A 45872-nucleotide genomic window follows, 5' to 3' on the forward strand; every position below is an offset into this window, starting at 1 on the left:
GCCCCCGCGGCCGCCGCGGCCGCCGCGGCCGGCGCCGCCCCGGCCCCCGGCGAGGTCGTCCTCGACGAGCACTTCTCCGGCCCCGCCCTGCCGGCCGGCTTCACCGCCGTCGAGGGCGACTGGAAGGTCGAGGGCGGCCGCCTGGTCGGCACCTCCGCCAACTCCGGGCAGCAGAGCCGGATCACCTTCGGCCGCCACCTGGACGACTTCCGCATCGAGGCCACCGCCCGCTTCGAGAGCGTCCAGGACAACGCCCGCTGGACCGCCCTCGGCCTGGACGTCCCCGCGTCCGGCGTCACCCCCTGGTCGATCGCCACCATGCGCACCGGCACCACCGCCGCCAACGGCCTGGAATTCGCCCAGCGCACCCCCGCCAACGTCTGGAACGTCACCAACACCGCCGCGGCCCCCACCGCCGCCGGCACCGGCCGCGACGTGCGCATCGCCGTCGAGGTCCACGGCACCACCGCCCTCTGGATATTCGACGGCAAGGAGGCCCTGCGCACCACCCTGGTCGCCCGCAGCGCCGACGGCGGCCAGGCCCTGGTGGTCAACGGCTCCACGGTCTCCTTCGACGACCTCAAGGTCACCGCGCTCGCCCCCGGCGGCTGGCTGCGCCCGGCCGGCGCGCCGCTGACCGTCTTCGCCCACCGCGGCGCCTCCTCCGCCGCCCCCGAGAACACCCTGCTCTCCGACGAGATCGCCCGCCGCGGCGGCGCCGAGTGGATCGAGAACGACGTCCAGCCCAGCAAGGACGGCGTCCCCTACGTCCTGCACGACGACACCGTCGACCGCACCACCAACGGCAAGGGCCGCATCCGCGACCTGACCGCCGCCCAGATCGACTCCCTGGACGCCGGCTCCTGGTTCGGCCCCGCCTACGCCGGCGCCCGCGTCCCCACCCTGGCCGCCCAGCTGGAGGACCTGCGCACCCGCGGCGGCAGCCTGCTGCTGGAGATCAAGGGCCAGCACAGCCGCGACGAGGTCGCCCGGATCGTCAAGGAGGTCCGCGACCACGGCATGACCGGCCGGGTCTTCGTCCAGAGCTTCGAGGTCGACGCCCTGCGCTACACCCGCGAGCTGGCCCCCGAGCTGCCGCTCGGCCTGCTGCGCGGCGACTTCGACGCCGACCCGGTGGCGGTCGCCCGCGACCTCGGCCTGTCCGCCTACAACCCGTCCGACGCCGGCCTCGCCGCGCGCCCGAACGTGGTGAAGGACCTGCACGCGGCCGGCGTCGCGGTCAACGTCTGGACGGTCGACTCGGCCGCCCGCTGGAAGGCCCTGGACGCCGCCGGCGTCGACGGCGTCATCACCAACCGCCCGGCGGAGCTCGCCGGTTGGAACAGCGCCTGGCTCCAGGGCGGCGCCCCCGTCCGGCCCGCCGCGCCCACCGTGGCGATCACCTCCCCGGCCGCCGGCGCCACCCTGGACCGCGCCGCGCGGCCGGTGACCGCCGTCCAGTCCACCGGCGCCGACACCGTCCGCCTCACCCTGGACGGCAAGGAGCTGGCGCCCGGCACCGCCCTGGACGCCACCGCCCTCCCGCTCGGCGGGCACACCCTGCGCGCCGAGGCCACCGGCCCCGGCGGCCGCGCCGAGACCACCACCGCGTTCACCGTCGCCGCCACCCCCACCGGCCTGGCCGCCCTGGTGCTGACCTCCGGCGCCGACCGCAACGCCGTCGCCACCCTGACCACGATGCTCGGCCAGGGCCAGTACCGGCCGCTCGCCGCCTGGGCCGAGGACCAGGCCGGCCGCGGCGTCGTCGCCGACCGGGCCGGCCTGATCGCCGCCGACGCCCGCGCCCTGGACACCGCCCCGCGCGGCTGACCGGCGCCCCGGCCCCGTACCGCCCCGGCCCCGCACCGCCCCCGTCGGCGGTGCGGGGCCGCGGCGTGCCCGGTGGCGGACGACAGCACGGGGCCGCGCCCACGCGGGGGGCGTGGGCGCGGCCGTGGGGTCGTGCGGGTGCGGGCGCGGGTGCGGGGCTCAGCGGGTGCGGCGGCTCCTGCGCAGCAGGAGCAGGCCCGTCGCGACGGCGCCGAGCGCGGCGAGGCCGACGAAGGGCAGGACCGTGGCCGCGTTGCTCCCGGTCTCGGGCAGCTGGCCGCCGTGGCCGGGCGGCGGAGTGTGGGTCGGGCTCGGGCTCGGCTGCGGCGAGGTCGTCGGGCCGGGGCTCGGCGAGGACGTCGGGCTCGGGCTGGGCGACGGGCTCGGCGACGGGCTCGGGCTGGGCACGGTGACCGGGACCTCGGTGCGGCAGCGCGCGTCGGTCGAGCCCTGCGCGCAGTTGTTCGCGTAGGTGGTGGAGGTGACGGCGTTGCGCAGCACCGCGTCGGCGGTCAGCGTGGAGCGCACGGTGACGGAGTAGGTGATGGTCGCGGTGGCCCCGACCGGCAGGTCCCCGCTCCAGGTCAGCGTGGTGCCGGAGACCTGGACCTGGCCGCGGTCGGCGGCGGCGTCGTTGCCGTAGGCGGCGGAGTTCAGCACGCCGGCCAGGTCGTCGGTGAGGGTGACACCGGGGGCGTCGACCTGGCTGGTGTTGGTGACCTGGATCCGGTAGCGGACGGTGTCACCGGGCTTGGCGGTGGTGGGGGCGGCCGTCTTGAGGACGGTGTAGCCGGGCACCGCGGCCACGGTGTTGCGCACGGTGTTGCTGGTGCGCTCCTGGGCCCGCCGGGTCTGGCTGCCCTCGAAGCGCAGGGTGGCGGTGTCGTCGAGGTGGGTGCCGACGGCGGTCGAGGCGTCGACGGTCACCTGGAAGGCGACGTTGGCCTCGGCGCCCGGGGGCAGGTCGGGGACGGTGCAGGTGACGGTCTGCCCGCCGGCCTGGCAGGCCGGGTTGGAGGCGGGGACGAAGGTGGTGCCCGCCGGGATCGTGTCGGTCAGGGTGACGCCGGTCGCGGTGTCGAGGTCCGTGCTGCTGCCGTCCTGGCGGCGGTTGGCCACCGAGAAGGTGTAGGTGATGGTCTCGCCGGGGCCGACCAGGCCGGGCGGGTTGTCGTCGGGGCTGCCCGGCGGGGTGTTGGCCTTGGTGATCCGCAGGTCGGGTTCGAGGGCGTCGAGGGCGAGCCAGGCGGCCTGCGGCTCCAGGGCGTCGCCGGCGCCGCTGATCCGGACCAGGGCCTGCTCGCTGCCGGCCGGGATCTTGCCGGTGACGTCGATCATCCGGGCGTCGTAGCCGTAGTTGTTGACCGGGTCGGGGTCGCGGGTGGTGATGTTGGTGCCGGTGCCGTCCGCGGCGACGTGGTCGATCCGGCTGGTGAACGCGTTGTCGGTGCCGACCCCGTTGGGGCCGGGCATCGGCAGGAGGGTCAGGTTCTCCGGCGTGGAGCCGACCGCCAGGGTGTCCCCGGCGATCGGCGCGTCGCCGTCGCCCACGGTGATCCCCATGGTGGCCCGCGGGGCCGTGGTGGCGGGGGTGCGGATGCCGCCGAGCGTCAGCGTGGTCGAGTTGTCGGGGTCGCGCAGCAGCTGGTAGCCGTCCCAGACCTGGAGGTAGCGCAGCGGCTCGGCCTGGTCCTCGTACGCGACGACCAGCGACCAGCCGCCCCAGCAGCCGACGTTGTTGCCGCCGTAGTTCTGCGCGGAGGAGCGGCCGGCGCACGCCTGGATGTCGGCGACGGTGTAGCTGCCCGGGCCGGCGGCCCGGACCTCGGCCGTCACGTCCTTGACCGCCCCGCCGGCCAGCAGGGGCTCCGGCGGGTTCCCGCCGACCTTCTGGTCGAACCAGTCGTAGGTGTCCGCGGTCACCTGCTGGTAGCCGCTCGCGCCCGGGACCTTCCAGGACACCTGGTTGCCCTTGTTGATGTCCCCGGAGGTGCCGCCCGCGGTACTGGTGTTGGTCGGGTTGAACTGCCAGTACAGCCGGGCGGACAGCACGTTCGCCCCGGCCGGCAGCAGCAGCTGCGCGGAGGCGGCGTTGGGGCCCGGGGCGTTCGGGTCGACCTTGATGAACTTGGTCCGGCCGTTGTTCGAGCCCTCGGTGTCCGAGCAGACCGTGCCGTCGCTGTCGTCGCAGGTCAGCACCGAGTTGGAGGCCATCGTGAGGTTGCCGTGCGCCAGCAGGTCGACCACCGGGTCCGGGCCGATCGGCCGCTGCGTCCCGGCCCCGCGCGGCTTCGGCGCGGCGGCCTCGGCGGCCCTGGCCGCCGGTTTCGCGGCCGCCCGGGCGTGCCCGGTGTGCGGCGCCCCCGCGGCGAGCGGCGGCGCCAGGGCCGCGGCGCCCGCACCGAGCACCACCGCCAGCAGCGCGGACAGGACGTGCGGTGGACGCGGCCGCAGCCGTCGGACAGGTGACACGGGAACCTCGCTGTCGGGAGGCGACACGGACAGCAGAACCTCGTACCTGCGCCGGCGGGAATCGAAGCCTGACGGGTGGTTTCTTCACCCGCCCGGGTCAGCACCGGTGGCCGGACGGCCCGGGGTGTGCCGTCCGCCGGTCCGGGGGAGCGGTGGGTACCCAGGATTCGGTACGGGGGATTGGGTAGCGGTACGCATTGTTCCCGCCCCGGCCCAGCCGGTTTCCTGGAACCCGCCCAAGCCGACGACCCCTCACCCCCCGGAGGTCGCCCCCATGACCCGTCGCGAACGCCTGCGGCTCTACGCCGACGCGCACTTCACCGCCCCGGACCCCGGACTGGTCCTGCCCGCCCGCCGCAGCGGCAGCGGCCTGCGCCGCCCGGGCCTGGCCCGCCTCGCCCGGCTCTCCCGGCTCGTCGAGCGCGCCGGCCACCACCGGCACGGCTGACCGGCCACCCACCCACCACCGGCACGGCCGACCGTCCACCCACCGGCACGGCCGACACCACGGACAGGGTCCCGCCTCTTGAGGGAGCGGGCGGGACCCCCTTTTTCCTCAGGAGGCCCCGTCCTCCGCGGCCAGCGCCTCGCCCAGCCCCGCCCGGCCCACCCCCAGCTTGCGCAGCGCGCTCGCCACGTGGTGCTCGACCGTACGGGTCGACAGGAACAGCGCCCGGGCGATGTCCTGGTTCGCCGCGCCCTGCGCGGCCAGCGCCGCGACCTGCCGCTCGCGCGGCGACAGCCGCTCGCCGTAGCCGCGCCGCCCCGGCGAGGCCGCCCGCCCCAGGCCCAGCTCGCGCCGCAGCCGCTGGCAGCGGGCCGCGTCCCAGGCCGCGCCCAGCGCCAGGTAGGCCCGCTCGGCGGCGCCGATCAGCTCCCCGGCCGCCGCCCGGTCGACCCCCGCCGACACCGCGGCGGCCCGCTCCTCGGCCCGCGCCGCCTCGTACGGACGCCCGATCTCCCGCCACAGCCCGGCACAGCGCACGAACTCCGCGCCCGCGCCCGCCGGGTCGCCCCCGTCGGCCAGCAGCAGGCCCCGGGCGAAGGCCAGCGCCGCCAGGGGGGCCGGCGCGTCCCGGCCCTCCAGGCCCGCCCCCGCCTGCCCGGCCAGCTCCGCCGCGCCCGCCCGGTCGCCCCCGGCCAGCAGCACCTCCACCGCCACCGGCAGCAGCTCCGCCGCCCGCGGCCAGGCCCCCGCCGCGCGCAGGGTGTCCAACGCCGGCGCGACCACTGCCGCCGCCCGCGCGACGTCCCCCTCCGCCAGCAGCAGCGCCGCCGGCCCGGCCGCCACCCGCAGCGCCCCGGTCACCTGCGACTCCCGCTCCCCGTACGGCTCCGCCTCCGCGAACCGGGCGTACGCCACCGCGAGCTGCCCGCGCGCCGCCGCCAGCCGGCCCAGCAGCAGCGCCTGCTCGATGCCGGCCATCGCGAGGTCGGGGAACTCGGCGCCCAGCGCGGCCAGCCGCTCCTCCAGCCCCTCCCACCGCCCGGCCAGCCCGTCCAGCCGCGCCAGCGCGATCCGGCTGTAGCACTCCAGGTACGGGATCGCCGCCTGCCGGGCCAGCCGCCGGCTCTCCTCCAACAGCCGCGCGGCCCGCCGGTCGTGGCCCAGCTCGACGGCGATCTCGCCCACGTTGTACAGCGCCCGGGTGGTCTGCCGGACGATCTCCGGCCGCTCCGAGCTGCGCGGCAGCGCCTCCAGCCGCTCCCACACCGACGGGTCGCCCTCGCGGGCCAGGAAGGTTAGCCGGGTGGCCCGTACGGCCGCCGCGACCTCCTCGTCCGGGCTCGCGGCCAGGACCCGCTCGGCCCGCTCCAGCCACTGCCAGGCGCGCTCGCCGGCGCCGTCGCGCTCGTTCATGGCCAGCGCCACCATCGCCCGGGCCGCCCGGTCCGGGCGCTGCTCCAGCTCCTCCAAGGACTCCTCGATCCGGTCGAAACCGGCCCGGTCCCCGCCGTGCACGGCCATCAGGAAGCCCAGCGACAGCCGGATCTCGCCCCGGTCGGGCACCGGCAGCCGCGGATCGGCGATGATCGCGGTCAGCGTCGCGGCGCTCGCCAGCGAGTCCACCCCGTCGGCGGCGATCCGCGCCAGCGCCAGCGCCGCCCGCCCGCGCCGGCGCGGGTCCAGGTCCGGCTCGTCCAGCAGCCGGCGCAGCAGCGGCCCGGCACTGCCGCTGTCCCCGAGCGCCACCGCCTGGTCGGCGGCGGCCTCCGCCACCTCCTGCCAGGCCGCCCGGTCGCCCAGCGCCAGGGTGTGGTGGGCGATCTGCACCAGCGGCCTCGGCTCGCGCGCGCCCAGCGCCGCCACCGCGCGCCGGTGCAGGGCGCCGCGCCGCGGCCCGGGCAGCCGCCGGTAGGCCACCTGCTGCGCCAGGACGTGCCGGAAGCCGTACCGGGCCAGCGGCTTCTCGTTGAGCACCGCCGCCCGCAGCGCCTCGGTCAGGCCGTCCGCCGCGGCCTGCGCGTCGAGGCCGGCCACGGCGGCGAGCAGCTCCTCCCCGGCCGGCACGCCGAGCACCGCGGCCGCGCAGGCGATCGCGGCCGCGTCCGGGGACAGCACGGCCAGCCGCTCGGTGACGGCGTCGCGCAGGCCGCGCGGCACCTCGGACTGCTCCAGGTCGGCGGCCAGGTCCGCGGCGGTGGTCAGCGCGTCCGCGCCGCGCCGCTCGCCCAGCGTGATCAGGTCCTCCTCGGCGACCAGCGGCAGGCCCTCGCTGCGCTCGAACAGCACCCGGGTGAGGGCCGCGGTCGCGCGCGGGCCGAGCGCGGCCCGGGCCAGCTCGTGCACCTCGGCCTCGGCGAGCGGGGACAGCCGCAGCAGCGCGCCGCCCACCCCGGCCGGGCGCCGGTAGGCGGCGCCGAGGACGGGGGTGTCCGGCGGCAGGTCCTCGGCCCGGTAGGTGAGCACCAGGGCCAGGCCGGGCGGCACGTCCCGGGCCAGCAGCAGGAGCAGCTCGCGGGTCGCGTCGTCCACCCAGTGCAGGTCCTCGACGACCAGGACGGTCTCGCCGAGCGCGCCCAGCAGCGCCCGCACCGCCTGGACCAGCAGCCGCAGCCCCGGCGGGCCCTCGCCGGGGGCGCCCGGGGGAGGGGGCGGGAGCCGGTCGGCGAGGTCCGGCAGCAGCGGGCGCAGCGCCCCGGCACTGGCCGGGATGCGGTCCGCGGGCGGCAGGAATGGGCCGACGCCGCGCAGCGCGTCCACCACCGGGCCGAAGGGCAGCGGCTCGCGCAGCGGGTGGCAGAAGCCGGTCAGCACCCGGCGGCCCGCGGCGGCGGCCCGGGCCGCGGCCTCGGCCACCAGGCGGGACTTGCCCAGGCCGGCCTCGCCCTCGATCAGGACGACGGCGGGCGGGCGGAGCATGGAGTCGGTGAGACGGTCCAGTTCAGGTTGACGTCCCACGAACGCGAATCCGGCGCCGGGCGATCCCGGCTCGACCGGCCGGCTCACGGCCGTCCGGCGAGTTCACGTGCGCGGCGCTCGCCGAGGAGGGGTGCGAAGGCCATGGGCACATCATGCCGTGGCCGCGCCCGGGGCTCGCCGCCGGGGCGCCGTCGCCGCCGCCTGCCTCCCACCCCGGCCCCCACCCGCAACCCAGGCCCCCTCGCCCCCACCCGGTCCTGTCCGGCCCGCTCCGGCGGGGCCCCGGGCGCCACCCGTGCCCCGGCCGTCCCGGGGTGCTGCCCACGGCAGCCGGCGGCGGTCCGGTACGTTGACGAACCGTCAGTTCGTGGTCCCGGACGGCATGTTCGCGAAGGCGGAGGAACCGGAATGATCGACAGGCGCACCTTCACCAGGGCCGTCGGACTCGGCGCGGGCACCACCGCGCTGTCCCTGGCCGCCCTGCCACCGGCCGCCGGGGCCGCCGGGGTTGCCGGGGTTGCCGCCCCCGCTGGTCCGGCCGGGTCCCCCGTGCCCGGCCGGACCGGCTTCTCCCGCCTGGCCCGGGTCCGGGCAGGCGTGCTCGATGTCGGCTACGCCGAGGACGGGCCGGCCGACGGCCCCGCCGTGATCTGCCTGCACGGCTGGCCGTACGACATCCACAGTTAGGGCCTGTCTTCACACTCGCGTCTGCGGGGCGACGCTCCCCCAGCCTTCGGCCGGGAGGTACCCCCAGGGCACAAGCGCACCTCGCCGCGTTGTCGTCGGTCGCCAATGGCCCCCAGCCTTCGGCCGGGAGGTGCCCCCACCGCAGTGGCTCCCTCCTCCGCCTTGCGATGCACGCACCCCAACGCCGCCCCGCCCGCCCTCCGGGCGGACGACGGGAGTTTGAAGACAGGCCCTACATCGACGTCGCCCCGCTGCTCGCCGCCCGGGGCTACCGCGTGATCGTCCCCTACCTGCGCGGCCACGGCAGCACCCGCTTCCTGTCCGAGCGCACGGTGCGCAACGCCCAGCAGTCCGCCGTCGCCCTCGACGTGCTCGCCCTGATGGACGCGCTGGGCGTCCGGCGGGCCGTGCTGGCCGGCTTCGACTGGGGCTCGCGCACCGCCGACGTCATCGCCGCGCTGTGGCCCGAGCGGGTCAGGGCCCTGGTCTCGGTCGGCGGCTACCTGATCACCGACGTCGAGGCGCAGAAGGAGCCGCTGGCACCCGCCGCCGAGCACACCTGGTGGTACCAGTTCTACTTCGCCACCGAACGCGGGCGCCTCGCCATGGAGGACCGGGACAGGCGCCGCGAGCTGTGCCGCCTGGTGTGGCGGCAGGTCTCGCCGACCTGGGCCTTCGACGACGCCGTCTTCGAGCGCACCGCCGCCGCCTTCGACAACCCCGACTACGCGGCGATCGTCATCCACAACTACCGCTGGCGCCTGGGCCTGGCCGACGGTGAGCGCCGCTACGACGAGCTGGAGCACCGGCTCGCCGCCCGCCCCCGGATCGCCGTGCCCACCGTCACCCTCGACCCCGGCCGCGACCCCTTCACCGCCCCCGGCGACGGCGCCTCCTACCGCGACCTCTTCACCGGGCCGTACCTCCACCGCACCCTGCCCGAGGTCGGCCACAACGTGCCCCAGGAGGCACCCGAGGCCTTCGCCCGGGCCGTCTTGGACGCCGACCGCCTCTGACGGACGGGCAGCCGCCCGCCGGGGCTGTGTCGGGCCGGGCCGCGTCGGGCAGGGTCTCGCGGCTTCGTGGGGGAGAAGCCGCGAGACCCGGTCACCGGCGGCCGTCCGGTCGTCCGGCCGTCAACCGGACGTCGTCCACCGCTGCTCGGAGCCGCCGGTGCAGGGCCACTGGACGACCGGGGCGCCCGGCGTCGTGCTCGAACCGCCGACCGCGGCGCACAGGCCGCTCGCCCGGTTGCTGATCTGCGCGAAGCCCGTGTCCGGGTTCGAGCCGAAGTACCAGGTCTGCTCCGGCCCCTTGTCGCAGCCGTACTGGATCAGCTGGACGCCGGCGTTCGGCGAACTCGCCGGATCGGCCAGGCACTTGCCGCTGTTCTTGTTCACGATCTCGTAGCCGCCACCGGAGTTCGGCATCGGGTAGAGGCCCCAGTACTGCTCGGCGCCGCCGTAACAGGACCACTGGATGATCCCGGCCCCGCCCGCCGTGCTCCCGGCCCCGACCGACAGGCAGTGCTGGCTGTTGTAGTTCCAGAGCTCCACGATCTCCCCGTCCCTGACCGAGGGGGACGAGGCCGCGCCGCCCCGCTGCGCCGCGGTCGGCGCCGACGCCGAGGCCGGCGTCGCCCCGACGGCGAACGCGAGCGCGGCGAGGAGCCCGAGGGCCCCCGTGCCGAGCCTCGTCCGGGGGCGGGCCGCTGTGCTGTGGCCACTGGTTGCCATGGGTGGTCTCCTCCGGGTCGGCGTCACGCGGTGCGGATGTCCCACCACTGCTGGGACTGGAAGTTCTTGACCCACAGCTGGGTCTGGGCGCCGTTGCCGGCGACGTTGATGTCGCGGTCCAGCACGGTGTTGTTGCCGTTGTTGTAGCGGACGTTGTAGATGGCCAGGTCCCCGGACGGGTGGTACCACTTCTGCTGGGTGGTGCCGTTGCACTGCCACAGCTGCACCCGGGTGCCGTTGGCGCCGCCGCCGTTGGTGTCGGCGTCCAGGCACATGCCCGGGAACCGCACGTTCCCCAGGCTGCCGTCGGTGGACAGGAACCACTCCTGCTGGGCGGTGCCGTTGCACCCCCACACCTGCACCCGGGTGCCGTTGCCGCCGTTGGTGGCGTCGGCGTCCAGGCACTGGCCGGTGGTCCCCCGGTACAGGCTGTAGATCCGGACATAGAGGCCGGCGGTGAGCGCGCCGGCCTGGGTGCCGGGCGTCTGGCCCTGGCTCCAGGCCACGTGACCGGCACCACCGGTACCACCGGCGGACCCGGCGCCCTGGGCGGACGCCGCGCCGGTGGCGCCGACGACGAGGGCTGCCGTGGCGACGGCGACGGCGGCCAGCTTCTTGTGAACGATCACGGGTCCTGTTCCTCTCGGGGCTGGACTGTGCGGTGAATCCAGCAAACGCCAAGCCGATCGACCGATCGAATGATTCGATTTCTTTCGAAGGGGCTGGCGAAGGGGGAACGCTCGTGATCCGGATCCGCCTGGGGGCCCGGGGGTTGGGGGGCGTCAGGTTCGCGGTCTCACCGGTGGGCGCGGCGAAGGACCTGCTGCGCCTCGTCGGCTTCAGCCCGGGCACGCTCACCCCGCAGTGGCGGGCCAGGGCGACGGAGGCGCTGTCCCGCAACCGGCTGGGGCTGCTGGCCGTGGTCGGCGGGGGCGGTCCGCTCGGGTACGCGCCGGACTTCATCCGGCCGGAGCCCCCGGCGTTCCTGACCGACATCGACACGGCGCTGCACCAGATCGCGACGACCCCGCAGGAGCGGGTCCACTACGAGCTGGCGGGGGCCGTCAACGGGCACGCGTGGGACCGGGGTTCCGGCCACCCGCCGCCGCGGCAGCTGCTGCGGGCCCTGGAGCGGGGGGAGGAGTACGTCGCGCGCCGCCTCGCCGACGAGATGGCGCGGTTCTGGCACGGGGCACTGGCGACGTCGTGGCCGGGGATCCGGGCCAGGCTGGAGGCCGACGTCACCGCGCGGGCGTCGGAGATCGCCCGGTGCGGGCTCGCCGAGGCGCTCAACCACCTGGCGCCGAACCTGGAGTGGCGCGAGGGCGAGCTGATCGTGCACCTGCGGACGGGCAGCATCCACCGGCTGACGGTGGACGCGGACGGGGTGATCCTGACACCGAGCGTCTTCGTCGACTGGGCGCTGTTCTGCGCGGGCGAGCCGCCCGGCGTGCCGGCCCCGCGCACCCCGCTGATCGTCTACCCGGCCGGGCCGGCGGACTGCCTGGCGCCCGAGCGGGACCACCCGCTGATCGGCGCGATGCGGCGCAGGCTGCTGGCCGAGCTGAGCCAGCCGCGTTCCACGACGGAGCTCGCGCAGCGGCTGTACCTGAGCCCGGCCACGGCCTCGTACCACCTGCAGATCCTCCACCGGGCCGGCCTCGTGAGCCGCACCCGGCAGTCCCGGCACGTCCTCTACCAGCGGCTCGGCGGAGCCGTGTAGACGTACGCCCGATCGCGCCCCCGCCCGGTCGCGCCCCCGCCCGGGGGAGGGCGCGGGGCGCGGAGTGGGAAGTCGGCCGGGCCGACTTCCCACTCCGGTCAGTGCGGCGCCGGTACGGGGTTGTCCGGCCTGTCCAGCCACACCGTCTGCCCCTCGGGCGTGGCGGTGAGCCCGAACCGCTCGAAGCCGGGCTGCCCCCGGCGACGCCACCAGCGCCAGGCCGCCTCCACCTCGTCCCACAGGCCGCGGGGGCCGGACTGCACCACCTCGTAGGCGGTCCGGCCGGGCTCCCAGTCGGCGGTGGCCCAGGACGTGACGGCCGTGTCGTGGAGCCACAGCGTGTACGTGCCGTCGGCGTACCGCTCGGTCAGCGGGAACGCGCCGGGCACCTGCACGCCGATGGCGAACATGGCCGGCCACCCGCCGACGGCGTCGGGGGAGAGGGCCGTCGACGAGACCGCCCCGTCGGCCGGCCACGGCCCGGACAGGTACTCCAGGCTGCCGGGCCGAACGGTCCGCTGCCGGCGCAGCCGCATGAAGGCGGACGACCTGACGAACCGGCCGCTCGCCGTGCCGTCGTCGCCGACCGTGAGCCGGACGACGGCCTCCCCGCCGTACTCGGGCGCCCACGGGGCGACGATCACAGCGCCGGGCCGGGACTGCTCGATCCAGGCGTACGGAATCCGGTGGACCGAACAGGTGGCGATCACCCGGTCGAACGGCGGGCCGTCGGCGAAGCCCTCCGAGCCGTCGCCCACCACGAGCCGGGGCCGGTACCCGGCGCGGGCGAGCCGGTGCCGTGCGGCGGCCGCGCTGTCCTCGTCCACCTCCACCGAGACGACGTTCCCGGCCCCCGCGCGGTGGGAGAGCAGAGCGGCGTTCCACCCGGTGCCGGTGCCGATCTCCAGCACCCGGTCGCCGTCCGCCACGCCCAGGGCGGCGAGCATGGAGAACACCATCGTCGGCATGGAGTTGGACGAGGTGGGCACGGTGCCGCGGTCGAACCCGCTGTGCTCGCCGTCGTCCCACTGCGTGGTGAGCGGCGCGTCGGAGTAGACGGCGCCCAACCACCCGTCCGGATCGGCGAAGCGGTGCACGGACTCGCCCTGGCGCACCCCGTCCGCCCGGCCCGGCCAGATCAGGTCAGGGACGAACCAGTGGCGCGGAACGGCGTGGTACGACGCCAGCCAGTCGGGGGCGAGGGACCCGTTCGCGATGAGCGCGGAGGCCAGCCTGGCCCGGCCGGCCTCCGCTTCGTGCCGGTCGCTCACGCGTCAGTGCCCGGACGCCGGGCCGCTGCCGTCCGAGGTGTTCCCGCCCTCGTCGCTGCCGCCGCCACCGTGCTTGTTGCCGCTGCTGGAGTCGTCCTGCTGACCGCCGCCCTGGCCGTTGCCCTGGCCGCCACCGTGCTTGCCACCGTCGAACTCGGGCATGCGCTTCCCCTTTTTGCTGTCGGTCGACTCCCGTGCCGCTCACGGGTGTCAGTGAGCACGTTAGGCGTGTCCGATGCGAGGGCGGGCGCGTGATTCTCGGGTATTCGAGCCGCTGGGAGCGGAGTTCGCGGGGATTCCTCACCCGTCCCCGAGAGCCCGGCGGCACCGCGCGATGACCCGGTGGGCGTCGGCGCCGTAGACGGCGGAGCCGGCCAGCGTGTCCCAGACGCGCCGGTACAGCGCCACGTTGTCCGGCTGGTCGAGCCAGAGCTCGGCGTGCCAGTCCTCGACGACGACGAGCCGGTCGTCGTGGATCCAGAAGCCGTTGGCCGGCGGCAACCTGAGCGAGGCCTCGAACGGGACGATGCCCAGGGAGACGGTGTCCAGCCCGATCACGCCGCTGAGCCGGTCGAGTTGGGCGGCCATCACGGCCGGGGGGCAGATCAGACCGCGCAGCGCGGATTCCCACATGACGATGTGGTACTTCCGGCCCGGCCGGTACAGGCTCTCCTGCCGTTGGACGCGGGCGCGTACGGCTTCCTCGACGTCGCGCGGTGACCGGTGGAGGTCGACGAAGGCGCTGAAGACGTGCCGGGCGTAGTCGGGTGTCTGGAGCAGGCCGACGATCGTGGAGTTCTGCCATGCGCGCATGACCGTCGAGCGGTCGTGCTCGGCGGTCAGCGTGTCCTGCACCGGCTTGTGCCCGGCGGCCAACTGCCGCCGCCAGGAACGGGTCCCTGACTCGAAGGCGCGCAGCCTCGCCGACAGCTCGGCCGCCGCTCCGGGCTGCCCGACGCCTTCGGCCCACGCCTTGAGGTCGTCGTGGGTGGCCGTCTGCCGGCCGGTCTCCAGCTTGCTGACCTTGGACTGCGTCCAGCCCAGCCGGTCGGCCAGTTGCCGACCAGTGAGACCGCCCTCGGCGCGCAGCTCACGGAGCCGCAGGCCGAGGGCGGTTCTGGCGTGCTGGAAGTCGGTGCTCACATGCCGGACGGTACCCCAGCGGCGAACTCGCGGTGCGGGGTGGCGTAGTGCCAGGCGGCGTCCCGCTCCTGGCAGGCGCGGGCCACCTTCACCGGGTCGGTGATCACCTCGATCTCGGTGATGTCGTCCTCGGCGTCGAAGTGCAGCAGGGCGAGGTAGCGCGAGTCGAACAGCCAGGCGTCCTCCGCCGGGAGGCCGAGCCGCTCGGCGTCGGCACGCCACAGGTAGCGGATGTCCTCGCCGACCAGGCCGTTCCGCTCGGAGTTGTTGAGCAGGTACCGCTGCCCGACGGTGGGCGGGTTGTCCATGATGCGCACCCGCTCGAACCGCTTGCCCAGGTCCGACTGTTCGCGGCGCGTGCGGCACCAGGGGTGGTCCAGGTCCCATGCGGGGGCCTGTCCGGCCACGAACTGCTGGTAGGTCTCGGACTCCTCGTCCGACCGGTAGCGGCGGCGGGTCTCCAGCCGGAAGGCCGTGTGCTGGAAGGTCGTGAACATCTCCTCGAACTCGTCGTAGCCGACCAGCACGCGTTCGCGGTCCACGTCGCGCGGCGCGAAGTCGGCGAGCAGCGTGCGCGGCACGGTCACGAATCCCTCGCCGGGCTTGACGGCGCGGAGTTGGGCGATCTCGTCGGGATCGGTCACCAGGTCTCCCTGCACGATCACCTCCCCGGTGTCCGCGTCCTCGTAGAGCGTCGGGCATCCGTTGTTGTCCGAGGTGCTCCCGATGTACCGCAGTCGTCGGCTCATGGCCACTCCCCTCGAAGTCGATCAGGCTGACTCAGGATGCCCGGAGGATCACGTGGAGTGAGTGATGATTCTCGAATATTCTCCTGCGGTGGGAGGTTGGTGTGGTGCTCCCTCGCGCCTGCCGGGCCCGTGACGCCGCCTGGCACCACGCGGTGCGCTACGCGGAGTTCCGGGCTCAGGTAGTTTCCGTCATGTGAGTACCGACTTTCAGCAGGCACGGGTTGCTCTCGGTGCCCGGATGCGTGAACTCCGCACCGAGAGCGGCTTGTCCGGCCGCGCCCTGGCCGCGTTGTTGGGTTGGCCGCAGTCCAAGGTCAGCACGTTGGAGAACGGAAGGCAGTCGCCCGGCACGGCGGATCTTGTCGCGTGGGCGGAGGCCGTCGGCAAGCCTGACGCCGCTGCCGAACTCGTGGGCCGACTACGGACGCTGGAGACGCAGTACCGGTCGTGGAGGCGCCAGCTCGCGGGTGGCGCGCGACCGGTGCAGGAGGCGCATGCCGCGCAGGGAAGGAAGACCGGGCATCGTCAGTCGTTCGATCCGACTCTCATTCCCGGCCTGCTGCAGACGGCTGAGTACGCTCGGGCGGTCCTCGCCCGGTACACCAGGGTTCATCCCTCGATCCGTGATGTCGAGGCGGCGGTGGCGGCTCGGATGGAGCGCCAGAGGGTGCTCGCCGATCGCTCGCGTTCGTTCCACTTCCTGGTGTGGGAAGGGGCGCTCCTGTCCCGTCTCTGCTCGCCGGCCGTGATGGCCGCCCAGATGAGGGCTTTGATGCCGTGGCTGGCGGGTGGGAACGTCCGGTTGGGAATCGTTCCTTTCGAAGCCGATCTGCACGTGCCTGCGGGAGTCGGGTTCTCGATCCATGACGGCACGTTGGTGATCACCGAGTCCTGGCACGCGGAGATGTGGCTGGACGATCCGGCGGACGTCGCGCTCCACATCCGGGCATGGGACGCGCTGGCGGAGAGCGCCGTGTACGGTCCGGCGGCACACCGGGTGATCGTCAGGTCCTGGCGGGTGCCGCGTGATGATCACTGAGGAAGAAGGTCCCTCTGTCGGCGAACAACGGTCCCCGGCGCCGGGGACGACGGCGTCGGAGCGGTTCGGTGGGGTGTCTGCGCAGGAAGTCGGGCGGGCCGACTTCCTGCGCACAGGGTTCAGGCGTGGCGGTCGAACTCGCCGGCTTTGAGGGCGTGGAGGAGGGCGGCGAAGGTGGTGGGGGTGGTGCGGAGGACGAGGTGGCCCTCGTCGGACTCGCGGAGTTCGACTGTGTCGCTGGCCGTACGGACCTCGACGCACTCGTTGGTTGCGCCGCTGTAGCTGGACTTCTGCCAGTTGGACTCTCGCATTGCTGTTCTCCGTTTCTGCCTGGCAGATCGGATGGAGTGTCCTGTTGCGCCCCTCGCCCTGGGGAGGGCGAGGGGCGCGGAGCGGAACCGTCAGGCGTGGTGGTCGAACTCGCCGGCCTTGATGCCGTGGAGGAGAGAGGCGAGGGCGATGGGGGTGGTACGGAGGACGAGGTGGCCCTCGTCGGACTCGCGGAGGTTGACTGCGCCGCCGACCGTACGGACCTCGACGCACTCGTTGTTTGCGGCGCTGTAGCTGGACTTCTGCCACTCTGAACTACGCATACGTATGGTTCACATCCTCCATGACGGATCGAATGAAATCACGTGATCCTTCTTCGGAGAGTGCTGTGGAGTCCAGACGAGAGAAGATCGCCCGGTGCTTGGCCAGGTCTGCTGGGGAGTCGAAGAACAGTGCACCTTGGGTGACGTCCATCTGGATGGTGTCCAACTCGGGGACAGGGCCTTCGGCGAACGTGAGGTTCTCGCCGGAACCGGGGAAGGTGTCGACGGCGAAGGGCACGACGCGGACTGAGATGCCGGGCCGTTCGGAATCGTCGAGCAGTGAACCGAGCTGTCCGATGAGCACCTTGAGGCCACCGAACTGCATCCGAAGTGCAGCCTCGTGGATGAACACCTGGAGGGGGATCGCACCCGAGCGAACGACCTCTTGCCGCTTGAGCCGGAAGGCCGTCCTGGTGTCGATGTCCTGCGGCGGCAGCGGAGGGAAGATCCGGGCGAACACAGCCGAGGCGTAGTCGCTGGTCTGCAGCAGTCCGGGCACGTAGGTGGTCGTGCAGATGGTCAGCCGCTTGGCGCGGTTCTCAAGCTCTGCCACCTCAAGGAAGTCGATGGTCAGGGTGCCACGGTACTTCTCCCACCATCCCTTCTCCCGCTCCAAGGCCATGTCAACGAGGGCGTTGATCAACGGCTGGTTGACGCAGTTGCAGGCCGAGGCGAGGGTCCGCAGGCGCTCGGGGCTGACGCCGATCTTCGCCTTCTCCATCTGCGTCATCTGTCCGGGGCTGATGCCGAGAGTGCGGGCGAGCTGGCTACCACCGAGCTCGGCTTGCTCCCGGATTCTCCGCAGCTCAGAGCCAAGCCGCCGTTGACGGAGGGTCGGATTGGAGCGAAGGGGCATGGCGTCCTTTCTGCCTGTGCTGGGGCCAGTGTGCCGCGCTGGCCACGTGCAGGTCCATCTGAGGGCCACACGATAGAGCGAATTTGTAGGCGTCGGCCTAAAAACTCAGGGAGGGGTGCGCTACGGTCGATCTCACATCGGTCCGACGGATCGTCAGTAACGCCTGCTAGCAAGCACCGCAGAGCAGCCATGTCCTTCTCCACCGGCCTGGCTCACGGCGACACATGTTCCGCCGGTTCCCCCTCACTCACGCCTCGGGAGAACTCCCATGCGTCACATCAACACCCCCACCATCGCGGTCGCGCGGCAGACGCTCCGCAACACCATGACCCGCGTCGGCTGGCCCGCCTCGCCGATCTTCGACGCGCAGCTCGCGCTCTGCGAGCTCCTCGTCAATGCCTGGCGGCACACCGAAACCCCCGCGCCGCTGGTCGAGATCATCTCCGAGGGGGACGTCCTCCGGGTCTCCGTCACGGACGAGAGCCCCGTCCTGCCCTCCGCCCCGCCGCTGTCCCTGCTCGCCGAGTCCGGCCGGGGCCTCCAGCTCGTCGCCGCCCTCACCCACGGCTGGGGTGTCGACCCGCACGAGCGTGCCAAATCCGTCTGGTTCGAGCTGCGGAAGGGCGCCGTCTGATGATCTACCGCCCCGGCCGTCACCCGATGCTGCCGACCGACCCCCGGATCCGCTACTACACCGAGGACCACATCAGCGCCCTCCTGGAGGAAGTCGTGGAGCGGGGGCGCGAGTTCGGCCTGATCTTCCCCTCGATCGGCACCGACCGGACCATGGACGGCCGCGTCCTCGTCCGCTTCAACACGGCGCCGGCGTCAACGCTCCTGAACCTCCTCACCCTGCTCCTCGACGCCGAGCGCAGGACCTCGTGCGATACCTGATCGGGACGGCCTTCGCCGTCCTCCTCGCCCTCGCGACCGCCATCGTCGCCCTGGGCATCGTCACCACCCTCCGCGCGGCCCCGCCCGACGAGGACGCCTGACCCGCCAGCCCCCGCCGCCCACGCGCCGGGGGCTGCGGCACTTCCTTCACGCCCTTGACGGCCCTTCGCCAGTGAGCGGTGTGCATCGTGAAGCGGCAGGTCACGGGCCTGGTGTGATTCCGCGCCTCGGTGCTCGTGCTGGTCACGCGCGGCAGTCCGCCGTGTAGATCGTCGGGCAGTCGGTACGGGCCGTGGCAGACCGTCTACGAGCGGTTCGCCCGCTGGGAGGCCGATGGCACGTGGGCGAGGCTGCTGAAGCATGTCCAGGTCCGTGACGACGCGGTGAGCCGGGTGGAGTGGACCGCCGCCGTCGATTCCGCACGCTACCGAGCAGGAGTCGTCCTGGCTTCCCTGACCCTCTGGCTCCGCGAACCCCGTCAAGGCCCGGGGCCGGCGGCAGCCGGGACTTCCGTGATCGGCGGCAGTGACGCGAGCACCGTACGGACCGGGTGGGTGGGAAGGATGCCAGCCCGTGCGGCAGCAGCGGCACGGACGGTCGGGCCCACCGGAGGATGGTGCTGGACGAACGTGTGTACTATCCCGGGCCTGATGCCGTTCTTGGTGCCTGAGAGGGTGGTGCGAGCAGGCAAGCCCCCCAGCCTCGCTATGCAGTGCGCGAGCAGAGCGCGTTCACTGCGGCAATTAGCCGGACCAGCGGGGGCTTGCCCGACACTCCGTCGGCGTGGCGCCCGGCACGACGTACCTCGGCGTAGAGGGAGTCGCTGCTGAGGCGCGAGTGCTCCTGCTCCCAGTCCGGCGCCGAGCGGTGGGCGGGTGCGAGGCTGAGCAACGAGCCCAGAAACCGGAAACGCAGGGGCTGGTCATCGTATGCGCGGCAGAGCTCCAGGCCGCGCAGGTTCACTGCAAGGGCGTACCTGGGCAGTTCCAGCGCCTCCGACAGCGTGCCGAGCTGCCTGAGCTGACGCATGAGGGTGGGAGCGTCCTCTTGACGCGGCCGCACGTGGGCCAGCACCGCGAGGAGGCCCGCGGCGGAGCGCCGGGCACGCTGGACCTCGCCCATCATGGCCAGGCCGGTCACCTGGTGAAGATGGAAGGCCAGCTCGCCGTAGAACGACGAAGGTCGCTCATCGACGGCCAGCGCCACGGCCGACTCCGGTTGGCCGTTGTGCAGGAGTGCCAGGATCTCGCCTTCGGTGCGAAAGACCTGGGCCGTGACGGGACACATCCCACGGAGGCGCTCGGCGACACGCAGCGCCGAGGCCGGGTCGCTCGCCATGAGGTGCGCCTTCACCGACTCATTGGCGTGGATGTTCCACAGGACTTGAGGGAGTGACGGTTCGGCCGCGACGATGGCGGCCCACGCCGCCGCGGAGATGGTGCACGGGCCGAGTTCCGCGCTGCGCTGCGCGTCGTAGTCCTCGGCGAGCCGGAAATGCGGGGCGGCGCGGTGGGTTCGCCGGCGCAAGGCGTGCAGTCTGCCGAGGTTCACCCACGGTTGCACGGCGAGGCCGAGCAGCCGCGGGTCTCTGCGGGGCGCCGTGTGGTGGGCGACCAGTGCCAGCTGGGACTTGCAGATTCGCGCCGCAGTGGTCAGGTCGCCCGCCGCCGCCACCACGAAACCGGCCTGGTTGATGTGGACGAAGGCGTCATGCAGCGTGCCGGCATCCCGACCTGGGGTCGTAAGGGCTGACTCCAGCTGCTCGGCCAGTTCGGTGGCCCACGTGTCGAGAGCGGGACGCAGCAGGCGGTCCTGGTCGACCAGGTAGTCCCGCGACACAAGGGCGGCTGCGGTCATTCGGCGGACCGGTTGGGCGGGAGGCCGATCTGGAGCAGCGGCTCTCCCAGGGTGAAACCGTCGGCCGGGCAGCCCAGGGTGTCCCAGTCGCCGCTCTGCCACCCTCTCAGCCAAGGGCGCAGGCGATCGTTGTCGATTTCGAGGGTTCCGTCTTCCGTCAGCCGGCCCACATTATTGGCGGGATCGGTCAGGGAGACCGTGCATTTGCCGACCGTGCCGTTGGCCCGGATCACCAGAGAATTCGGACGCGCCGCGTAGCAGACGTACGGGGAACGGTCGGCAGTGGAATCTTCCACCCCAAGGACACTCTGCAGGTCTGCGAGGATTCTTTCCCGTTCCCTTGTGGAGAGTACGGCCGTGGTGGCGTCGTTCTCGCCGCCGAGGTGTTCGACGGGCTTGAGGTGAACGGAGAAGCGGCGGTCGTCAAGGAAATCCTTGCGGATTCGGCGGAGGAATTCTGGCATGGCATGGAGGTTCTCTGGCGTCAGATGGATTCTCAGGAGAACCTGGACGGGTGCATTGCCGTTACGGATGGCCAGCAGGTTCTCCCAGAGGCGATCGAAGGAGCCCCGGCCGTCCCGGCGGATTCGGGTCAGGTCGTGCAGGTGCTTCGGACCGTCCAGTGAGATCTGGAAGGACCGGATCCCCAGGGCTGCCAGCCGCCGCACCATCGCCGAGTCGAGGAGGTACGCGTTCGTGGTCATGTCGCCGACGTAGGTCGTGGCGGTACGGCGGGCCATTTCGGCGACATGGCCGGAGATCTCCTCGATGACGCCGATCGCCAGGAGGGGCTCACCACCGAACCAGGAGATCCGCAGGTCCCTCAAGCCGTCCAGGCGCCGGTCGACGAGGCGCTTGACGCCCTCCACGACGGCCGGCGCCATGCGTCCGACGGTGAAGTCCTCGTAGCAGTAGGTGCACCGGAAGTTGCACTGCTCGGTGGGGAGGACGATCAGCTGAAGATGGTCGTCACGAAGAGAGCGCACGCATGCCGCGCCGAGGGCGGACCGCCGCTCGGCGAGGCCGCCCTCGGCGTTCAGGGTCGTCACGCCGGTGCCGTCAGCTTCTTGCCACACCCGTTGTTGCTGGTACAGCCGATGTTGAAGTCGGCGTCTGCCGTGTCCGGGGCCTGGGATGCCGCCCTCACCGCCTTGGCGATGTCCGCATTTCCGATCTTGATTTTCCCCTCAGAGTCGATCTCAATATCCGAGGGGTTGAGGCCTTCGAGGATTGAAGAGTTTGCGTCGGCCATTTCCATATCCGTTCGTTGGCGTATTTGTTCCTGTGGGTACCTTATACGCATCAAGGTGCTGTCGCGACCGCCAGAAATGCGCCATCCGAGTGATTTCAGAACTCGGATGATCATTCCGTTTCCCATGACTCTGCGGACTACTAATCGAGGTCAGTCCAGCGGGTCGGGCTGGGCGAAACCTTCGCCGCTACCGGAAACGCACCATGATCTTGACCTGTCTCACCGTCAGGGTCAGGACGGCCGGCTCCTTGCGGAAGCTCATCGCATGAGTGCCACCGGCCGGGGTGGGGCGGCAGTTGGCGAAAGCTCCGGATTCGTTCTGTATCGGGAGCCGTACCGACCCGAAGTGGGTGACCGCACTGGTGCGGGCCCTGCTGGTCCTGACGAACCGCGAAGTCGCCCGCTGACGGACGATCTTCACCGAAGTCATCCGCCCACATCCAGTGTGAGCAACCCGACGCCGACGCACACCAAGCCCGTGACCTGCTACTTCACGATGCACACCGCTCAGTGGGGCCATGGTCCAGTTCATCCCCAGGTCGGACGGTGAGGTCAACGACTGTGGCAACGGCGGTTTGTGAGCAGTCGGCCAGGGCGCGGTGCTCGGCTGTGCATCCGGAGATACGCGACGGCTGCACGCTGGACGACCCCGAGTTCATCGCCTGGCAGCAGGGCAAGCGGCTCGATCCGGCGGACCGCGAGTCCTGGTGGCGGTCCCGGCCCGGCCGGGACCACCGAACCACTGGCGGATGGTCTTCCCCCGAACCTCTGCTCCCGGGGTGCGCCGGGCGCCCGGATGGGCGGGTGAAGCTCCAACCGCCCGCCTGGTGGAGACGGTGTTGGGAGGTGGGCGGGGCCGTGCGCGCGACCGCCGGCCGAGGGCACGGGGAAATTCGGTTGCCGGGGGCCGCCGTCCCGATCATGATCTTCCACATGGACTTTTGATGACTGCCACGTAGTACGTACCTGTCGCGCGATCGACCTCGGAGCCTGACGACCCGGCCCCGGGGCGATGGGTCGCGCCCTTCGTGAGCATCCGTCAGAGAGCGGGAGCAGCCGAGTGAGTTCGGCATGCCCTCCCGCTGAGTCCTGAAAGCACCCAACACACATGAATACCGACCGCAAGGCCCTGTGGGCCGTGCGTCAGTCCGCCCTGCCCACCGTCGTCCGGCCGTGCCCGGACTGCCCCGGCATGCGGCACCGCGCCTCGGGGAAGATCCGCGTCAACGCGAACGGCAAGCTGCTCGACGTCTGGCTGCTGCTGAGCTGCGCGACGTGCGACCGGACCTCGAAGGTGCCCGTTTACGAGCGCGCCCACGTCTCGACGCTGGAGCCGGCCCGACTGGTGGCGTACGAGACCAACCACCCGGAAGCGGTGCGGGAGTTGGTGATGAGCGCGTCGCTCGCGGCGAAGAACCGGTACCGGCTCGACTGGACCGGGACGTGGGAGCTGGAGGCCCGCATGCCGCTGTACGCGCTCGACGACCCGAACCCGCTCCCGGTGCGGGTGCGCTTCGAGCTGCCCGCGCCGGTCCGGGTGGAGCGGCTGCTCCAGCGCGGTCTCGGCCTGAGCCGGGCCGAGGTGCGCCGCCTGGTCGCGGACGGCCGGCTCCGCCTGCCGTTCGCGCCGGACGCCAAGGCGCACCAGGACTTCGAACTCACCATCCACGGCCCCGGTTCCGTCGACGCGGCCAAACACGCGAAGTCCCTCGAAGCGCCCGCCGCCGAACCCACCGACCCGGCCCGGATCGGGCTGCCGCCCGCACCCGGCCGGGAGTTCCCGCGCCGCGCCGCGGCGGTCGGCAGTATCTGATAGGTCGGGCGGACGGCCTGCTCGCGATGGACGAGGAGGCCGCCGACACCGTCCGCGTCCTCGATCCGGCCCGCCCGCGTCCCGCGCGGGCGGGCCGGCCGCGGCAGCGGTCAAGGCCGCGGGATTCTCCCTCGGCTGATCGTCGGGGACGGGCCGCGCGGGCCGGCTCAGAACCGGTGCATGCAGTACAGGCCGCCGTAGTAGGGCGTGAGGTCGAGCCCGGAGCTCGAGTAGACGTCGGGGATGTGTTCCGGGACGCTCCACTCGTCGCCGAGTTCGTGGAGCCGGGTCCACCAGAGCGACCCGTAGTAGGCGTTCTCGTAGACGAAGTAGACGCAGTACAGGTAGTCGTTGAACCGGGCGATGGCGGGCCGGTAGCCGGTGCGGATCGGGTTCCCGTCGGTGTCCACCATGGGCTCGTCGGAACTCCACTCGTCCGTCGCGCTGTTGTAGGTGACGAGGTACAGCTCGTCCCCGCCGCGGTCGTGCACGCAGTACAGGTCGTTCTTGAAGCGTTCGACGACCGGTGCCCGGGCGACCTCGATGTCGCCGGGGACCAGCCGGTCGGTGCCCCAGGTCGCGGTGGCGGTGTCGTGGGTGATCCACCGCAGGAAGCCGTCCTCGTCGTCGTGCACGCAGTACAGGAGGCCGTCGTAGACGGTGGTCGCGGCCGGGTTGGTCGACCGGACCGCGACGTCCCGGTCGTCCTCCACCGGCCGGTGCGGGGACCAACCATGCTCGGGGCCCTCCGAGTTGTAGCGCGTCCACCACAGGCGGGCGTCGTCCTCGGTGCGGTGGTTCACGCAGTACAGGAAGTCGTTGGCGTGCTGCACCGCGACCTGGTCGGACGCGAGCACGTAGTCGCCCTCGACGTCGTTGACGAAGAGCCTGGTGTACCAGGTGTCGTCCTCCTTCTGGTAGCGGTTGCACATCATCTGGAAGGGTTTCCAGCCGCCCGTGCCGAGGGACCAGAGCGAGTCCTTGTACACGTCGATGCCGGGACCGAAGGGGACGCTGATGGTGGTGCCCCGCTCCTTCGACCAGCCGGTCTCGGGGTCGTAGACCGTCCACCGCATGTAGTTGCGCTCAGAGGTCCGTTGCCACCGCTTCCCCCCGCCGGCGTCGAACCGGCGGACGGGCTCGCGCCCGGACCCGGTGGGCGCGTCGTCGGCGTCCCGCTCGTGGGCGAGCCGGCCGTTGAGGTAGGTGGCCAGGACGGCGCGGTCGTCCCCCATCAGCGCGAAGGTGAACAGGAGTTCGCCGAGGGAGCCGGCGTTGGAGGTGCGGGCGGACAGCAGCGGGGTGGCGTCCGGGTCGAGGACGATGAAGTCGGCCTCGTGCCCCGGTTCCAGCGAGCCGACGAGGTGGTCGAGGCGCATCGCCGAGGCCGAGCCGACGGTCGTCAGGTAGAACAGCTTGACCCCGGTCATCGGGAAGTCCCGCAGGGCGCCGACCTTGTAGGCCTCGCCCGCGGTCTGGAGCAGGGAGAGGCTGGTGCCGCCGCCGACGTCGGAGCCGAGTCCGACCCGTATCCGCCGGCGGGGGTCGGTGGCGCGGGGCATGTCGAACAGGCCGGAGCCCAGGAAGAGGTTGGACGTCGGGCAGTGCGCGACGCCGCTGCCGGTCTTGTACAGGCGCTTCCACTCGCGCTTGGACAGGTGCACCGCGTGGGCGAAGACCGCGCCGGGGCCGAGCAGGCCGTACGTCTCGTAGACGTCGACGTAGTCCTTGCACTCCGGGAACAGCTGGTGGACCTTCGCCACCTCGGCCTGGTTTTCCGCCAGATGGGTCTGCAGGAGCGTGCCGGGGTACTCCCGCCAGAGCTCCCCGGCCGCGCGCAGCATCCCGGGGGTGCAGGCGACGGCGAACCGCGGGGTGACGGCGTAGATGCTGCGGCCGACCCCGTGCCACCGTTCGACCAGCTCCCTGGACTGCTCGTAGCCCACCTCGGGGGAGGCGTCGAGCAGTTCGGGCGGGGCCGCGCACTCCTCGCTGTCCATCAGCACCTTGCCGGCCGCGAGCCGCATCCCGCGACCGACGCTCTCCGCGAACAGCGCGTCGACCGACTCCGGGTAGGTGGCGCAGTTGACCAGGGCCGTGGTCGTGCCGTTGCGCAGCAGCTCGTCGCAGAACAGGGCCGCGACAGCGCGGGCGTAGTCCGGGTCGGAGAACCGGGCCTCCTCCGGGAAGACGTCCGCTTTGAGCCAGTCCAGCAGTTGGTTGCCGTAGGCGGCGATGATCCGGGTCTGCACGTAGTGGACGTGGGTGCTGACGAAGCCCGGAAGGATCAGCTTGTCGCGGTAGTGGACGATCTTCGTGTCGGGTGGGAGGCCGCGCACGAGGTCGCCGTAGTCCCCGGCCGCGACGATCTTCCCGTCCTCGCAGACCAGCAGCCCGTCCTCCACGTAGACGAGCGCGTCCTCGTCGTCCTCGCCCTCGGGCGTCAGGAACGGGTCGTCGCGGAACCACACCAGGCCGCCCCGGACGGCCGTCGGTGCCGGCCGGCACCGGCCGGCCGCCCCGGCGGGCGGTTCGCCGCCCGCTCGGGTGTCGCGGGTGTCGCCGAGGCGGTCGGGTCCGCCGGGTCCGTCGTCGGAGAACGCAGAGGTTCGCATGGGGCTCACTCCCAAGGGGGGTTGAGGCGGCCGCGAGGCCCGTCCGAGGCTCCGGACTCCCTGTGTTCCTCACCGGACAGCAGGCCGGACGTGTGCGGACCGATCGGCCGCGAGGCGACTGCGCTCCCAGTCTCACGAGGGGCCGACCGGCGCTGCGCGCCGGATTCCGCCGGTCGAGTGGTCTTCGGCGGGACTGGCATAGGTGGGCGCTGGGCGGCCGACGCGCCCGGCCCCGCCGGTGTGGGGGAGCACCTTCCCCGGGCGACAGAGTCGTCGGACAGAAGGAGCGCGAGCCCGACACCCGGTATCGGGACGTGGAGGAGAACGGGCGGTACGACACCGTCCGGAACGTCGGCACCGGCCGGTACCCGGCCGTCGACGGCGACGACGCCGTCCTGGGCGACAACCAGGCGGACCGGGACGTGGCGCTGGAGAGCCGGGGCCGCTTCAAGACCGCGGTGGTCGGCGACGGCAGGGCCCTGTCCCTGACCGGCGGCAAGGACGGCGCCCCGGTGGAGCCGACCGGCTCCACGGGGGTGAAGCCCAGCAGTGGTACTTCCAGAGCCGCGACGACGACTGAGACGCGCCCCGGAGCGGCTTTCGGCGGGGCGTGGACCCTGGCAGGACTGTGGCTGGCGAAGCGGCGCGGCTCACTGCCGTCCGGCGGCGGGCGTGATCGGCCCGCCCGATGCGCCAGCCCTCCATGCCCCGCCCGCCGCCGCCTGACCGCCACCTCGCGGCCGCCACTGACGCCGCACCGCTGTCCTCGGGTTGCGGCTCCGCCACGACCGCGGCCTCCGGCAGCCCTACCCCGTGCGGCACCCCGCCGCCGACCGCGCCCGGCGCGCCGCGGCCGACGACAGTTGCCCAGGGCGGGGCGCGGATCACCCGCTGTCAGCTTGAGTTGTCGGTTGGCCTGGCGTGTGCTGCCAGGCCAACCGGACTCGTTTCCTCCTGCCAGCGGTCAGATCCGGTACCAGGAGCGGAAGTCGGATCCAGGGGCGGGTTGGTCGATCGCCCAGGTGGTGCCTGCAACGTCGGTGGTCATGACGATCATGGCCCCGTTGTCGAGGAGTGTGACGCGCGGGTCTCCGGCGAAGGTCATGTTCGGGTTGCCGAGGTAGGCGCCGGTGCTGAACCCGGTGGTCGGGCCGCCCTGGCCGAACAGGGCGATGTGCCCGTTGCTCGTGCGGGCCACGATGTTGACGGTACCTCCGGCTCCGGCGGACAGCACGATGCTGGTGGCACCGCCGGTGCCGCCGCTGACGCTGATCCTGTACCACTCGCGGAACGCCGTCCCCGGCGCGGCCTGGTCGATGGCCCAGACGTCGCCGTTGACGTCGATGGCGGCCACGATCATGGTGCCGTTGGAGGCCGTGGTGACGCTCGGGTCCCCGGCGAAGACGGGCGAGGTGGTGCCGAGGTAGGCACCCGGGCTGTATCCGCTGGTGGGGCTGCCCTGGCCGAAGTAGCCGATGTGCCCGTTCGTCGTGCGGGCGAACAGGTTGGCGGTCCCGCCTCCCGCGGGCGACAGGACGGCCGCGGCGCGACCCGTGAGGCCGCCGCTGGCGCTGACCTTGAACCAGGCACCGAACGCGGCGCCGGGCGCGGGCTGGTTGGTCGCCCACAGGTCGCCGGCCGTGTCGACGGCGGTGACGATCATGCTTCCGTTGGCGGCGAGGTTGACGGCGGGGTCCTGGGCGAATACCGGCGCGGAACTGCCGACCGCCGCCGCGGGGCTGAAGGCCGAGGTGGGCCCGGTCTGGGCGTAGTCGACGATCTGGCCGGTACGGGTGCGGGCGAAGACGTGCACGGTGCCGCCGGAGGCAGGCGACAGGATCGGCGCGGGGTCACCGGTGTGGACGCCCGGGCCGCTGAGCGCGTACCAGTCGCGGAAGCCGCCGGTGGTGCTCGTCTGGTTGGTCGCCCACAGGCTGCCGTCGGCGTTGGTCTTGACCGCGACGAGGGTGCCGTCGGTGGCGCGTGTCATCGCCGTCGCCGGGCTGCGCAGGCTCTGCCCGCCGTCCAGCGCCGTGACGGTGTGCAGGTTGCCCTGGGCGGCCAGGCGCGGCTGCCCGAGCCCGGTGGGCGTGCCCGGGTACATCAGCAGGCAGCCGGTCGGGCAGGTGGTGGTCTGGGCGGTCCCGTCGGCGGTGTAGTAGGTCACCGGGGTGGCGGGGTCGGCCGGGGTGGTGGCGAGGACGTCGCCGGTGGTCTGCCCCGGGGTCGGGGTGAACAGCCGGTAGCCCTTGCCGCTGTCGGCGACGGTGCCGTGCAGGTTGCCCGGCGTCGTGACCAGGGGCCGGTGCTGGGGGTCGAAGCCGGTGGCGTAGACCGTGCCGTCGGCGGGGGCGCCGACCTGGTAGCCGCGGCCGTCGGCGTTGCGGGCGCCTAGGACGAGGCGGACGCGTCCGTACTCGGCGTCGTTCGGGTCGGTGGTGCTGCGTCGGGCGAGCAGGTCGGGGATGCCGTCGCCGTTGACGTCGCCGGGGGCGAGGACGTCGTAGTCGCTCCAGCCGGAGGCGGAGACGACGGTGCCGGGCTTCAGCTTGTTGGTGCCGGTCTCGGCGGCGAGGGGGCCTTCCACGGTGCCGCTGTAGAGGACGAGAGCGTCGCCGTCCTTGGCGATCAGGTCGTTCCCGGCACGACCGTCGAGGTTGCCGGTGGCGACGATCTGGCTGGTGCCGGACCAGTCGCCCCCGCTGGGGTGGACCAGCTCGGTGCGCTTGGACTCGTCGGGGGCGCCCAGGCCGTTGCCGGGGTAGAGGTAGAGCCGGGTGCCCTGCTTGACGAGGAAGTCCTCGTAGCCGTCCTCGGTCTGGCCCGGGTTCTGGTTGGTGAAGTTGCCCCGGTGGGTGATCAGAGCACCGGACCAGCCGGGGTTGGCGACGGTCCGGAGCTGGTCGAAGGTGCCGTCGCCGCGACCGGGGTAGAGGACGAGCTCGCCGGTGCTGGTGGCGGCCACCAGGTCGGCGTGCCCGTCACCGGTCAGGTCGCCGAGGCGATCGCGCAGAAGGGTCGGGTCGGTGGCGTCGCGGACGAACTCGGGGAACGCGGTCGTGATCAGCCTGGTGCTGGAGTTGGGGCCGCCGTCCGAGCCGTCGTAGGGGGAGAGGTTGCCTGCCTTGTCCATGGCCTGGACGGTGAGCCGGTTGGTCGGCCACATGGTGGGCGTGAGTGTGACGGTCGCGGTGCCGTCCGGGCCGGCGTTCACCCAGGTCCCGCCGCAGCCCTGGTTGACCACGGGCATCGGCTTGTTGAGGGAGTAGCAGAAGCCCTTCAGGCCGAACTGGTCGCTGGAGGCGAACTTGACTGTGCGCGGGGTGCGGGCGGGCACGTCCTCGACGTCGATGCTGTGGCCGTCCGCGGCGGTGACGGTCGGCTTGGACGGCGGAGTGCTGTCCACGTTGAAGCCGCAGTCGCGGCCGAAGCCCGAGCCGGCGATGCCGTCCTCGGCCTGGACGCGCCACTTGTAGCGGCCGCCGTCACGCATCTTGGCCCAGCCGAGCCTCGTGATGGCCCAGGTACCACTGGGAGCGGAGGCCCGGTCGACCAGGATGTACTGCCCGGTGTCGTGGTCCCAGACCTCGAACTTGGCGCTCAGGGCGACGTCGCTGTCCGGGTCGGAGATCCTGGCGGTCAGGACGACGTCGTTGCGGCCGACGGTGGGCCAGGCGGCCGGATCGCTGATGCACGGCACGTTGACGTTGCTGCTGCTGCCGGGCGTCCACTGGCTCTCCCAGGCCGCGTAGTCGTGGAGGACGGGGGGCCGGTTGTAGGTGACCTCGAGCCAGGGGTCGTTCCTGAAGCGCTTGTAGCTGTTCTTGTTGCCGAGGTAGTTGTCCGGGGTGCGCAGCCCGAAGGTGACGCTGTCGTCGCCCCGGTCGGCGACGCCTTGGACGACCTGGCGCAGGTTCTCGGTGCTGAAGTCCACGCCCTCCGCCCCGGGGCAGAAGCCGGGGTTGCCGTGGGCGAAGGCCTTGGCATCGAGCTGCCAGATCCAGGCGGCCTGTTTGTTCCAGGTCGGCGTGGTGCTGTTGATGGGGCCGGTCGCCCAGAGCTCGGTGTTGCCCGCCGCGGCCGCGTCGCAGCCCCAGGAGTGGGTCTCCACGGTGTGGAGGGTCGCCGACATGATGGTGGCCCCGGCCAGGCCGCGGGTGTTCATCTCGAAGTAGGAGCGGGTATTGCCACTGCCGTTGTAGCCGACGCGGGGCTCGTCCGGCGGGTTGTCGGAGTGCCAGCCGTTGCCGTCCGGGTAGGCGTCGTTGGGCGTGGCGGAGTAGACGACCGCCCAGCGGTTGCGCCAGCCGTCGGTGAACGTCGGGTCGATGACGACGGGGAAGACGGTGTCGGCGCCGTGCAGCAGGTCGGCGTCCGGGGTGATCCGCAGGGTGTCCGCGGTGATCTCGGTGGCCATCGTCTTCGGCGCGTGCTCGGCACCGGCGGCGGCGGCCGGGTCCGACGGTGAGGTGCTGTCGGCGGACGGGGCTGCTGCCAGTGCGGCCTTGGCCTTCAGCGGGGCGGCGGCGGTGGGCTGCTGCTGGGCGGCGGTGGCCGGGGCGTGGGAGTCCCACATCCGGGGGGCCTCCGCCGTGAAGACCGTGCCGCCGGCGGCGTCGGTCGCGGCGATCCGGCCGTCCTTGCCGGAGTTGAGGGTGATGCCCGCGGTCTTCAGGCCGTAGGTGACCTGGGCCAGGCGGGGGTCATTCGCGGCTTGGCGGGTCTTGACGATCAACTGGTGGGCGAAGCCGTCGGCCTCGGCGAGGACCCTCAGGTCCACCCCGGGCAGCACATCGCGGTACAGGGCTGTGCTGCCGTTCAGCTCGGGCTGCGGCAGCGGCGTCGGCCACGTGATGGCGAGGGACTTGCCGTCCTTCTGCATGGTGGCCAGCGCAGTGCTGCCGCCGGCGGAGAACGTCATCGGGAAGACGGAGGCCTTCGGTGCGATGCTGCCGTCGGAACGGCGCTCCAGCGTGGCGTCGGCCGGCTGCCACTGCCCGGCCACCTTGGCGCGGATCGGCCGCGCGTGCCGGCGCAGGGTGAAGCTGCCGTCCGGGTTCGCCAGGAGGTCGGTCGACTCGTCCTGCCGGCCCGCGACTTCCACAGGCTTTCCGCTCTGGTGCGCCTTCAGGACGGCGGCTTGTTCAGGTGTTGCTGCCTGAGAGGGGGCGGGGGAAATCCCCGTGTCGGCAAGGGCGGGTACATGGCCCAGCGCGGCGAGGCTCACGGAAGTCGCGACGATCAGAGCGGCTGCTGTTCTTCGGGTGGTTCGCGCTATTCGGTAGGTGTTGTGACGTTGCATCCCGATCGCTTTCTGTGTGGTTCGCAGGCGTCCCCATCATGCAAGTGGACGGTGACGGGCAGACGGGGGCGTTGGGGCGATCGTGATGGGTGGAGGGGGGAATCAGATGCAACATCGTGATCACTGTAGGTTCAGGGGCCTCCCTGGTAGCCAGAGATAAGCTGATAAATCACCCTTCTGGGACTCAGATCCGGGCCGAAGGGGCAGGACCCACAATGTGAAGGAGTTATAAAAGAGAGATAAAAGGCCTATGGGTCGGGCAGTTGGCGAACCATCAGGCGCATGCCGTCAGCCGCTCTTGGTAGCGTCCCGCCGGGTGCGATCGCACCCGCACAAGACGACCAAGAGGAAAGAAACGGATGCATCCATCCGAAGCGGGCGCATCGCCCGGACCGCGAAAGCGACGGTCCGAGGCAATAACACGCCCAGTGCTCCGTAAAGTTGTACCCATAGCCGTGACGGCTCTGATCGCCGCGGCTGTGCAGATTCCGGCCATCGCGGTAGCGGCCGGCAGCGAGTTCAAGCTGCCGCCCGTCCAGCAGGTCGAGTCCGTCCCGCTCTCCAAGGTCGAGGTGGAGCATCCGAAGGCGGCCCAGCCTCCGGCCGCGCCTCCGGCTGCGGCGTGGCCCAAGCCGGGGAAGGCCGAGGTCGACGTGCCGGCGGCCTCGGCGCCGAAGTCCTCGCCCCAGGGGAAGGCGCCCGGCCTGCCGCTGACCGTCACCTCCACCGGGTCGGACCCGGCGGCGGGCGGGCAGTCGAAGATCCGGGTGGGTCTGTCCGACCGCGCTGCGGCGGCCACTGTGGGTCTCGACGGTGTCCTGGTCGACCTAGAGCCGGTGGCGGGCAGCGCCACGCCGGACAAGGCCCGGGTCCAGCTGGACTACAAGGCCTTCCGCGAGGCGTTCGGGGCCGACTGGGGCTCCCGCCTGACTTTCGTCCAGCTGCCCGCGTGTGCGCTGACCACGCCGGACCAGCCGCAGTGCCGCACGGCCACACCGCTGGCCGCGTCGAACGACACCAAGTCCGGGACCCTGACGGCGGACGTCGCGGTGACCGCACCCGCTGGCCAGGTCTCCGCTGACGGCGCCGTCAAGGCATCGTTCGTCCAGGCGGCCAGCACGTCGGTTGCAGGAGGGACGGTACTGGCCGCCACGGCCGGGGCGTCGGGCCCGGAGGGCAGCTACAAGGCGACGTCGCTCTCTCCGTCCAGCACCTGGTCGGTGAGCGGCAACACCGGTTCCTTCAACTGGTCCTACCCCATCGCGGTGCCGCCGGTGCCCGGCGACCTGACCCCCAAGGTCGCCCTCGGCTACTCCTCCGGGGCCATCGACGGGCGTACCGCGTCCACCAACAACCAGTCCTCGTGGATCGGTGACGGCTGGGACTACAACCCCGGCTTCATCGAGCGCAGTTACACCGCCTGTGCGGGCGACAAGGGTTCGGGCAGCAACGCTCCCGACAAGAGCGGTGACCTGTGCTGGAAGTCCGACAACGCCACGGTCTCGCTCAACGGCAGCAGTTCCGCGCTGGTGCGCGATGACACGAGCGGTACGTGGAAGCTGTCGAACGACGACGGTTCGCGTGTGGAGAAGCTCAACGGCAGCGCGTCGGACACCGCCAACGGCGACACCGACAACGAGTACTGGAAAGTCACCACGACCGACGGCACCCAGTACTTCTTCGGCAAGAACCGCCTGCCCGGCTGGAGTACCGGCAAGCCTGAGACCGGCGCGGCCCTGACCGTCCCGGTGTTCGGCAACCAGCCCGGCGAGCCCGGATACGCCCCGGCGTTCAAGGACTCCTCGCGGGAGCGGGCCTGGCGCTGGCAGCTGGACTACGTCGTGGACCCGCACGGCAATGCGGTGGCGTACTTCTACGACCAGGAGAAGAACGCCTACGCCAAGAACAGTGGCGCCGTCACCAGCACTCCCAAGGCCGATGCGGTCTACACCCGTGCCGCCACGTTGAACCGCATCGAGTACGGCCACCGGACCGGCCAGGTCTACAGCGCCTCGCCCGCGGGCAAGGTCACCTTCAGCACCGCCGACCGGTGTGTGTCGACCGACTGCTCCTTCACCAAGGCCAATGCCGCGAACTGGTTCGACACCCCGGTCGACCAGTCCTGCGATAAGGACCAGGACTGCCGCAACAGCTCCCCGACCTTCTGGTCCAAGAGGCGACTGACGGGCATCAGCACGCAAGCCCTGCAGGGCAACGGCAGCTACCAGGACATCGATGCCTGGAGTCTGGACCAGGACTTCCCCGCCACCGGTAGCAGCGGCGGCCGGGCCCTGTGGCTGAAGTCCATCACCCGCACGGCCAAGGCCGGCGCCGCCCAGCTGGCCCTCCAGCCGGTGACCTTCGGTCACGGAAACGACCCTCTTCCCAACCGGGTCGACTCCGCCGAGGGCCGTTCGCCGCTGTACCGGTTCCGGATCAACCGGATCACCTCCGAGACCGGTTCGAACACCGACGTCACGTACACCGGCATCGACTGCGTCGCCGGTGCTCTGCCCACTCCGGACAGCAACACCAGGCGCTGCTACCCCTCCTGGTGGACCCCCGAGGACGGGGGTGAACCGGTCCTCGACTGGTTCCACAAGTACCTCGTGGAGAAGGTCACCGAGCACGACCTGGTCGCCGGCTCAGGATCCCCCGACAAGGTCACCGGCTACGAGTACCTCGACGGGGCCGCCTGGCGGCGCGACAACTCCGAGTTCACCCCGGACAAGGATCGCACCTGGAACGACTTCCGCGGCTACCAGCGGGTCCGCACCCGCGTCGGCGACTCCGAGAAGAGCCTGACCGAGTCCGTTTACTTCCGCGGTATGGACGGTGACACCCTCGCCAACGGCCAACCCCGCCCCGTCAGCCCCCTCCAGGGCATCAAGGACAGCAACGAACTCGCCGGCTACGCCCGTGAGGCAATCGTCTACGACGGTGACGGTGGCAGGCCGATCACCAGCACGGTGAACAACCCCTGGGTCCGAGGCACCGCGAGCCGGGCGGTGAAGGCCCTGCCCAGCAAGGACGGCAAGCCCACCGCCACCCCGCCGGGCGAGACCGGCCGGCCCGAGGCCGCGGCCCTGCCCCCGGTGACCGCCACGATGGTCCGCACCGAGAGCACCACCACCAAGGCGCTCCAGCCGGACGGCAGCACCGCCCGTACTGTGCGGTCGAGCAGCACCTTCGACGACTACGGTCAGGTCACGACCGTCTCTGACGAGGGCGACACCAACGTCACCGGCGACGAGCAGTGCACCCGCACCACCTACGTCAAACCGGACACCGCCAACTGGCTCATCTCCTACCCGCAGCTCGTGCAGACCACCAGCACGCTCTGCTCGACCGCCGCCACGCCGACGACCGTCACGAGCGAAGCCAGGACGGCCTACGACGGCAAGGCCTTCGGGTTGGCACCGGAGGCGGGTAAGGGCTACGCCACCACGACGGAAGCCCTGGACCGCTACGACGGCGCCACCCCGCACTACGTGACGGTCGGCACCACCGCGTACGACCAGTACGGGCGGGCCATCTCTGTCAAGGACGTCAACAACGCGGAAACCACGACGTCCTACACCCCGGGGAGCGGCTCCCAGGCCACCGTCGTCCAGTCCACCAACCCCAAGAAGTTCACGACCACCACCACCTACGACGGCCTGCGCGCCCTGCCGGTGAAGGTCGTCGACGCCAACAACCGCACCACGTACGTCGACTACGACGCCATGGGCCGCACCACCGCCGTGTGGAACCCGGGGCGGGACAAGAGCGCGTCGGCCAACGCGACGTACACGTACACGATCGAGCCGGGCAAGCAGCCCGCCGTCACGACCAGGACGCTGCTGGAGAACGGTGACTACCGCACCGGCATCTCCCTGTACGACGGCCTCCTGCGTCCGCGCCAGGTCCAGGAGCAGGCATACGACGTCGACGGCGGCCGCAACATCACCGACAGCTTCTACGACAGCCACGGCCGGGTCTACCGCGCCAACGCGGCGTACCACGCCGACGGGGCCCCGGCAGCGGCGCTGTGGATCGGCCTGGACAACAAGGTCCCGTCCCAGACGGAGACCGAGTTCGACGGCCTCGACCGGCCCACCGCCAGCATCTTCAAGTCCCTGAACATGGAGAAGTGGCGTACCACCACCCGCTACGGGGTGAACTGGGGTGCGACCACCCCGCCCGCCGGCGGAACACCCACGCTCACCATCACCGACGCCCACGGGCGTACCTCCGAGGTCCGGCAGTACAAGAGCGGGAGCCCGGACTTCGACGCCCCCGCGTCGGCCTACGAGACCCTGAGGTACTCCTACAACCCGGCCGGCAAGCTCACCCGGTTCACCGATGCCGCGGGCAACGCCTGGACCTGGGAGTACGACCTGCTCGGCCGCCAGACCAAGGCCGTCGACCCGGACAAGGGCACCACCACCAGCACCTACAACACCGACGGCACACTCGCCACTGTCACGGACGCCCGCGGCAAGACGCTCGCCTACGCCTACGACGTCCTCGGCCGCAAGACGGCGATGTTCGACGGCTCCACGAGCGGAACCAGGCTGGCCGAATGGGCCTTTGACACCCTGCCTGGCAGCAACGGTATGGCCACTGGCAGCACCCGCTGGGAGAACGGCAAGGCCTACACCACCGGCATCACCGGGTTCGACGGCGCGGCCCGGCCCACCGGAACCACCGTCACCATCCCGGACAGCGAAGGACTCCTCGCCGGCACCTACACCATCTCCCAGACCTACACGCCCAACACCGGCCTGGCCGACACCACGACCTACCCGGCCGGCGGCGGACTCCCGCAGGAGGGCATCCACCGCAACTACACCCTGCTGGGCCTGCCCACCACCGTCAGTGACGGCGGCAACCAGGTCTACTCGCAGGGCAACTCGTACAGCGCGTACGGTCAGCTCACGCAGAGCATCGTCGGCCGCTTCGGCTCCGGTGCCGTTCAGACTTACGTCTACGAGGACGCCACCCAGCGCCTAGCGCAGGCCCGGACCGACGGCTACTCCACACCGCAGGTCCTCAACAACAAGACCTACACCTACAACCCGGTCGGCAATATCACCCGGGTTCGCGACGACCGTGGCAACCCCGTTGTCACGGACACCCAGTGCTACACGTACGACTTCGCCCAGCGCCTGACCAACGCCTGGTCGGCGACCGACAGCTGTGTCGCGGAGCCGACCCCGACCAACGGCCCCCATGTCGGCGGAGTCGACCCGTACTGGAGCAGCTACACCTACGACGCGGCCGGCAACCGGACCCAGGCGACCAACCGCAGCTTCGGTGCCGCTCCCGGTCCGCTGATGGACACCGGCAAGGTGACCTCCGTCGCCATCGCCGGTGACGGTCAGACCGCCTCCGTCGCGATCTCCGACGGCCAGGTCTACCTCGCCCAGCAGCGTGCCGACGGCACGTGGGCCAACTTCGAGAACCTGCACAAGACCCAGGCCGGGCCTCTGCCCGCCGCCGTCGAGTACGTCGCGGCGGCCTGGGCCGACAACACCCTGCAGATCATGGCCGTCGCCGGCGGCAGGGTGTGGCACACCCTGCGCGGTCCCGACGGCAAGTGGGGAGGGTGGGGCGACGTCACCAGCGTGGTCGGCCCCATCGCCAACCCGAGCCAGCTCTCGCTGTCCGCCACCGCCTCCGGTCTGGAGGTCCTCGCCCTGTCCGACGGGACGCTCAAGCACACCCTGCGCAATTCCAAGGGCGAATGGGGGGGCTGGGGCAACGTCTACGGCGAGACCGGCAGCCTCACCGGTGCCACCCGCGTCACCAGCGCGGCCACCGGCTCCGGCCTTGAGGTCATCGTGATCGCGGGCGACAGGCTCTGGCACACCGTGCGCTTCGGCAACGGGATATGGCAGAAGTGGGGTGACGTCTACGGTGCTACCGGTGCGCTCACCTCGCCCGCCAACCTCACCGCCACCGCGACCGGCGCCGGCCTCGAAGTCGCCGTCATCGCGGGCGGAAACATCTGGCACACCATCCGCAAGCCCGACGCCACCTGGGCGGGCTGGGGCAACGTCAGCCAGGTCGTCGGCCAGCTCGACCAGCCCACGTCCGCGGCGGTCGTCAGCTCCGGCGGTGACCTGAAGCTCATCACGGTCGCCGGCGGGGCGATCAACTACAGCAAGCGGGCCTACGCCACCGGCAGCTGGCTGCCCTGGGCGCAGCTCACCCAGATCCCCGAGAACCCGCCGAGCGACCAGACCCAGCGCACCTCCACCTACCCCGCTGCGGGAGGCACCCGGCCCCACGCCCTGTCCCGGGTCGACATCACCGGGACCGGTGCCCGGACCGACACCTTCACCTACGACGAGGCCGGCAACACCGTCCGCCGCGTCACCGCCGACGGCGACCAGACGCTGGACTGGGACACCGAGGGCCACCTCGCCAAGTCCACCACCGCGGGCAAGAGCACGACCTTCCTCTACGACGCCAACGGCAACCGCCTCCTGCGCCGTGAGCCCGACGCGGTGACCCTCTACCTGGACGGCCAGGAGCTCAAACTCGACAAGACCGCCAACAAGGTCACCGGCACCCGCTACATCGCTCTCGCCAACGCCACCGTCGTCAAGGCCTCCGACGGCAGCCTCAACTACCTCATCAACGACCAGCAGGGAACCGCCCAACTCACCATCAGCGCCGACAACCTCTACACCCGAGGCGACACCACGCCCTTCGGCACCCCCCGAGGCAAGAAGCCGGCCTCCTGGCCCACCGAACGCGGCTTCGTCGGCGGCACCAACGACTCCACCACCGGCCTCACCCACCTCGGTGCCCGTGAGTACGACGCGGCCAACGGCCGCTTCATCTCGGTGGACCCGGTCCTCGACCTCACCGACACACAACAGATCAACGGCTACGCCTACAGCAACAACAACCCCGTCAACCTCACCGACCCGAGCGGACTGCGCCCCGAGGGAATCTGTGGCGGCTTCGGCACTTGCTACGACAGCAAGGGCAATATCAACACCGAAACATTCCACCGCGAGTCCGACGGTACCTATACCGAGGAATACTGGAACCACTGGAGTGGAAATAAGGAGCACCCCAATGTCGTAAGCCCGCACATGCACATCATCTACCGCGGCGGATCGGTCAAGCAGAACGTCCACGGGATGTTCGACTCGCTTCAGTACATTCCCGGGCTGAACGCCGTAGGCGTTGCGGGGTCCACCATCATGGACGCCGCTGACGGCAACTACATGAGCGCGGTCCAGAACCTCGCGGGGGCCATCCCCGGTGAGCGCCTCTTCGCGATGGCCGGAAAGGCTGGGAAAGCCCTCGCGGCGGCCGACAAGGCCCAAGACGTGGCCGACGGCACTGCCAATGCGCTGTCGATCCTCTCCTGCGATGAATCCCAGATGGGCGCCACGCATAGCTTCCCGCCCGGCACGCGTGTTCTCCTGGCTGACGGCACCACCCAGACCATCGAATCCCTCAAACTCGGAGACCAGGTCCAGGCAACGGACCCGACAACGGGAGAGACCGATTCGAAGTCGGTCATCCGTACCATCCGGACGCCGGATGACGAGCACTTCACCGACCTGCAACTCCAGGCCAACGACTCCAACGGCGAGCCCGGAGCAGTAGAGAACCTCACCAGCACCCAGCACCACCCCTTCTGGGACGAGACCACCCGCCAGTGGACCAACGCTGCCGAACTCACCCCCGGCGACACGGTCCGTACTATAGACGGCCGCACTCCCACCATCCTGGCAGTAAGGAACTACGACACCGCCCCTCAGGTCGCCTACGACCTCACCATCGCCGACCTCCACACGTACTATGTGCTCGCAGGCATCACGCCGGTCCTCGTCCATAACTGCAATCCGGAGACCGCCGAGCAGGATGTTCAGAAGGCCGTCCAAGATGCCTTCCCGAACCGCAATGTCAGGCAGGGGCTGAAGATCCATCGCCCGGATGGTTCGGAGCTTACCGATCACGATGTCTATGACGACGACTTCGTGTGCGAGATCACTTGCGGGAAGGGCGCAGGTAAGGTCGGCCAGGTGGCAGATCGATTGCTTCCCAGTCTGAAGGATGGTCAGCGTCTAGCCGTCTATGGGCCGAATCTGCGCCCGGGGCCGGCGGCGAGAATTACCGAGCTTGGAGTGCCAGTGTTTCGAAATATGGATGATCTGCTGGAGTGGATTGGTCCGGGTAGAGGCTAATGGAGACAATCGCCCTGGTCTTCCCTGACACGTCCGTGACCTTGGAGTCGCTGGCTGCGGCCTTGACTAGTTGCGGTGACGTAGTACTTAATGGCAAGGTCATCGCGGTCCGATTCGATGCATCTCGGGTGTATATCGTCGCGGACGTCATATCGCACCTCGAAGACATCTTCGAAGAATGGCCCGAACATCTAGTTCCCGGCGGCCCGGTGGCGATTTTCAGTCTGGACTATCGAAATAAAGAGGATGCGGTAGAGGTAATTTCAACTCTGGCGCAGCTATTCCCAGTCGTGATTGACACCAACTTTGGATACGTGGGTCCCGGTCTGGGATTTAGGGTTCAAATGCTCGATCATCGCAAGTAGTCTCGATGTGCGAAAGTTGAACATAGGGATGGTTTCCGCCTTATCTATACGGCTTTCGCAATGACCCCGGAAGGCCCAGCGGACTAGTTTCCGCTGGGCCTTCCGGGGCGTCTGACGGCAGTAGTTGACGGCAACGTCAGACGACGAGTTCGAGGCCCTGTTCCAGGAGGAGTGTCGCGGTCGAGTGCCTCAGGTCGTGGGTACGCCGTGAGGCGCTGTGGTTCGAGTGGAGGTGAGAGACCTTCGCCGCTGATCCTGTCGCAGCAGGGCGGTGGAGCTGAGGGCAGCCTGATCCGGGTGACGCCGGGGAGGGTGGGAGCAGCCCTGACAAAGCCGGGACGGGCCAGTACTGCCAGATGGTTCGGGTTCGGCGAGCGGGACGGAGAGGAGTACGCGAGGAACCGGCGTGTGACACCCCCTTGATCAGGCACCGGCTCGAATCTGGCGGATCTGGGCTGGGAGCGGTGCGTATCCCGTTGAGCGGTGTGGGCGGGTAACTCCGGGGACGGTAGGCATAAGTCGTCCGGGAGGCCACGAGGAAGGTCTGCGGCGTACTCGTGGCGATGCCGCAGGGGCATAGTCGGGCTCCTGCTTCGTCGAGCGAACCACAGTGAACACGGGAACCGTCCCGGGTCTTGCCTTCCGCGTCGTGTCCAGCGGCGTTGGTGGGGCTGGGCGCGTCGACCGCTGATCGGTCCGGGGGGCGGAGTCGCCGTAGTACTCCGAGGCCGGGAAAGCCGGCCGCATGGGGAAGGGCGGCAGCGGTTTCGAGAGGGGAAGAACTCTGCAATGCCGGAAGACGCGTCGCCGAACGGCGGTGCTCCGGCCGGGCCAGGGGTGAGGGTATCGGAGATGCAGGTCAAGCTTCACCGTTGGGTGGCCTTGGGGGCGGTGAGGTGGCCCCCGGGTGGGCCCGGCCCGCTGTGACGTCCTCGCCCCGCGGCTTCCGCGCTAGTACTCCAGCTGTAGATCGCGATCTTGCTGGTTGAGGCCGTCAGCGAGCAGGTTCGAGACTCCCGGGACCGATGCGGGTGATCGCCAGTAACCTGCCTGCGTGGCTGATGCTTCGGACAAACAACGCCTGCTGGACGCCGGGTACGAGCGTGTATACGTCGAGCTCGACTGGTACGACGGACCTCGTGGAGGAGTCGCTGACGTCGACGGGGCGGCGCACTACTTCCGGGCTGTACATGACTACCCCCGTCCTGACGCTCCTGACGACGAGTACCTCGTGTGGCCTGTGAGCGGACCTGTCCTCGCGCTGGAGCGAGAGCAATGGGCGATCTTCGCCTCGTGGAGTACACGCCGCGAGGCGGGCTGCGCCAGCGCCGCCGGCCACCCCGGGAACGGCGGAATCGATACGCGGTACGACGAGCTGGAAGCACAGCTGGCGCCGTATCGCGAAGTACCAACGCAGGTACGGCGGGCGGTCGCTGAATGGCGGCCCATCGCTGGGCCCCGCTACCACGTCGAAGGTGTCGGCTGCATGGTCAAGTGGTCCGACAAAGACGGCCACCGTTGATCATCGGGTGTTGTGTGGACATCCCAAGATCGATCGGTGGCCGTGGGTCGCAGCGTAGACCCAGTCCGGTGGCAGTCGGGTTTCGAGGACCTGATGGCACGGGTGGCGGGCCGGTTCGCCCGCGTGGAACCGCGCCGCCGGGCACGGGCGTTCGTCCTGGGCCTGCTCGCCGACCTGCCGAGGAAGAACTGCTGGACGATCGCCGAACACGCCGGTGACGCCAGTCCGGCCGGCATGCAGCACCTGCTCAGCCGCGCGTCCTGGAACGCCGACCACGTCCGCGACGACATACGGGACTTCGTCGTCGAGTACCTCGCCGACCAGGAGGCCGTGCTGGTGGTGGACGAGACCGGCGATCTGAAGAAGGGCACCGCGAGTGTCGGCGTGCAACGCCAGTACACCGGGACCGCGGGACGTATCGAGAACTCCCAGGTGGCGGTCTACCTTGTCTACTCCTCCTCGGTCGGGCACGCCGCCATCGACCGGCGCCTCTACATCCCGCGCTCCTGGACGCAGGACCTGGACCGGTGCCGGGCGGCGGGCGTCCCCGAGGAGCTGAGGTTCGCAACCAAGCCCGCCCTGGCCACCGAAATGATCGCCCAGGCTCTGGACGCCAACGTGCCGGCCGCCTGGGTCACCGGCGACGAGGTCTACGGCAGTGACCCGCACCTGAGCGCAGAGCTGGAGAGGCGCCAGATCGGTTATGTCCTGGCCGTCTCGCGCAAGCGGCCGATCGCCACCCACGCGGGCGTCTTCCCGGCCGGCGTACTGGCCCACGGCCTGCCGAAGAAGGCCTGGCAGCGGCTGTCGGCGGGAGCGGGAGCCAAGGGCCACCGCTTCTGCGACTGGGCCCAGGTCGACATCGACAGCGCGCCGGGCAGCACGGGCTACCGGTGGCTACTCGTCCGACGCAACCGGCGTACCGGTGAACTCGCTTTCTACCGCTGCTACTCGGCCCGCCTGGTCCCGCTGAGCACACTGGTCAAGGTGGCCGGGCGCCGCTGGACTGTCGAGGAGACCTTCCAAGCCGCCAAGAGCCTGGCTGGACTGGACGAGCATCAGGTCCGCCGCTGGACCTCCTGGCACCGCTGGACCACCCTCGCCATGCTCGCGCACGCCTTCCTCGCAGTCGCAGCGGCCATCGAACGGGTCGGCATGACGACACCGCCAGGGCTCGCCCCACTGACGTGCAGCGAGATCCGACACCTCTTCGCGGCATTCGTCACCCAGCCCGCCCGCGACCTGGCGCATCGACTCCGCTGGTCCGACTGGCGCCGGCGACACCAAGCCCGTGCCCGCGCCAGCCACTACCGGCGACAGGCCGCACAACAACCGTGATCAAGATCTACAGCTGGAGTACTAGACGGCGGCCGGAGGAGCACCCGAAGGTCGCTTGACGATGTACGTACATCAACCTGTTTCCGCCGGCCGTGAATTCCCGGCATATCCGCAGGCAGAAGCGAATCTGACGATCGTCTTCGGGATTCCTGCCCGCCATCCGCCAGGGCGCCTTTGTCCGCTTTATTCTGTCGGCGCTCGGCAAGGGCTGGTCGATCCCGGCGGCGAGTGACACTCTCTTCCGTTGTCGGCGATACGGGGCCGCGAGGGCCGGGGAATCGGCCCGGCGCGGGCCGGTCATTTCGCATCGCCAGGTCGCAACGATCCGTCAGTCGAATGGGACAGGGAGAGCGGTACTTCCATGAATCTTCGTATCAGCAAGCGAATTGCCGCGGTGACACTCGCCGCCGCCACCGTGGTCGGCGGAGGCGTCGTCGCCGCCTCGCCCGCCAGCGCCATCGGCCCCGTGCAGTGCCCCGGTGGCGGGGCGAAGGCCTACGGCATCGAGCTGTGGATGTCGGGCTGGCAGCTCTGCTATGCGGGCAGCGTGGGGGCCATCTACCCCAACGTCGACGGCGTGAACCTGGTGACCTCGCAGTGGAACAACGGCATCATCACGGCGAACGGCACGCCGTACAACCTCTACGCCGGCGGAAGCCTCAGCTTCACCAGCGCGCACGTTTCCGAAGTGCAGATCGTGTGATTCCGCCAGGGGCGGCGGGCGTCCTCCGGATGCCCGCCGCCCGCTTTTCTCCGTTTCTCTCCAGGGAGGAGAAGAATTCCGATGGCGATGCCACCGCGGGGACGCGCCCCGTTCGCGCTCACCGTTCTGGCCGTGGCCGTGAGTTCCCTTTCCGCCTGTTCCGGTGGAGGCCAGGCGAATTCCGGCCCGCCGCCGACAGGGCAGGTGCCGGTCATCGACCGGCCGGAGCAGATCACCCTGCCCCTCGACGGCTACAAGCCGACCGCCGAACAGGCGGTGATGATCAGTCGGGCCTCGCACCTCGTCACGGCCCGCTGCATGAAGGACTTCGGCCTCCAGGCCCCGGAGGAGAGCTACGACGCCTTCACCCAGGCGGCGACGGCGGCCCGGGAACGGACCCAGCTCTACGGGTACTTCGCCCCGGCGAAGGCGGCGGAGAAGGGGTACGACCGGAACCAGGTCATCCCCGATTCCACCCTCTCCCCGGACGTCACCTCGGTGCTCTACGGAGCGGACCCCTCGGGGAAGCCGGTCACGGGCTTCAATGGCAGGCCGGTGCCCAAGGGCGGCTGCTGGCAGGCCGGCGCGGACGCGCTCGGCGGGCCGCCGCCGGTGCCGGGCACCGCGCAGGGTCTGCCCGACAAGGGCCCCCGGATCCCCCTCACCGACCCGCGCCTGACCGCCGCGTACGCGCAGTGGAGCGCGTGCATGAAGGGGAAGGGCTACAGCTACGCCAACCCGGCGGACGCCTACAGCGACCGCAAGTGGGGCGCGGCGGGCGCCACCCCCGCGGCGGGCACCACCCCCGCCGCCGGGACGCCGCCCCCGCGCAGCCCCGATGAGGTGCCGACGGCCGAGGCCGACATCGCCTGCAAGATCTCCCTGAACACGGTCGGCCGGCTCGTCGCGGTGGAGACCGCCTACGACAACCAGTACATCGCGAGGAACGCCGACTCCCTGCGGAGCTTCGCCCAGCAGCTGAGCGCGCGGACGCAGCGGGCCCAGGCCGTCATCGCGCAGGACGGCGCCGTCGGCCAGGGAGCGCCGCCCGCGGTGGTTCAGCCCGGGTAGTCGATGGCGTTCAGGGCGAGGTCGTCCATCAGGCGCTCCCTGAAGAGCCACCCGCCGTCGACGCGGACCACCGTGTCGTTGAACCGGCCGTAGGCCGCGACGTGCGGCGTCTGGGTCCGCGGCTCGAAGGCGGCGATGACGACCATGTAGCTCCAGACCGTCGCGGTGTCCGCGTCGACCTCGGTGACGGTCGTGTTGGTGCTCATGTGCCGGTTGCCGGCGCGGCTGGGGCCGTAGTCGTCGAGCCACTGGGCGAGCGCCTCGCGGCCGGTCGTCGTCCCCGTGTAGTTGGTGAGGCTGCCGTCCTCGGTGAAGGTGTCGGCGAAGCCCTTGAGGTCACCCTCGTCGACGGTCTTCCAGTAGCGGGCCAGCAGTTCGTGGATCTCGAAGCGGTCGGCTGCGGTGATGCCGGACATGCGGGTGCTCCCTATCCGAGGTCTGTCCGAGGTTGGTTCGAGGTTGGTTCGAGGTTGGTTCGAGGCCGGTGCGGGACCGGTTCGAGGTCGGTGCGGGGTCTACCTGAGGTTTCCGCGGGCGAAGGCGGCGAAGACGCCCTCGCCGCCCATCGCGTCGAAGAACGCGGCGGCGTGCTCGCTCTGCCAGCTGCCGAGCAGCCGCGTCAGCGCCGGGACGACGGTGAGCAGCTCCGCCCCGGCGGCCCGCAGGGTGTCGCGGCTGTTGGCGGCGGAGGTGCGCGTGCCGGCCGCCGACACGTCGAGCAGGACGGCGACGCCGAAGCCTTCCTCGATCGCGGACAGGACCGGCGGCACCAGGCACACCTCGGTGGTCAGGCCGCCGACGAGGAGGTTCTCCCGACCGGTCGCACGGACGGCCTCGACGAACGCCGGGTCGTCCCACGCGTTGATGACGCCCGCGCGCCGCACCCGGGCGGCGTACGCGGCGGGCACGAGGGTCTCGAGGTCGGGCAGCAGCGGGCCCTGCTGACGGTCCTCGAGGCTGCTGGTCAGGACGACGGGGACGCCGACCGCCGCCGCGAAGCGCACGATCGTGCGCACCCACATCGTCAGCTGGTCGCGTTCGTCCTCGCCGGCCAGCTCGCCGGCCCACCCGATCGTGCCGACCTGGTGGTCGATCAGGACCAGCGCGGTGTTGTCGATGGTGAGGGGGATCCGGGGCGCGGTCATGACGCCCTCACCCGCCGGGGCGATCCGTGTCGAACCGGGTCATATCCGCCCGGACACGCCTATCTGCACTCATGTGCCTACAGTAAGTGACGCCTCGGCGTCTGCGGCCCGATCCACGAGCGGGGCGGGGGTGTCGCCGCCGGGACGGTGGCGGACCCGGCAGTGGACGAGGCGTTCGGGGCGTTCGGGGTGTTCGAAGCGGCGCTGACCGTGCCGGGCCGTTGCGCGGGAAGTCGGCCGGTCCGACTTCCCGCCCCGAGCCCGCCGCGGGGGGGTTGGCCCAGCCGCCCCGGTTGGCCCCGCGGCGCAGCGGGTGCGGCATTGGCGCGTCGGCCTG

Annotated in this window: 33 protein-coding genes and 1 pseudogene; 16 read left to right on the forward strand and 18 right to left on the reverse strand. The window is 71.2% G+C overall.

Annotated features, from left to right (window positions below; genetic code table 11):
* Positions 1-1830, forward strand: a 1830-nt coding sequence (locus ACFCY1_RS26845; protein ID WP_375876314.1) for a glycerophosphodiester phosphodiesterase, incomplete at its 5' end; no start/stop codon positions are given.
* Positions 1831-1989: 159 nt separating this feature from the next.
* On the opposite strand, the gene ACFCY1_RS26850 is transcribed toward ACFCY1_RS26845, so the two are convergent.
* Positions 1990-4302, reverse strand: coding sequence for an LPXTG cell wall anchor domain-containing protein (locus tag ACFCY1_RS26850; protein ID WP_375876315.1), 2313 nt, complete (start codon positions 4300-4302; stop codon positions 1990-1992).
* 274 nt (positions 4303-4576) lie between these two features.
* On the opposite strand from ACFCY1_RS26850, the gene ACFCY1_RS26855 reads away from it, so the two are divergent.
* Positions 4577-4750, forward strand: a complete 174-nt coding sequence (locus ACFCY1_RS26855) for a hypothetical protein (RefSeq protein ID WP_158077773.1) — start codon at positions 4577-4579, stop codon at positions 4748-4750.
* Between the two features lie 108 nt (positions 4751-4858).
* Here ACFCY1_RS26855 and ACFCY1_RS26860 read toward each other — a convergent pair whose 3' ends face one another.
* Complete coding sequence (locus ACFCY1_RS26860; protein ID WP_375876316.1) at positions 4859-7705, reverse strand: AAA family ATPase; 2847 nt, start codon at positions 7703-7705, stop codon at positions 4859-4861.
* A gap of 369 nt (positions 7706-8074) precedes the next feature.
* Here ACFCY1_RS26860 and ACFCY1_RS26865 point away from each other — a divergent pair, with 369 nt between their 5' ends.
* Together ACFCY1_RS26865 and ACFCY1_RS26870 are read left to right on the forward strand one after the other, a co-directional pair.
* The gene (locus ACFCY1_RS26865) at positions 8075-8353 is read left to right on the forward strand and encodes a hypothetical protein (RefSeq protein ID WP_375876317.1); all 279 of its coding nucleotides are present in this window, start codon (positions 8075-8077) and stop codon (positions 8351-8353) included.
* Positions 8354-8520: 167 nt separating this feature from the next.
* Entirely contained in the window at positions 8521-9369 is an 849-nt protein-coding gene (locus tag ACFCY1_RS26870) for an alpha/beta fold hydrolase (RefSeq protein ID WP_375876318.1), read from the forward strand.
* Positions 9370-9489: 120 nt separating this feature from the next.
* On the opposite strand, the gene ACFCY1_RS26875 is transcribed toward ACFCY1_RS26870, so the two are convergent.
* Both ACFCY1_RS26875 and ACFCY1_RS26880 read right to left on the reverse strand, forming a co-directional pair.
* Positions 9490-10089, reverse strand: coding sequence for an RICIN domain-containing protein (locus ACFCY1_RS26875; protein ID WP_375876319.1), 600 nt, complete (start codon positions 10087-10089; stop codon positions 9490-9492).
* Between the two features lie 23 nt (positions 10090-10112).
* Positions 10113-10718 carry a ricin-type beta-trefoil lectin domain protein gene (locus tag ACFCY1_RS26880; RefSeq protein ID WP_375876320.1) on the reverse strand — a complete coding sequence of 202 codons (606 nt, stop codon included), beginning with the start codon at positions 10716-10718 and terminating at the stop codon, positions 10113-10115.
* Positions 10719-10831: 113 nt separating this feature from the next.
* Between ACFCY1_RS26880 and ACFCY1_RS26885 the strand changes: the two genes are divergently transcribed.
* On the forward strand, positions 10832-11812 hold the full coding sequence (locus ACFCY1_RS26885) for a helix-turn-helix domain-containing protein (RefSeq protein WP_375876321.1): 981 nt from the start codon (positions 10832-10834) through the stop codon (positions 11810-11812).
* A gap of 98 nt (positions 11813-11910) precedes the next feature.
* Here the strand turns inward: ACFCY1_RS26885 and ACFCY1_RS26890 are convergent, their stop codons facing one another.
* From ACFCY1_RS26890 to ACFCY1_RS26905, 4 genes are all read right to left on the reverse strand, one after another.
* Positions 11911-13083: a methyltransferase domain-containing protein gene (locus ACFCY1_RS26890; protein WP_375876322.1), complete on the reverse strand. Its 1173-nt coding sequence runs from the start codon at positions 13081-13083 to the stop codon at positions 11911-11913.
* Positions 13084-13086: 3 nt separating this feature from the next.
* Positions 13087-13245: a hypothetical protein gene (locus ACFCY1_RS26895; protein WP_181970350.1), complete on the reverse strand. Its 159-nt coding sequence runs from the start codon at positions 13243-13245 to the stop codon at positions 13087-13089.
* Between the two features lie 138 nt (positions 13246-13383).
* Positions 13384-14226 carry a helix-turn-helix domain-containing protein gene (locus ACFCY1_RS26900; protein WP_375876323.1) on the reverse strand — a complete coding sequence of 281 codons (843 nt, stop codon included), beginning with the start codon at positions 14224-14226 and terminating at the stop codon, positions 13384-13386.
* On the reverse strand, positions 14223-14975 hold the full coding sequence (locus ACFCY1_RS26905) for a DUF6879 family protein (RefSeq protein ID WP_375876324.1): 753 nt from the start codon (positions 14973-14975) through the stop codon (positions 14223-14225). The genes ACFCY1_RS26900 and ACFCY1_RS26905 overlap by 4 nt, the downstream gene beginning before the upstream one ends.
* A 193-nt stretch (positions 14976-15168) precedes the next feature.
* Here ACFCY1_RS26905 and ACFCY1_RS26910 point away from each other — a divergent pair, with 193 nt between their 5' ends.
* Entirely contained in the window at positions 15169-16014 is an 846-nt protein-coding gene (locus tag ACFCY1_RS26910) for a helix-turn-helix domain-containing protein (RefSeq protein WP_375876325.1), read from the forward strand.
* A 119-nt stretch (positions 16015-16133) separates the two neighbouring features.
* On the opposite strand, the gene ACFCY1_RS26915 is transcribed toward ACFCY1_RS26910, so the two are convergent.
* The 3 genes from ACFCY1_RS26915 to ACFCY1_RS26925 all read right to left on the reverse strand — a co-directional run bounded on the left by ACFCY1_RS26915 (position 16134) and on the right by ACFCY1_RS26925 (position 17463).
* The gene (locus tag ACFCY1_RS26915; protein ID WP_375876326.1) at positions 16134-16325 is read right to left on the reverse strand and encodes a DUF397 domain-containing protein; all 192 of its coding nucleotides are present in this window, start codon (positions 16323-16325) and stop codon (positions 16134-16136) included.
* A gap of 90 nt (positions 16326-16415) precedes the next feature.
* Positions 16416-16607 carry a DUF397 domain-containing protein gene (locus tag ACFCY1_RS26920; RefSeq protein WP_117485001.1) on the reverse strand — a complete coding sequence of 64 codons (192 nt, stop codon included), beginning with the start codon at positions 16605-16607 and terminating at the stop codon, positions 16416-16418.
* Entirely contained in the window at positions 16600-17463 is an 864-nt protein-coding gene (locus tag ACFCY1_RS26925; RefSeq protein ID WP_117484999.1) for a helix-turn-helix transcriptional regulator, read from the reverse strand. Before ACFCY1_RS26925 ends, ACFCY1_RS26920 begins: the two co-directional genes overlap by 8 nt.
* A 268-nt stretch (positions 17464-17731) precedes the next feature.
* Between ACFCY1_RS26925 and ACFCY1_RS26930 the strand changes: the two genes are divergently transcribed.
* The 3 genes and pseudogenes from ACFCY1_RS26930 to ACFCY1_RS26940 all read left to right on the forward strand — a co-directional run.
* Positions 17732-18097, forward strand: a complete 366-nt coding sequence (locus ACFCY1_RS26930; RefSeq protein WP_074000926.1) for an ATP-binding protein — start codon at positions 17732-17734, stop codon at positions 18095-18097.
* Positions 18097-18357: a hypothetical protein gene (locus ACFCY1_RS26935; RefSeq protein WP_375876327.1), complete on the forward strand. Its 261-nt coding sequence runs from the start codon at positions 18097-18099 to the stop codon at positions 18355-18357. Before ACFCY1_RS26930 ends, ACFCY1_RS26935 begins: the two co-directional genes overlap by 1 nt.
* 248 nt (positions 18358-18605) lie before the next feature.
* A pseudogene (locus ACFCY1_RS26940) lies at positions 18606-18791 on the forward strand (transposase); the annotation flags it as partial.
* 271 nt (positions 18792-19062) lie between these two features.
* Here the strand turns inward: ACFCY1_RS26940 and ACFCY1_RS26945 are convergent.
* Genes ACFCY1_RS26945 through ACFCY1_RS26955 form a run of 3 tightly spaced genes read right to left on the reverse strand, consistent with a single transcriptional unit; the run spans position 19063 to position 21466 of the window.
* The gene (locus tag ACFCY1_RS26945; RefSeq protein ID WP_375876328.1) at positions 19063-20214 is read right to left on the reverse strand and encodes a hypothetical protein; all 1152 of its coding nucleotides are present in this window, start codon (positions 20212-20214) and stop codon (positions 19063-19065) included.
* Complete coding sequence (locus ACFCY1_RS26950; protein ID WP_159028450.1) at positions 20211-21263, reverse strand: radical SAM protein; 1053 nt, start codon at positions 21261-21263, stop codon at positions 20211-20213. Before ACFCY1_RS26950 ends, ACFCY1_RS26945 begins: the two co-directional genes overlap by 4 nt.
* Positions 21260-21466 (reverse strand): hypothetical protein, encoded by a 207-nt coding sequence (locus tag ACFCY1_RS26955; protein ID WP_159028451.1) that lies wholly within the window; start codon positions 21464-21466, stop codon positions 21260-21262. Before ACFCY1_RS26955 ends, ACFCY1_RS26950 begins: the two co-directional genes overlap by 4 nt.
* 1108 nt (positions 21467-22574) lie before the next feature.
* Here ACFCY1_RS26955 and ACFCY1_RS26960 point away from each other — a divergent pair.
* Positions 22575-23279: a DUF1062 domain-containing protein gene (locus tag ACFCY1_RS26960; protein ID WP_375876329.1), complete on the forward strand. Its 705-nt coding sequence runs from the start codon at positions 22575-22577 to the stop codon at positions 23277-23279.
* A gap of 167 nt (positions 23280-23446) precedes the next feature.
* Here the strand turns inward: ACFCY1_RS26960 and guaD are convergent, their stop codons facing one another.
* Positions 23447-25894 (reverse strand): guanine deaminase, encoded by a 2448-nt coding sequence (guaD, locus tag ACFCY1_RS26965; protein WP_375876330.1) that lies wholly within the window; start codon positions 25892-25894, stop codon positions 23447-23449.
* A 964-nt stretch (positions 25895-26858) separates the two neighbouring features.
* Positions 26859-30998, reverse strand: a complete 4140-nt coding sequence (locus tag ACFCY1_RS26970; RefSeq protein ID WP_375876331.1) for a DNRLRE domain-containing protein — start codon at positions 30996-30998, stop codon at positions 26859-26861.
* Positions 30999-31651: 653 nt separating this feature from the next.
* Here ACFCY1_RS26970 and ACFCY1_RS26975 point away from each other — a divergent pair.
* The 6 genes from ACFCY1_RS26975 to ACFCY1_RS27000 all read left to right on the forward strand — a co-directional run bounded on the left by ACFCY1_RS26975 (position 31652) and on the right by ACFCY1_RS27000 (position 44390).
* Positions 31652-39391: an RHS repeat-associated core domain-containing protein gene (locus tag ACFCY1_RS26975; protein ID WP_375876332.1), complete on the forward strand. Its 7740-nt coding sequence runs from the start codon at positions 31652-31654 to the stop codon at positions 39389-39391.
* On the forward strand, positions 39391-39756 hold the full coding sequence (locus ACFCY1_RS26980) for a hypothetical protein (RefSeq protein WP_375876333.1): 366 nt from the start codon (positions 39391-39393) through the stop codon (positions 39754-39756). Before ACFCY1_RS26975 ends, ACFCY1_RS26980 begins: the two co-directional genes overlap by 1 nt.
* 1054 nt (positions 39757-40810) lie before the next feature.
* The gene (locus ACFCY1_RS26985) at positions 40811-41278 is read left to right on the forward strand and encodes a hypothetical protein (protein ID WP_375876334.1); all 468 of its coding nucleotides are present in this window, start codon (positions 40811-40813) and stop codon (positions 41276-41278) included.
* A 93-nt stretch (positions 41279-41371) separates the two neighbouring features.
* A complete protein-coding gene (locus ACFCY1_RS26990) occupies positions 41372-42616 on the forward strand; it encodes an IS701 family transposase (RefSeq protein WP_375876335.1) in 1245 nt (414 codons plus the stop codon).
* 361 nt (positions 42617-42977) lie between these two features.
* Positions 42978-43319 carry a hypothetical protein gene (locus ACFCY1_RS26995; RefSeq protein WP_143204695.1) on the forward strand — a complete coding sequence of 114 codons (342 nt, stop codon included), beginning with the start codon at positions 42978-42980 and terminating at the stop codon, positions 43317-43319.
* A gap of 204 nt (positions 43320-43523) precedes the next feature.
* On the forward strand, positions 43524-44390 hold the full coding sequence (locus tag ACFCY1_RS27000) for a hypothetical protein (protein ID WP_375876336.1): 867 nt from the start codon (positions 43524-43526) through the stop codon (positions 44388-44390).
* Here ACFCY1_RS27000 and ACFCY1_RS27005 read toward each other — a convergent pair.
* Positions 44378-44806, reverse strand: coding sequence for a nuclear transport factor 2 family protein (locus ACFCY1_RS27005; RefSeq protein WP_117484976.1), 429 nt, complete (start codon positions 44804-44806; stop codon positions 44378-44380). The two genes, ACFCY1_RS27000 and ACFCY1_RS27005, sit on opposite strands and share 13 nt — an antisense overlap.
* A gap of 99 nt (positions 44807-44905) precedes the next feature.
* Complete coding sequence (locus ACFCY1_RS27010; RefSeq protein WP_375876337.1) at positions 44906-45535, reverse strand: isochorismatase family protein; 630 nt, start codon at positions 45533-45535, stop codon at positions 44906-44908.
* Positions 45536-45872: the final 337 nt, after the last annotated feature.

Source organism: Kitasatospora sp. NPDC056273 (assembly GCF_042268845.1).
Classification (GTDB): domain Bacteria; phylum Actinomycetota; class Actinomycetes; order Streptomycetales; family Streptomycetaceae; genus Kitasatospora.

What these genes read in the sequence shown, in the direction of transcription:
- ACFCY1_RS26930 (WP_074000926.1), top strand. Translation starts at nt 17,732, where the DNA reads ATGCGTCACATCAACACCCCCACCATCGCGGTCGCGCGGCAGACGCTC.
- ACFCY1_RS26855 (WP_158077773.1), top strand. Translation starts at nt 4,577, where the DNA reads ATGACCCGTCGCGAACGCCTGCGGCTCTACGCCGACGCGCACTTCACC.
- guaD (WP_375876330.1), bottom strand. Translation starts at nt 25,894, where the DNA reads ATGCGAACCTCTGCGTTCTCCGACGACGGACCCGGCGGACCCGACCGC.
- ACFCY1_RS26905 (WP_375876324.1), bottom strand. Translation starts at nt 14,975, where the DNA reads ATGAGCCGACGACTGCGGTACATCGGGAGCACCTCGGACAACAACGGA.
- ACFCY1_RS26990 (WP_375876335.1), top strand. Translation starts at nt 41,372, where the DNA reads ATGGCACGGGTGGCGGGCCGGTTCGCCCGCGTGGAACCGCGCCGCCGG.
- ACFCY1_RS26875 (WP_375876319.1), bottom strand. Translation starts at nt 10,089, where the DNA reads ATGGCAACCAGTGGCCACAGCACAGCGGCCCGCCCCCGGACGAGGCTC.
- ACFCY1_RS26980 (WP_375876333.1), top strand. Translation starts at nt 39,391, where the DNA reads ATGGAGACAATCGCCCTGGTCTTCCCTGACACGTCCGTGACCTTGGAG.
- ACFCY1_RS26865 (WP_375876317.1), top strand. Translation starts at nt 8,075, where the DNA reads ATGATCGACAGGCGCACCTTCACCAGGGCCGTCGGACTCGGCGCGGGC.
- ACFCY1_RS26925 (WP_117484999.1), bottom strand. Translation starts at nt 17,463, where the DNA reads ATGCCCCTTCGCTCCAATCCGACCCTCCGTCAACGGCGGCTTGGCTCT.
- ACFCY1_RS26960 (WP_375876329.1), top strand. Translation starts at nt 22,575, where the DNA reads ATGAATACCGACCGCAAGGCCCTGTGGGCCGTGCGTCAGTCCGCCCTG.
- ACFCY1_RS26895 (WP_181970350.1), bottom strand. Translation starts at nt 13,245, where the DNA reads ATGCCCGAGTTCGACGGTGGCAAGCACGGTGGCGGCCAGGGCAACGGC.
- ACFCY1_RS26955 (WP_159028451.1), bottom strand. Translation starts at nt 21,466, where the DNA reads ATGGCCGACGCAAACTCTTCAATCCTCGAAGGCCTCAACCCCTCGGAT.
- ACFCY1_RS26995 (WP_143204695.1), top strand. Translation starts at nt 42,978, where the DNA reads ATGAATCTTCGTATCAGCAAGCGAATTGCCGCGGTGACACTCGCCGCC.
- ACFCY1_RS27010 (WP_375876337.1), bottom strand. Translation starts at nt 45,535, where the DNA reads ATGACCGCGCCCCGGATCCCCCTCACCATCGACAACACCGCGCTGGTC.
- ACFCY1_RS26915 (WP_375876326.1), bottom strand. Translation starts at nt 16,325, where the DNA reads ATGCGAGAGTCCAACTGGCAGAAGTCCAGCTACAGCGGCGCAACCAAC.
- ACFCY1_RS26920 (WP_117485001.1), bottom strand. Translation starts at nt 16,607, where the DNA reads ATGCGTAGTTCAGAGTGGCAGAAGTCCAGCTACAGCGCCGCAAACAAC.
- ACFCY1_RS27005 (WP_117484976.1), bottom strand. Translation starts at nt 44,806, where the DNA reads ATGTCCGGCATCACCGCAGCCGACCGCTTCGAGATCCACGAACTGCTG.
- ACFCY1_RS26935 (WP_375876327.1), top strand. Translation starts at nt 18,097, where the DNA reads ATGATCTACCGCCCCGGCCGTCACCCGATGCTGCCGACCGACCCCCGG.
- ACFCY1_RS26870 (WP_375876318.1), top strand. Translation starts at nt 8,521, where the DNA reads ATGCACGCACCCCAACGCCGCCCCGCCCGCCCTCCGGGCGGACGACGG.
- ACFCY1_RS26945 (WP_375876328.1), bottom strand. Translation starts at nt 20,214, where the DNA reads ATGACCGCAGCCGCCCTTGTGTCGCGGGACTACCTGGTCGACCAGGAC.